The organism is Bradyrhizobium sp. YR681 (genome assembly GCF_000282615.1).
Classification (GTDB): Bacteria; Pseudomonadota; Alphaproteobacteria; order Rhizobiales; family Xanthobacteraceae; genus Bradyrhizobium.
Map to the genome: position 1 here is coordinate 1 of NZ_AKIY01000014.1, position 57,671 is coordinate 57,671.

The following is a 57,671-nucleotide window of genomic DNA, read 5'->3' on the forward strand; positions in this document are numbered from 1 at the left end:
CAGCCAATCCGATACGGCGGATATGGGAATGCCGATCGCCCGGACACGGGCGAACAAGCTTCGCGTGATCGGCATGTTGCGATACTACGCCGGCATGGCGACCTCGCTGCACGGGCAGACCGTGGATAATTCGCTTCCGGGGGACATCGTCTCGTTCACGCGGAAGGAGCCCATCGGGCTGGTTGGCGCCATCATCCCGTGGAATGCGCCGACGGCTGCATCGGTCTGGAAGATCGGGCCTGCGCTGGCGACCGGCTGCACGATCGTGCTCAAGCCGTCGGAGGAGGCGCCGCTGACGCCGCTGCTGATCGCGGATCTGATGAACGAGGCCGGCGTGCCTCCCGGTGTCGTCAACGTGGTGACCGGAACCGGGGCGGAGGCGGGCGCGCCACTGGCCGAACATCCCGACGTCGACAAGATCGTCTTCACCGGGTCTACTGCGACCGGCCAGGCGATCATCCGCGCTTCTGCCGGCAACCTCAAGCGGGTGTCTCTCGAGCTCGGCGGAAAGTCACCGGTCATCGTGTGCGCCGATGCGGATCTCGACAAGGCTGTGCCGATCGCCGCGATGGCCGCATTCGCCAATTCGGGGCAGATCTGCATCGCCGGCTCACGCCTGTTCGTGGAGCGGACGATCCATGATGAATTGGTCGAGCGGCTTGGCAAGTTCGCCTCGGCGCTGAAGATCGGCGATGGCGCGGATCCGTCGACCGAGATCGGGCCTCTCGTGTCCCAGCGGCAGCTCGACAAGGTCGAGGGCTTTCTGCAAAGCGGGCGCGACGAGGGCGCAACCGTGGTGGCGGGCGGCCGGCGCGCGAGAGAGGGGAGCCTTGCGAAGGGCAATTTCGTCGAGCCGACCGTGTTCGCCGGCGTCTCCGACGACATGCAGATCGCCCGTGACGAAATCTTCGGCCCGGTGATTTCGGCACTGCCGTTCGACACCCTCGACGAGGCCGTGGAAAGAGCCAACGCAACGCCGTACGGGCTCGCGGCCGGCGTCTTCACGCGCGACGTGAGCAAGGCCCACGTCATCTCGCGCAGCCTCCGCGCAGGATCGGTGTGGGTGAACACCTATCACGCGCTGGATCCCGCAATGCCGTTCGGCGGCTACAAGATGAGCGGATATGGCCGCGAGGGCGGCACCGAGCATCTCGACGAATATCTGAACACGAAGGGTGTCTGGATCAAGCTGGACTGAGCCTGGACCGACGCGATCGCATGCGCGCCATCGCGTCGGCCCGTCTCGCAATGTTCAATTGCGTTGTGGCATGCCGGCTGGAACGACTGTCTGAACGATGGATGAATCGAGCGATTCGTAGTCGTGCAATCCGATTGTCGCGTAAAGCTCCGCGCGCGTCTGCATCCGCTCGACGACCCCATGCGTGCCGCCGTCGCGCGAAATCGCCGCGTAGAGCTCGGCCTGGGCCCTGTTTGCCATTCGGAGTGAGGATACCGGCCAGATCACCATCGCGTAGCCCATGGCCTCGAACTCTGCGGCCGTGAAGAACGGCGTCTTTCCGAACTCCGTCATGTTGGCGAGCAGGGGGACATCAGGCATGCGCTCGGCAAACGCGCGGAACATCTCGGCGGTGTTGAGCGCTTCCGGGAAGATCGCATCGGCGCCGGCCTCGATGTAGAGCTTTGCGCGGGCGACCGCGCCATCAAGGCCTTCGCTCGCGGCGGCGTCGGTCCTGGCGATGATCACGAGGTCGCGCCGCGCTTTCGCGGCTGCCGCGACCTTTGCTGCCATATCGTGTGCATCGGCGATCTTCTTGTCGTTGAGATGGCCGCACTTCTTGGGCAGGATCTGGTCTTCGAGGTGTAGCGCGCCCGCGCCGGAATCCTCGAAGACGCGGGTCGCGTGCATCACGTTCAATGCTTCGCCGTAGCCGGTGTCGGCGTCGACGAGGAGGGGCAGTCCCGCCGCGCGGACGATCTGCCGAACGAAAAAGGCGACTTCATCCACGGCGATGATGCCGAGATCGGGCAGGCCCATCGACGCCGTCATGGCTGCGCCCGAAAGATAAAGCGCGTCGAAACCGGCTGCCTTGGCCTGTAGCGCCGCCATGCCGTTGTGGGCGCCCGGTAGTTGCAGGATGCCGGGCCGCTTCAGGAGGTCGCGGAAACGGCGCCCGGCGGATTCGCGGGGAAGATCGGCGGCAACGAGATAGGTCATCGTCTGGAACTCCGGAAGTTATTATGCGCTGCGCCGTGCTTGCGCGGTCGCCTTGGCAGTTCGATAGAACACGCTCCCCTCGAACAGCCGCCTGGCGGTGCGGTACACCGCGCCGTGAATGGCCCGCGCCCTTGCAGGATCATCGGCATGTTCGACGGCCGCATCGACCACGGTCGTGCCGGAGGGGTGGGCGATGGTGATCGGGCCGTCGCCGGCGCGGGCCGTCCGATTCGCAAGCGTGCCCTTGATGCGCACCGCGATCGCCAAGCAGGTCGCGCCTGTGATCGGGACTGCCCGATGCGGTTGACCGATCGAAATCATCCGGATGCCAAGCGACATGTCCGATGGCTCCAGCCGTCGGCCCGACAACGTCGTCATCGGGCGCGGCGCCACGATCATCGCGACCTTGGGCACGCTGGGGATTTTTGTGGCTGCCGCGACATCAGGGGCAAGGCCCATCGCCACCGAGGCTGCGCAGCGAATCGCCTCCATCCGTTCGAGAAAGATCGGATCGCTCTCGAGTGCCTCGGGCATCTCGCTGCCGTCCTTGCCGAGCGAGGCGGCCGCGACGAAGACGCAAGGATTGGCGGCATCGACGAGCGATGCCTCGAGGGCGCCGAGGCCGGGGATATCGAAATGATCGCAAGGGCGTCCGGTCGGAAGCAGGCGCCCGGTCCTGGTACCGCCGGGGTCGATGAATTCGAGCCGGACCGGTGCTCCCTGTCCGCCGACACCGTCGATCGTCATCTCACCGTCGATCTCGACGTCTCCGTCAGTCATCGGAAAGCGTGCAACGATGATCTTGCCGGTGTTGGTGTTGTGGATGCGCACGACGGCCTCGCCGTTCGCGGGCGCGCTTACCAGGCCTTCGCTGACGGCGAACGGGCCCATCGCCGAAGACATGTTGCCGCAATTTGCGCTGTAGTCGACGGCCGCGCTCTTCACAGAGATCTGCGCGAACGTATAGTCGATGTCGGCATCCGGCCGCGTCGGCGAGCCGACCACGCAGACCTTCGAAAGAGACGAGAGCCCACCGCCCATTCCATCCAGCTGGCGGCCATTGGGATCGGGCGAGCCCATCACGGACAGGAAGATCGGATCCCATGATGCGGGATCTGCCGGCAGGTCTTGTCTGTTGAATACGACGGCTTTCGACGTGCCGCCGCGTATGAAGGTGGCTCTGAGCTTGTTCTGTGGCATTCGCTGCCCTTTGCATACCGATGTATACTCTGGATACCACTGTATACATTCGTTGGGCGGGCTGCTACTCTTATTCTAATCGGTGGACGCCTGTTGCCTCGTTCCAGACAGGCGGCGCGACGCCGAATATCCTGCGTCGTTCACCTGCCTTGTACGGTCGGAAGAATCCGACGCAGATCATTGATGGACAGTTTGGCGCGTCACGCTCGTACGAGCAGCTCCTGCCGAATGAGATCGGAAAGACGTCATGACCGACGAGATGCTGTTGCCGGACCGCGCGAAATTCGCATCTGCTGCCGACTACGCTTACGCGGCACTGCGGCGTGAAATCGTCGAAGGGCGCTTTGCGCCGGGGCGGCGCATGCGCGAAGTCGAACTGGCGGAGCATCTCGGCATCAGCCGGACGCCGACGCGTCAGGCGCTGACGCGGCTCGAGCTCGAGGGTCTGCTCGATCTTCGCCCGAGAACCGGGCTCGTCGTTTCCGTCCTCGATATGGATGCGGTCGAAGAACTCTACGAAATGCGCGCGGCGCTCGAAGGCACCGCAGCCGCATTGGCCTCGAAGCATGCAAGCCCGAAGGATCTGGCCGCACTCGCCCGGCTCGTCGCCGAAGGCGAAAAGCTCGGCCGCGAGCCCTTCAATCTTTATCGGCACAACAGGGAACTGCACGACGCAATTCAAACGGCCGCGCACAATCGCTATCTCGAAAAGAGCTTGTCCGCGCTTCAAGATGCGATCGCGCTTCTGGGGCCGACGACATTGGCCGAGAAGGGCCGCTTTGCAGTGGCCCAGGCGGAGCATGCCGCCATCGTTCAGGCCATTTCGCAAAGAGAAGGCGAGAAGGCCGAGCGCCTGGCGCGAGCGCACGTTCTGAGCGCGCTCGAGACTCGTCGGGCGATCCTGGCGAAAGAGCGCGAGCAGGAGACGCGCGGCGAACGAGACGGCGTCTGAATGACGATGCGAGCGGCGCAATTTTCGCGGCTCGCAAACATGCTTCCGATCTCCACCGCCATCCCGATCTTCCAGCAACTTATTGTTTGAACGGCACTTTCCGCCCGCGACGGGCCTGCATTTTTTCGCCTTGCATTCGGATGTATACATTAGTATTCATCAGAATACATAACGCAAAAGACGCAGGCCAGACGGGAAGGAACGGAAATGCACGAAGAGTTCGATGTGATCGTCGTTGGCGCGGGAAATGCCGCTCTGGCTGCGGCAGTCTCAGCGAAGGAAAACGGCGCAGATCGTGTCGTCGTTCTCGAGAAAGCTCCCCGCGAAATGCGAGGCGGAAACACGCACTGGAGCGGTGGTGTCCTGCGCTTTGCCTATGACGAGCCGCGCGAGATCGGCGCACTGCTGCCGGGCGTCGAAGACGAATTCGAGAATTTCTACGACGGCATTTCTCCCTATACGCAGGAAGACTTTCACGGCGATCTCATGCGCGTGACCAACGGACGCACGGATCCAATCCTGTCCCGCCTTCTCGTGTCGAACTCGCAGGCGACCGTTCGCTGGATGAAGGACACCGGCGCCATCAAGATGGAGCCGGCGATCAGCCTGTCCGCGGTCAAGAAAGACAACGTCATGGTCTGGGCGCGCGGCCTCGTCGTGCGCGCTGCGCACGAAGGCGTCGGCCTCTCGCGCAGCTGGTTTTCGACCTGCGAGCGCATGGGCATCGAGGTGCGCTACGGCAATGCCGTTTCGGAGCTGCTTCAGGACGAGAGCGGCAGTGTCGTCGGCGTCAAGACCAAGGACGACGATGGGGTTCGCACGCTCGGCGCGAAAGCCGTCGTGCTCGGCTGCGGCGGCTTTGAAGCGAACGTCCAGATGCGCACGCAACACATCGGCCCACTCGTGGGGGCCGCAAAGGTTCGCGGTACGCCTCACAACCAGGGCGACGGCCTGCGCATGGCGCTCGCCATCGGTGCGATGCCGTGGGGGCAGTGGAGCGGCTGCCATGCCACGCCGATCAGCGCGGACTGGGGTGATTTTGCGCCGCGCGAGATGACCGACCGCAGCAATCGCCTGTCCTATGTCTATTCGGTGATGATCAACCGCAAGGGCAAGCGCTTCGTGGACGAAGGCGAAGACGGCGCGCTCTTTACCTACGCCAAGTTCGGCCGAGCCATTCTGGCCGAGCCGGGCGCCAAGGCTTACCAGCTGTTCGACAGCAAGGTGATCCATTTGCTCGAGCCCCGCTACTCGACCAGCGATCCGATCAAGGCCAATTCGCTCGAAGATCTGATTGCGCAGCTCGATATCGACGACAAGGCGCAGGCGCTCAAGACCGTTCAGAACTACAACGATCATGCACGCTCTGCCGACGAAGGTTTCGATCCCACCAAGAAGGATGGCCTCTCCACCAAGGGGCTCGATCTCGAAAAGACCAACTGGGCGCTGCGGCTCGACAAGCCGCCTTATTATGCCTACAGCGCGACGGGCGGCATCACCTTCACGTTCGGCGGTCTGAAGATCAACGAGAATGCCGAGGTGATCGGCACCGATTGGCGTCCGATCAAGGGATTGTACTGCTGCGGCGAACTCGTCGGCGGTCTGTTCTACGACAATTATCCGGCGGGTACCGGCCTGGTCTCCGGCGCGACATTCGGCAGGATCGCAGGCCGCAACGCCGCACACCCGCAGAGCATCGCGCCAGCTGCGGCGATGGCATCGCGATGAGTGTCGGCTCCATCATGTCGGGACCTGATGTCTGGGCCGAAAGCCTGGCGGACAAGATCTGCGCCTACGATCCACGGCAGCGAGATGCCAAAACTGTGGGACAGGCGAGGGCGGCGGTCATTACTGCGTTCGGTCGGGCGCTGTCCGGTGCGCCGGCCACGATCGCGAAAGCGCTGCTGGGAACGTCCGGTGTCGCAATGGCTGGAGGATCGTCGCTCGTCTTCGGGACCGAACGGCGCACGAGTGCGGTCGATGCTGCGCTGATCAACGCCACGGCTGCGGTGGCCGGATCCGAAGCACCGCGCGATGCCGCGAACTCGGCCTCTATCGTGGCGCTGTTCGGGCTCTGCGAGGAACGCGGAAAAACCGGGCAGGACTTCCTTGACGCATTGATATCGGCTGCGGAAATCGTTCCTTGCCTGGCGCCGACGCTGTCGCCGGCGGCGGGCCAGCCCGAATTTGCCCTGTTCGGCGGCGTCGCGGCAGCTGCGCGCGTGCTCGGATTGAGCCGCCCGAAAATTGTCGCCGCGCTGGTGATGGCGGGGATGGCTAATATTGACAGTCCTCCGGCCGGACAGGTCGGCGCAACGTCGTTCATGATCGGCCTGAGCCTTCGCAGCGGATTGCTCGCCGCTTTGCTTGCCGAAGCCCTGGACGAGGCGTCCTGCGCCGAGATGATCAAGAGCGAAGGGCGCGCGATCCAAAATCTGGCCGCGGTCAACGGAGCGCCGGAAGAGGCCGCTTTCGATCTTCTTGCCGTTCCGTCGCCGCCGGGAGCCGATCTCTGGGATCAGTTCGAGCGGCAAGCCGGCGCCGTTCTGCCGCGCGATCAGATCGCTCCGCTGTTCGAGCGGCTCGAGACGATCGACAAGGTGAAGGACCTCGCGACGGTCTCGCGTCTGTTGCAAGCCGGCCGCACTCATGCGGCGCCAAAGAAAGTTGTCTTCGCTGTGCGAGGAACGCACGAGCCGGAGGAGACGAATTGGGTCCCCTGACCCGCGAATGATACGACGCGGCCGAGCCGCGTCGTAACGACAAGCCTTACCTGACAACAAGAACAAGGCCGATAAAAGCAACATCTGGGGAGAGATTGGAATGAAGCGTTTTGAGTTGATCGCCGTACTCGCGGCGTCGGTCGTGTGTTCCGCGGCCCAGGCCGAGGACAGTGTCACGATCGGCGTGCACGCCAGTTTTTCCGGCGCCGGCGCCGCCTTTGCCGAGGGCATGCTCGCCGCCACCGACTTTGCCGCCGAAGACGTCAACAAGGACGGCGGCCTCGAGGTCGCCGGCAAGCGCTACAAGATCCTGTTCAAGCAATATGACGACCGCTACCGCGCCCAGGACGCGGTGACGGCCATGGATCGCTTGATGATCCAGGACGGAATTCGCTTCGTCGTCGGCCCGATGGGTTCGGCCGCGGCGGTGGCGACCAAGGATCAGACCACCTCCGGAAAAGTCATCACCATGACGTTGGCCTTCACGCCGCGGGCGCTTGGCGCCGATGCGCCGTTCGCGTACCGGCCGGTGATCACGACAGGCGAATTCTCCGACCCGCAGGTGGCCTGGTTGATGAAGAACACGTCTGCGAAACAGGTCGTATCGCTGCTTCCCAACGACGAGACCGGCCAGCAGATCGGCGTGGCGAACTTCAACTCATATGCCAAGACCGGCGCGAAGCTGCAGGTCGAGTATTTCGAGCGTGAACGCGTCGACTTCGTGCCCATTCTGACCCGCATTCTGATGAAGGCCGACGGGCTCGAGCTCGGCGGCAATTCTCCGACCACCGCCGGGCTCATCCTCAAGCAGGCCCGCGAACTGGGCTACAAGGGCCCGGTGTTCGTCACCGGCGGCGACGTCGCTGCCGAGATGCTCAAGGTGGCGGGCAAGGATGCGGCTGAAGGCACCTATGTCCATTTGCCGATCGATACCGGCCTGCCGGACACGGCTGCCTATGTTGCCCGCTTCAAGGCCAAATACGGCCCGAACATGAACGGCTTCAGCCCGTTCTTCTATGCCGGCCTGCAGATGCTGTTCACGGCGATGAAGAAGGCCGGCACCGTGGACGACACGACCAAGATCGCAACGACGCTCGACGGATTGTCCGACGTTCCGACCGCGATGGGCAAGGCGGGTTGGACCGGCGAGCAGAAATACGGGATCAAGCACCAGATCGATCTTCCCTTCTATGTGGGGCAGATGAAGGACGGCGTCGTCACCAAGGTGGCAACCTGCGACGTCAACGCGTGCAAATAAGCGGCCGCTTGAATAGGCGAGGCGCTTGGCGCCTCGCTGACGTGATTGGAGTCGTCGTCCCGTGAGCATGGAAATCATCCTGGTCCAGACCATCGTGAACGGCCTCATGGTCGGCATGATCTATGTGCTGATGGCCATCGGCTTCACCATGGTGTTCGGCATCATGCGCATCGTGAATTTTGCGCATGGTGAGTTCTACATGGCCGGCGCGTTCCTGTTCGCGATCCTCTACGGCAGCAACAATCTGCCGTTCTTCATCAGCGTCCTGCTGGCCGTAGGCGCCACGGCCCTGCTGGGACTGCTGATGGAGCGGATCGTCTTCCGCAAGTTTCGCGGCAACGAGCTGAACGGGATGATCGCCTCGGTCGGCGTCGCTCTCATCCTTCAGAACAGCGCGCTTCTGCTGTGGGGATCGTCGGCACGCACCGTGCCGCCCGTCATATCAGGGGTGCTGTCCGTCGGCGGGATCGTATTCCCCTGGTCGCGGCTGGTCGTCATCATCGGCGCGATCGTCGCCGTCGTGTCGCTCAATCTGCTGATCGGCCATACCCGTATTGGCCGAGCCATGCGCGCTGTGGCCCAGGACGCCGAGATCGCGCAGGTCCAGGGCATTCGCGTCGACGTCATCTTTCCGGTCGCGTTCGTGCTCGGCGTGAGCCTTGCGGCCTTCGCCGGCGTCCTCATGGCCCCGGTGCTGTCGGTCTCGCCCTTCATCGGCCTTGCGCCGACGCTGAAAGCCTTCGTGATCGTCGTCATCGGCGGTCTCGGCAGCGTTCCCGGCGCCGTGGCCGGGGGATTGCTCATTGGCCTGATCGAGAGTTTCGCCGGTACGTTCGTGAGCGCTTCGCTGTCCGAGATCCTTCAATTCCTTGTCGTGATCGCCGTCGTGCTGCTGCGCCCGCAGGGTCTGCTGGGCCGAAAGGAGCGTGAAGCGTGATTTCCGTCGCAACCAAGCCGATGCCTTATGTCGGGATCGCAGCGGCCGTCGGTGTCGCAGCGCTGCTGCCCTGGTTCGCGCCGAACCAGTTCTATGTCCATCTGGCGACAATCGGCTGCATCAACCTCATGCTCGTGCTCGGCCTGGCCATCATTGCGCGGGCGGGGCAGCTCTCCATGGGGCACGGTGGTTTTGCGCTGGTCGGCGGATATGTCTCGGCGCTGTTGTCGATGAAGGGCTGGCCGCCGCTGCTGACCCTGTTCATCGCAGGGCTGGTCGCAGCCGTCATCGCTGCCGGCCTTGGCTGGATCATCCTGCGTCTGCGCGGCGTGTATTTCGTGCTGGTGGCCTTTGCGTTCAGCCAGATCGCGGTGCTGCTGGCGCTGGACATGAGCTCCGTCACGGGCGGTGCGAACGGGCTCGTCGGCGTGCCTCCGATCTCGATCTTCGGCTACGTCCTTCGCGCCAAGCCGCAATTCTATCCCTTCGCGCTGGTCTGCGCGCTGACGACGCTGCTCCTGACCTGGCTGCTCTATCGGTCGCCTCTGGGCACGATGATGGCGGCGACCGCCGAGAACCAGCGTCTCACCGAATCGAGCGGCATCGATACGCATCGGGTCCAGGTGATCGCCTTTACGATCGGCTCCGGCATCGCGGGCTTCGCCGGTGCGCTGTCCACGCACTATCTCCGCTTCATTTCGCCGGACTCTTATACGTTCTGGGAGTCGGTCTCCTACCTGACCATGCTGGTCGTCGGCGGCCGGGACGGGGTGCTGGGACCGGTCGTCGGCGTTCTCGTGCTGACGCCGTTGCCGGAGCTGCTGCGCTCCACCGAAGGGCTGCAGCACATCATCTACGGGGCCGTGCTCGTGCTCTGCCTGATGTTCGTTCCGAACGGTCTGGCGAGCCTCGTGCAGACCTGGCGCTCGCGCCAACGGGTTGCGAGGACGAGCGCGGCGCTGGTGGCCGAGGAAGTGCCATGAGCATGCTCGAAGTCGAGAGCCTGAAGCGTTCCTTCGGCGGGCTCGTCGCCGTCCGGAACGTGTCCTTCGCGGTCAACGAGGGCGACTTTCTCGGCCTTATCGGTCCGAACGGTGCAGGCAAGACCACGCTGTTCAATGTGATCTCCGGCGTTCTGAGGCCGTCGGCGGGGACGGTTCGGTTTCTCGACCGCGATATCTCCGGTCAGCCGGCCAACCGAACGGTGCGTCAGGGGCTGTCGCGGACCTTCCAGGCCGCAACGATCTATCCGGAGGCGACGGTCATCGAAAACGTCGCGCGCGGCACCTTGGCGTCGGGGCTGACTGGCCTGTGCGGCGGCTTCTTCTCGAACGGATGGCGCCTTGCGGTCGAAGAGAAAGCACTTCATGTGCTCGACCTGTTCGGATTGACGCGTCGCGCAGGCCTGAAGGCTCGCGAGTTATCCTATGGCGAGCAACGACGCCTTGGCGTTGCCATCGCGCTCGCCAGCGAACCCAGGCTCTTGATGCTCGATGAACCGGTCGCCGGGCTCAATCCCGAGGAGGCCGCTGAGCTCGCCTCGGTCCTGCGGCGAGTGAAGGCGGAGCGCGGCGTCACCATGATCATGGTCGAGCATCACATGCGCACCGTCATGGGCCTCTGCAATCGCGTCGTGGTGCTGGACCACGGCACGCTGATCGCGCAGGGAACGCCCGCCGAGATCGTGTCCAACCCGATCGTGATCGAGGCGTATCTCGGCAAGGAAACGGTCCATGCTTGACGTTCGCGGGATCAACGTCGCCTACGGTCCTCTGACCGCGGTTCGCAATTTGAGCCTGTCCGTGGCTGATGGGGCCATCGTCTCTCTTATTGGTTCAAACGGCGCCGGCAAGACCACCACGATGAAGGCCATCATTGGTCTCAAGCCGGTGAGCGGCGGCGAGATCTACTTTGACGGCGAGCGCATCGACGGCAGATCGGCGCCGCAGCGCGTCGGACGCGGGATCGCGTTGTCGCCCGAGGGACGGCGGGTTTTTCCGGAGATGAGCGTGCTCGACAATCTCTTGGTGGGTGGATATTCGCAGCGCGACAAGGCGCACCAGAAAAAGACGCTGGACCAGATCTACGGCTATTTCCCCCGCCTTGTGGAGCGCAGGAGCCAGATGGCTGGCTCGTTGTCGGGCGGCGAGCAGCAGATGGTGGCGATCGGCCGCGCGCTGATGGCCAGGCCGCGCCTGTTGCTGCTGGACGAACCCTCGCTCGGGCTGGCTCCAATCATCGTCGACGAGATCGCGCGCATCATCGTCGAGATCAACCGCGACATCGGCATGTCGATCATCCTGGTCGAGCAGAATGCGAAGCTTGCGCTGAACCTATGCAACGAAGCCATTGTGTTGGAAACTGGCGCGGTCGCCTTGAGCGGGAAGGGCAAGGACCTTCTGGCCAGTGACTATGTGCGGCGCGCCTATCTCGGCATCTAAATATTCCTCTGTCTGGAAATTCCGGAGTTTTTGACATGACTGGCTCTTCTACCTTCGGCTTCATCGGTTTGGGCGTCATGGGTGAGCCGATGTGCCGGCACCTCGTGCAGAAGACGGGGAGCAAGGTTCTGGTTCACGATCTCAATGCCGAGCCCGTGGCGCGGCTGGTCCAGGCCGGTGCGGTCGATGCCGGCTCTGTCGCGGCGGTGGCCAAGGCCGACATCGTTTTCATTTCGATGCCGAGCGGTGCGCATTTGAAGAAAATCTGCGAAATGCCGGGCGGGCTTCTTGAGCTCGCCCGTGCTGGTCAAACCATCGTCGATCTCTCCACGAGCCCGCTGAAGTTGACTCGCGAGCTCGCCGCCGCCTTCGCCGCGAAGGGCTCCGATTATGCCGATGCGCCGGTCGCACGGACGCGAGCAGCGGCCGAGGCGGGGACGCTTGCGATCTCGGTCGGGGCAACGAAGGACGTGTTTGCCCGTATAGAGCCGCTGCTGCGCTGCTTTGCCTCCGAGGTCACCCATTGTGGCGATGTCGGATCGGGCCAGGTCGTGAAGATCCTGAACAACATGGTCGTGGTCGGGACCGTGACGGCGCTATGCGAAGCTGCCGCCATTGCAGAATCGGCGGGTGTCTCGACGCAGACACTGTTTGACGCCCTATCCAAGGGCTCTGCCGACAGCTTTGCGTTGCGCAATCATGGTTACAAGGCGGTCGCCGCCCGGGAGTTTCCTGAACGGGTGTTCTCGACCGATTACATGCACAAGGACATTTCCTATGCGCTCGACATGGCGAGGGATGCCGGGATCGAGGCAAGGGAGGCCGCACTTGGCGCCAGTCTCCTGACCGAGGCCTCCCAAGCCGGCTTTGGGGCGAATTACTGGCCGGTCATCGTGAAGGTCATCGAGGGCTCTTCCAAGAAGTCCTGATCGATGCGTGAGGGGCGGCCGGGCGCCGCCTCTCGGATTCAGAAAATAGCGAAAATCATGGGAGGGTTTTGTGCGGGTGGTTTTGCTGACGATTGCCCTGCTGCTTTCGCAGTTGAACGGGGCAGGGGCGGAAAATTATCCCTCCCAACGCATTACGGTGATCGCGCCGTTTGCGCCGGGCAGCGGGACCGACGGCGTTGCGCGCATCGTATTTCAGCGGCTGTCGGAATTGCTGAAAACGACGATCATCATCGATAATCGCGTCGGCGCGAACGGTGCGCTGGGTGCCACGGCTGCGGCTCGATCCGCGCCCGACGGATATACGTTGCTGGTCGGCGGAACATCGACGCACGCCGCCAATCCCAGCCTGCTGAAATCGATCCAATACGATCCCGTCGCCGATTTCGCTCCGATTTCTCAGTTCGGCCTCTTTCCGTACTTTTTGATCGTGGACCCCGGACTGCCCGTCAAGAACGTCGCCGATCTCGTGGCGCTGGCGAAGAGCAAGCCCGGCACGTTGACGTTCGGCTATGCCAATGCGCTTGGCCAGCTGTCCGGCGAGGCGTTCAAGCGGCGGGCGGGCATCGATATTGCCGCCGTGCCCTATCGAAACAGCCCGCAGGTCGTGACCGACATCATCGCCCAGCGCGTCTCCATGACGTTCATGGACATGGCGCCCGCGGTCTCCCAGGTCGAGGCCGGCCAGGCCCGCGCACTCGCAACCACAAATCCCGATCGCGCCTCGCGTTTCCCGGACATTCCGACCATGAAGGAGGGAGGTCTCGCTTTCATCAACATTTCCGCATGGTCGGGCCTTTTTGCTCCGAGGGACACGCCGCCCGAGATCGTCGCCAAGCTCGCCGAAGGGGTGCGTGAGGTGCTCGCAGAGCCCGAGATACGCAGCCGGCTCGCCGACATCGGCTTCGAGGCGCAATGGATCGGACCGACGGAGTTCGGCAAGCATGTCAAGGACGACATGGAATTGTGGGCGACGACAACGAGGGAAGCTGGCATCGAGCGCCAGTGAATGATGACATGTCCGAGTATGAAATCTACGCGATCCGATACGCCAAGAAGGACGAGCGTCGGTCATCGGAGAACTTCATCGACAGCAACGATGTGCCGGATATGCCGATGCCGCTGGATTTCTTCGTCTGGGCGCTGGTCGGCCGGGACCGCACCGTGATCGTCGATACCGGCTTTGACGAGAAGGCCGGTCGGGCCCGCAATTATGCCGTCACGCGACCGGTCGCCGCGGGCCTGAAGCAGATCGATATCGACCCGGAGAGCGTCAAGGACGTCATCCTGACCCACATGCACTGGGACCATGCCGGCAACCACGATTTGTTTCCCCGGGCCCGCTATCACGTGCAGGAGCGCGAGATGCATTTCTGCACCGGCCGGTGCATGTGCGATGCTCAGCAGAACAAGGCCTATAATGCCGAGGACGTCAGTCACATCGTCAGGCGAAACTTCGAAGGGAGCGTGACCCTTCACGATCCGAATTCCGATTTCGACGACGGCATATCCTTGCACTGGCTGGGCGGCCATACCGCCGGACTTCAGGTCGTGAGGGTGAGGACGCGGCGAGGTCACGTGGTGCTCGCCTCGGACGCCTCGCACTATTACGCGAACATTCTCCAGCGCCGGCCATTCCCGGTGCTGTTCGACATGAATCAAATGCTGAACGGGTTCTCGGTCATCCGGAAGCTGGCCGATAGCCCGTCGCACATCATTCCGGGACACGACCGGCAGGTGCTGTCGCTGTTCCCCGCCGCGCGCGAAGGGCTCGACGGGATCGTGCGGCTGGACGGCGATCCCATCGGGCCCCCCGTCTGAGTTCCGACCATCGCCCGAAGTGAATTCGGCGCAGGACGCGCCGGATCAGAACACGACAATTCGCCAGTTGCGGAGATAAATGACCATGTCGAAGACGTATGGACTTGCGATCGGCAATGAAACCGTGAGCACATCGAACCAGGAATGGTTCCCCGCCATCAACCCCTATAGCCGCGAGGAATGGGCATTGGTGCCGCAGGCGACGCCCTCGCAAGTCGCCGATGCGATCGCCGCTGCCAGGAGGGCTTATGAATCCGTCTGGAGCAAAACGACCGGGCTCGCACGCGCGACGTTGCTGAACAGGTTGGCCGACCTGCTCGATGCGCGGGCCGAACGCATGGCCATCATGGAAAGCACCGATAACGGAAAGATCATCCGGGAGACGCACGGACAGATGCATTTCGCTGCTCGCGCCTATCGGTTCTTCGCGGGCTGTGCCGACAAGATTTTTGGCGACACGATTCCGCTGGATCAGCGCGATGTCTTCGACTTCACGCGCCGGGAGCCGATCGGCGTCGCAATTCTCATCACGGCCTGGAATTCGCCGATGGGCCTGCTCGCCAACAAGCTTGCCCCGGCACTCGCGGCGGGCAATTGCGTCGTCATCAAGCCGTCCGAGCATGCATCCGTGACGACGCTGGAGTTCGCCGACCTGGTCCGGGAGGCGGGGTTTCCGGCCGGCGTCGTCAATGTCGTAACCGGCGACTACAGGACGGGGCAGGCGCTGCTCTCGAGCGGCCGTATCGACCGCGTGAGCTTCACGGGAAGCCCGAATGTCGGCCGCCAGATCGCGGCGGAGGCGGGCCGTTCGCTCGTTCCGGTCACTCTGGAGCTGGGAGGAAAATCCCCCAACGTCATCTTCGAGGATGCAGACCTCGATAAGGCAACCGTCGGCGCGCTCGCCGGGATTTTCGGCGCAACCGGACAGACCTGCATCGCCGGTTCGCGGCTTCTGGTCCAGCGTTCGGTCCACGATGAAATCGTGAAACGGCTCGTCGCCCGGGCTCGGAAAATAAGGCTGGGAAATCCCCTGGAGAAGACGACGGAGATGGGGACGGTGGCGAATGAGCCGCAGTTCGATCGCATCCTCAAATGCATCGGCGACGCTCAAGGCGAGGGTGCAGTTCTCGCTTGCGGTGGAAAGCCCGCGACGGGCGATGGTCTGGGAAAAGGCCTGTTCATTGAACCAACCATCTTTACCGGTGTGGAGAACGGGATGGCGATTGCCCAGGAAGAAGTGTTCGGACCCGTGTTGTCGATCATTCCCTTCGACACGGAGGATGAAGCGATCAGCATCGCCAACGATACGAAGTACGGTCTGGCGTCTGGAGTCTGGACGACGAATTTGTCGCGCGCCTTGCGTGTGTCTCGAGCCGTTCACGCCGGAACGGTCTGGGTGAATACCTACCGCGCCTCCAGCGCGATGGCGCCGTTCGGCGGCTTCAAGGATTCCGGATTCGGCAAGGAGCGCGGCGTGGCGGCATTGGATGAATTTCTGCAGACCAAGAATGTCATGATCGATTTCTCGAACGAAGAGCGCGATCCGTTTGCTCTCAAGTTGTGAGACATGCAGTCCAGCTACGATCGATGGTAATGCTCTTCGACGAATGAATCGCAACATTCGTCTGGCCGTTCGTCTTCCGCGACCACATAGACCCGCGCGCGTCCGCCTTTTGAGATTTTCTGGATGCTCTTGGGAAGATATCGGCGGTACGAGGGAATCGCCGCGACGGGATTACCAGGGCAGGGGTGGCTACACCTGCGAAATCGTCGCGGTCTGGACGTTGCCGCCGTCGTCGATGACATAGGTGACATCGCTGCCGCCGGCGATCGATAGCGATTTCAGCCGGTTCAGGCCGTCGAATTGATAGACGATCCGGCGCGAATAGGGGCCGTTGGCCGCCGCGCTCCATGGGCCGACGGAGACGCCGAGCGTGGCGTTGACGACACAGGTGTAAACGACGCCGCCTTCGAAGGTGGTGGTGAAGGTCTGGGTGAGCGCCGGCCCGGCGCCGGTCTGGCTCTTGGTTTCCACCACGCTGCCGTTGGCGGAGAGTTGCACCATGTAGGTGTAGTTGCTCGGGCCGGGCAGCGCGTCCCAGCTCGCGACGAGAGCGGTACCGTTGTAAAAGAGCTGTAGTCCGCTCGGGATGGCGAACTGCACCGACGCGGCCGCGCTGAACGGACCCTTTGAGATGCCATTGGTGCCCTGGACGATCACCGAATAAGTGGTCGGTGAGTGCAGGGCGCTATTCTGGATGCCACCGGGCGGTGTTGCGCCGGTCCAGGTCCCGATGGTGGTGCCGGTATCGTCCACCATCTTCATGACGTAGCCACTGGCGATGTCACTGTCGAGCAGCGGCCATGTCGCGCTCACATCGTAGATGCCGGTGCTCGGCTGCGTTGTCGTGAGATTGCTGATGGTCGGCGTCAGGTCGACCACGGTCGCCGGAGCGCTCCATCCGCTGTCGACGCCGGATACCGTCGCCGACACCACCACGCGGTTGATGCCGCTCAGTCCGGCCGCGCTGATGCTGCCGGTCGGCTGCGTCGATGTGATGGTGGTTGGCTGGCCGGACGGATATTGCAGCTGCATCTGGTAGCCGCTCAGGCCGCTTTGCGTGACCGTCGTCCATTGAGCGGCCACCGTCGCGCCATCATAGCTCAATTCGGTAATGACCGGAATTTCCACAATCACGAGTTCCACCGCATTGCGCGGTGTGAAGCTCGATGGCGCGATCAGCGAGCCCGCCGCGATCTCCCAATCATAGCAGTTGCCCGTCGGCGGCCAGGTGGCCCAGGGCAGCCACGGATAGGTTGTCGTGGTCAGCACCACGGTGCCGGAACCGGTGGTCGCGGAAAACGGCACGGTGTTGGTCAGCGAAAGCGCCGCGTTCTTCGGGCCAAGCGCGAGCACATAGGTCGCGGCCGGCAGCGTGCCGGTGATGGCGTACTGAACCGTCAATCCGGTGTCGAGCTGCGCGTGCGAATAGGCCGGTTGCGCGAGGGTGAGCGTGATCGAGACGATCTGCAAGCCGACCCGCGACAATTCGGCGAGCGCGCCGCCCGCCTGGCTGCACAGCACGATGTCCCAGTCATAATTGTTGCCGGCCGGAGGCCAGGTCGACCATGGCAAGGTCTGCTGATTTGGATCGAGCGTGACCGTGCCGCTGCCGGTCAGTGCCGGGAACGGGATGGTATCGGCCAGCGTCGGCGCGGTGCCGTGCGGCACGAACGACAGCACATAGGTTCCGGCCGGAAGCGCGTTCTGGATCTGATAGGCGAGGGGGATTCCGGCCGCGAGCTGATCGGGCCAGTAACTGGCGCTGCCGAGGCTGAGCGTGACGCCCGCGATCAGCAATTGCGTGCGGGTCAGTTCACCGAGCGTCTGGCCGCTCTGGCTGCACAGCACGATGTCCCAGTCATAATTGCTGCCGGTCGGCGGCCAGGCCGACCACGGCAGCGTCTGCGTGTCCGGGTTCAAGAGGATCGCGCCGGAGCCGGACGACGCGGTGAACGGCACGACGTCCGTCAGCGCCGGCGCGGTGCCGTGTGGCACGAACGAGAGCACGTAGGTGCCGGCCGGAAGATCACCGGCGATCTGGTAATTGAGGAAGATGCCGGCGTCGAGTTGCGGCTGGGTGTAGCTCGCCTGCGCCAGACTGAGCGTGACACCGCTGATCTTGATTTCGGTGCGGTTCAACTCCCACAACGGGCCAGTCGACTGGCACAGCACGATGTCCCAGTCGTAGACGTTTCCGGTCGGCGGCCAGCCGGACCAGGGCAGCGCGTCGCGGGCCGGATCGAGCGTGACCGCCCCCGTCCCGCTGCGCGGTGCAAACGGGACGGTGTCGGTGCTGGCTGCGGGATCGCCATGAGGCACGAACGACAGCACATACGTGCCCGATGGCAGCTGGTTGGTGATCTGGTAGTTCAGGTCGATCGGGACAGCGAGCTGCGCCTCGGTGTAGCTCGCCTGCGGCAGACTGATTGCCGCGGTCGCGATCGCCAGCGTGACGGTGGCCATCGGGTTCATCGCGCTCGAATTCGGCATGTTGCCGAGCACGATGTTCCAATTGTAGCAGTCGCCGGTCGGAGGCCATGTCGACCACGGCAGGGTTTGCGTATCCGGGTTGAGCAGCACGGCGCCGCTGCCGCTGGTGTTCGGGAACGGGATGGTATTGGCCAGCGAGAGCGCGCCGCCGACCGGCGCGAAGGCGATCGTGTAGGTCGCCGGCGCGAAACTGGTGAGGATCTGGTAATTGACGAAGATGCCGCTATCGAGCTGATGCTGCAAATAGTCGGTCTGCGCCAGGCTGAGATCGACCACATCTATCAGCAGCGGCGTGCGGGCGAGCTCGATGAACTGACCGCTGGTGGTGTCGACCAGAGCGATCTCCCAGGCATAGACGTTCGCCGTCGGCGGCCAGCTCGACCATGGCAGCGTATTCTGGCTCGGCGCGAGCTGAATGGCGCCGCTGCCCGAGCGCGCGGTGAACGGCACGGTCGGCGACCGGCCGGCCGGGTGACCGGCAGCGGCGAACGCGATCACATAGCTCGTATCGGGGAGGCTGCCGCCGGTGATTGCATAGCTGACGAAAACGCCGGCCTGAAGCTGCGCCCACGTGCGGCTCGCGGGATTGAGGCCCAGGGTGACCGACACCGCCATCAGCGCCGTCCTCCGTCGGTGGCGGCCCGCATCAGCCGGCGTACATCAGCCAGTAGATCGACACCGAACAATTGGCGTTGTCGTTGTCGGTCCAGTCGTCGGCGACATAGACGTAGTTGTAGCAATAGACCGTCGCGCCCAGATAGAGATTGATGTAGCCCAGCACGACGCGACTCCACACCAGGGTGTTGCCCTGATAGGCTCCGATCGACAGCGAGTAGGTGTCGAGCGGATTGTTGGCGACGAAATAGTTGGACCCCAGCGGCGTCATGTTGCTGCCCGAGCTGCTCGCCCCTTGCAGCTGGAATTTGGTCGCGCCACTTGCGTCGACCATCTTGACGAACTGCGTGGCTGTCGACTGAACGTTCGCCATGTAGAAGCATTGCTTGCCGTTGGGGATCACCAGCGGCGGGATCTGGTTGCCCTGATACCATTCGGGATCGCCGGCATCGAAGATGGTGACGGCTCTGCCGGGGCCTCCGACCCAGACCGGCTGTAACGGGTCTCGCTTGACGTGCCCCTTTGTCGTATGCGGCGCGCTCGACGTCGTCATGGCAGGTTCTCCGCGTGGCGTGCCGGCAGGTCCGCCGGCGTTGATGGGGGGAGGTCACTGGCCCGGATGCGCAAGGGCCTTGCGCCGCAATTCGGGCGCGCCCGGCGGCGGCTTGAGCCATTGCAGGATGAGGATGGTGTCGTTGTAGTCGGTGCCGCCACCGTCCTCGGCCGCATAGACGTACTGGTCGCACATCAGGACCCCGCCCATCATCAGGCGGGCTTCGCCCCACAGCACCTGCGAAAAGCTGCCGCCGTTGTTGATGCCGATCTGAAGCGTGTAGTTGGTGTCGGCGGTGTGGAAATAGCCGGCGCCGATCGATTTCGGATCGGTGCCGCTGCCGGACATCGTGAAGATGATGTTGCCTTGGGAATCCTTGAGCTGCGCCCATTGATTCCACTGTGCCTGCACGCCCGCTGAATAGAACACGTCGGTGCCGATCGGCAGCACGAGTGCGGGAATTTGATTGCCTGCGACCGGGCCGGGCATGCCGCTCTCCCATGAAATGTTGTGAGCCGTTGTGAAAATCGATCGGCGACGTCAATGCGATCTGCGTCCGTCACCAATGCGTGTGATCTCGAAAATATGCCGCCATCCGTTGCGGATGATCTTGACGCGTTTATTTTGAAATGCAACGTTTGATTGTTATTTTTTCTCAAATCGATCATTTGGCGAAACTGGGGCCAGAAACAACAGTTCACGACCTGATGCGGGGGAGGCCGGGGGCATGGGCACGTTTGGTTTGCCGCCACCCGATATTCAATTCAATTACAAGAGTGTCACGGGCTCGGCAGTCCAGGTTCTGAGCTTCGATGCTGCGCTGGCGGTCAGCAGTGACTTCGACGGCAGCGTCGGCAACAGTTTCCCGGTCGCGGGCTTCACGATTTCGCTGTGGGTGAATTCGACCCAGAGCGACGCCAACGCCGTTGTCTTCAGCTACGGCACCCAGAGCGCCGGCGCCGCGCAGCGGCTGTGGATCAAGAATCCATCCGACATCAACATCGGCTTCGGTGCGGCCAGCACCGGTGCGACCGGCCTGTCGGTGGCCGATGGTGCCTGGCACAACATCACCGTGGTCGTTCGCCCCGTGGGGCGAGCGCATTACGAAGTGCAGGTCGCCGTCGACGGCATCGTCGTTCTGATCAACCAGCGCGCGCTGTCGTTCGTCGCCGGGACCGGCCTTCCCGCGGCCGGCACGCTTGTCCTCGGCAGCGGCATCAGCGGGTCGGGCGAGACCAATTTCCGCGGCATGATGAGCGAATTCCAGCTCTGGAATTCAGCGCTCGACCCGCCGGCACTCGCCACCATCCTGCAACGTCAGGTCACGTCCGCAACTTCAGGCGTCACACTTGTGTGGGCGCTCGACAGCGCCGCCGATGCCGGCACCATCACTGGCGTGCCGAGCTTCGGGGCCTCGACATTGACGTTCCGTGAGAGCGCGCCCGGCATGCCCGCCTATGCCTGGATCACATGGACCGCAGTGTCCGGCGCGACCGATTATGATGTGAGAATTGTCGCCGACAGCGGTGAATGGACCTTCTCGCAAAGCAGGATTCTCATCTCGGACCTGCCGGTCGGCCTGCCCGGGCTGCTGCTCGGTCGCAGTTACAGCGCCCAGGTGCGTGCCAACGATTCCACGGGCAAGGGAGCGTGGAGTTCGTCGGTGTCGATGACGCCGATCGATTTCGCCGGCATCACGCTGTCGTTCCAGTCGCCCAATCTGCAAACGCTGCTCGCGGTGTGGCCGGCGGTGGATCAGAGCACGCTTTATCAGGTCGGACTGTATCAGAATCCGGCTCAAGCCCCGGTGCCGCCACCAACGGTCGCCGCATCCATCACGACCACGCAATACGATCTGTCGTCGAAACTGACCGACAGCAATGCCTGGGGTGTCCTGGTCAACGCCTCCGCGGTCGGCTCGATCGGGGCGTCGAACATGCTGGGATCGGTGGCGACGCCCGCCGCCGGCTTCTACTACGTCAACCCGGTCAGCACCGGGAACGGTTCCTTCACGTTCACGCTGCCGAATGCGCGCCCTACGCCGGATTACTTTTATCTGCGCGTCCAGCAGGGCGAGAATCACATCATCGACCAGATCATCGCCGGCACGACGACCTCGCCGGTCGAGATCCCGAGCCCGGTCCCGGTTCAGGCCGGCGCACAGTTTACCGGACTGCTGCGCACCATCGGCGCAGGCGTGCTCAGTCCCTGGAATTCGACCGCGATCACGGTGCATAAGCTCGGCGCGCCGTCGCCGCTGTTCGAGGCGGTCGCCTCGCCCGCGCCCGAGGCCTTGCAGTCAACCTGGGTCGCGGTGGCGCAGGGCGCGACCTACGACATCAAGCTGTTCCAGGACAGCAATCCGACGCCGATCGTGTCGCTGAGCCGGCAGAACACGCTCAGCTTTGCGCTCAATACCTATCTGCCGGCCGCCGCTGCGCTCACCGGGAGCGCGTACACGCTGCAAGTGAACGCCAACGATCTCGACGAGACCGGGCCGCCGAATGCGATCGTCGCGCCGCCGGCGCTGCAAGCGGGCTTCGCTTATACCTGGACCGGCAATGCAGACACCTCCACCCTGGTCGCGGGCTGGTCCGCGAGCGGCAGCTATCAGGTCTATGTCCGCGTCTTTGTCGGTGCGGCGCAGACGCCGTCGCAATATGGATTGTACACCGCGGCCCAGGGCAGCGCCGCGGTGCCGGCCCCGCCGGGCGGCTTTGTGGAAGGAACGTCTTACGCCTTCCAGATGATCGGTCTCGGTACTGCCGCGATGGCGGTGCCGGATTTCGGCACGGTGATCGTGCACAACATCGCCGCGCCGGTGGTGGTCTTCGCGCCGGTCGCGGGCGCGGTGCCTCCTGCGGTGCAGGCGCAATGGGCCGCGCTCGATCCGCAGCTCGAAACATTGCAATACCAGGTGGTCGTCGGCGGCACGCCAATGATCCCCATGCAGGCCGGCCGTGTTTACGCGTTGACCGCGGCGCAGCTGAACAGCGCCGCGGCGCTGAGTGTCCAGGTCCAGGGCGTCGCGGACAATTCCTATGGCCTGTTGAGCCCGTCGCTTCCGGTGGCGCCGCTGGCGCCCGACTTCAGCTACACCCAGCTCACCCCCGCCGGTGGCGCGATGACGGTGACATGGCACGCCGCCGCGCTGGTCTATCTCGAGGTCGGCCCGAGCGGCCAGACGGCGACGCCGGTGCTGGTCAGCGACGGCACCACCACGAGCTACAGCGTGGTGCCGCCGAACGGCGGGTTCGTCGAAGGCTCGGTCTACAACAATTCGATCAAGTCGATCGCCAACGGAACGGTCGGCGCGTTCAGCACGCTCTCTGTGACGGTGCACATCCTGGCGCAGCCGCTGCCGGTGTTCAGCGCCGGCGCGACCGCAGGCGCGCTGACGGTGACGTGGCCCGACATCCGCACGCCCGCCCAGCAGAACGCCGGGCTGGTCGTCAACTACATCGTCAAGCTCGGCGGAACGGTGCAGGGCCAGCCGGGTCCCGCCTTGACTGTTCAAGTGCCGGGCGTGCTCGATCAGGACGCCGCCGCCGCCGTCACGGTGCAGGGAAGCGCCGATGGCTCCTTTGGCATCGTGAGTGCGCTGCCGGTGGTCGCGACGCCGGGCGGCCTTCAGGTGAGCTACGATCTCGTCAGCCTGCAATTCAAGGTGACTTGCCCGGCCGCATCGGGGGCGCTCGCCTACTGGCTGGCCATCACCGACTCCGGCGGCCGCAGTCTCGGCACGCTGTGGACCAATGCGTCCAGCCTGCAAAATTCATCGATCTATGTCGGGCAGATCGCCACGGCGGTGGCGCCGAGCGGGGCCTGCACCGTCAGACTGCGCGCGCTCGCCGCCGGCACGGTGACGGCCAATGCCAATGCCGTCATCACGGTGGTGAATATCGCGGGACCGTCGATCGTCTCACCGGTCGTCCAGGATCCGCCGAACTCGACCATCACGGCGACGTGGACGTTCGATCCCTCCGCCTATGGGCTGCAAAGTGCCTCCTATGTGGCGGAGCTCCTGAACGCGGGCGGCACCGTGCTCGACACCAAGGCGGTGTCGACCAAGTCGGCGACGCTCAGCTATGCCGGCAAGAACGTCTCGCCCGGCGACACGGTGAGCGTGCGAGTGAGGGCGGTGTCGGGCGGCGTTTCCGGCCAATGGGGGACTCTGCAAGTCGCGGTCGCAAGCTCCGTGCCGCAGGTGACGATCACGAGCTTCTGCTTCACTTCGACCGACGCTTTCAATCTTGCATGGTCGGACCTTGGACCAGGCTTCACCTACACGGTGAACATGACGGGCACGGGCCTGAAGGCCGGTGTGTTTCCGAAAACCGGCCTGACCAGCACGACGCTGAGCATGACCAGCGCCGAGACCGGCGTGCAGAACGGCCAGACATACACCGCGACCGTTACCGGCTATTCGGGTGCGACCGCTGGCCCCGCCAGCGTTGGCGTGTCGGCCACTGCAGGCGAGGTCACGCCGCCCGACCATGGCGGCAGCGGCGGGTCGGGCACCGGCGGCGATCCCGTGAATCTCGCGACCGGCTGGTTCAGCTATGCCAATGCCGACATCGAGGTCAACGGTGTGGTGCCGTTGCGCTTCGTCACCTACTACAACAGCTACACGGCGCTGCCGACAGACGATCCGCCGCAGCCCAGCGTTCCCATGGGCGCGCGCTGGAACCATGTCTACAACACGCTGATCGAGACCGCACCTGATGGCAAGACGCTCGCTGTGATGTGGGGGGCGGGTCCCATCAACGTCTATGACGTGCCGCAATCGATCACCGGGTCGTACCGGAAGCAGGGGCTCCCGAACGGCGATCGCTTGGTCTGCAATTCCGATCTCAGCTACACGCTGACGCGGCGCGACCGTACGGTCTACAATTTCAATCGCGACGGCCGCCTGAGCGCGATCCTCGATCCGGCCGGCAACGCCGTCGCTCTCGCCTACAGCAACAACCAGCTCACCACCATCACCGACCAGGCCAGCGGGCGCAGCCTGACGCTGACCTACTGGAACAACGGCACCGACAACGGCCGGATCTGGAAGGTCACGGACAACACCGGCCGCACCATCGTCTACAACTACAGCTCGGGCGATCTCGTCAGCATGACCGACGTGCAGTCGCAACCGCGCAGCTACACCTACTGGTCGCGTTCGCTGATGAAGACGGCGACAGACCAGAACGGCCACACCTTCATCAGCAATCGCTACGACTCGCAGGGACGCGTTGAATTCCAGCAGGATGCGCGGGCGATCGCGGCCAATGCCGGCTATGGGTTCACCTTCCAGTATGCCGATGTCGCGGGCTCCGGCGGTGTCACCTATGTGCAGACCACGTTCACGGACCGGATGGGCAACGTCACGGTCTATCTCAGCGACAAGGCCACGCAGAACACCGTGTCCGCGGTGACGACGCTGCCGGACAACATCGTCTATCAGGTCACCCGCACCTTCGACGCATTCGGCTACATGCGCAGCGAAACCGTTTACCAGGGGTCGCCGAATCCAGCGCCGGGCACCGGCAACACGATGACTTGCGACTACGACGGCAATGGCAACGTCGCCCATGTGAATTGGCTGACCACCGGCGAGTCGTTGACGCTCGGCTATGACCCCAACAACAATCTGACCAGCCTCACCGATGCGCTCGGCGGCGTCACCAATTTCGACTATTATCCCGGCACCAACAACGTCCACACCATCACCTATCCGCTGGGCCGCAAGACGGTGGTCACCTACTGGCCGGGCAACATCGCGGGCCAGGCCAAGACCATCACCGACTATCCCGCCGCGGCCGGTGGCGGCACCAGTAGCCTCGGCAACGTCACTCAAATCAGCTACTACACCAATGGCGACCTCAAGCAGATCGTCGGGCCGCTCGGCAACAGCCGCACGATTGCTTATGACGGCGACGATCATGGCTGGCCGGTCTCGGTGACGATCGCCGACAGCAACGGCACCGCACTGCTGCAAACCGCGATCACGCCCTATCCGAAGACCGGGCTCCCCAACATCGTGGCCAAGCAATACGGCACGCAGCCGGTGGCGAACGCCTATGCGACCACCATGGTGTTCGACTTCGTCGGCAATCTCACGTCGCGGACCAACACGCTGCTGCATGCCACTACGATCCAGCGCAATCCGGGCAACGATCCCTGGATCATCACCTATCCCGCGGCGGCCGGTCACGATCCGCGCCAGACCGTGCTGCTGTACGACAACAGCCAGAACCTGCGGAGCGTGCAGCTTGCCACCGATCCACTGGTGATGCGTCAATACACCTGGGATGCAATGGCGCGGCTCGCGACCATGGTCGATGGACAGTTGCAGACCACCAATTTCGATTACGCCATGGACCTCACGCACCCGAACGGTCCATGTCCGGTCGCGCGCACAACCACGACGCCGAAGGTCACCGGCGAGCCTCAGCCGTTCCAGTCGCAATGGGTCACCGACATGCTGGGACGTGTCGTGAAGACCGTCGACCTCGCATTGCAGGGAACGTCCGGTACCGTAACCACGGTCGCCTACAGCCATGTCACCGGGCCAACGCACGGTGTGCTGGCGCGCCAGACCCTCGTCACCCTGCCGCTCGAGAATTCGTCGCAGCAGACGGCCTATCAGACCATCGTCGTCACAGACGCGCTGGGGCGCGTGATCTCGCGCACCGCCGAGAATCAGAAGAGCTGGACCACGACCTACGATGTGGTCGCGTTGCCGATTGCGGGCAGCCAGAGCCAGATGGCCTGCGAGGTCGCGACCACCACCGATCCGCTCGGCAACCAGGTGATCGTCACCACGGATCCGCTCGGCCGTGTCGTCAAGCGCGTGGCCGGCAACCCCGGTGGTGACGGCGTCGCGGCGCAGTGGCGGACGAGCAGCTACCTCTACGATGCCCTCAACCGCCTGCTGTCGAGTCAGGAACAGGTGCCCGTGGCCGGCGACACGTTGCTGCCGACGACTTACGGCTACAATTACGACGCGGCGACCGGATACATGACGGTGACGGTGTCGCCCTACGGGCGAGCATCCTCGGTCTATTCCTATGACGGCATCGGGCAGTGGCGCAGCTACACCGACGCCAACGGGCTCACCTACGGTTTCGACTATCATCCGGATGGACGGCTGAAGAGCTATACCAACGGGCGCGGCAAGACGGTGCTTTACGGCTTCGACTCCGCCGGCCGCTTCACCACCACGACGCTGCCCGACGCAGGCGGCGTCATCACCCAGGTGCTCGACGGCAACGGCAACCGCACGGCGACCAAGCTCGACCAGGTGCAGGTGATCGGCCGCAGCTTCGACCAGCTCAACCGCATGACGGGACGCACCGTCACCGCCACCAACAGCACGGTGGGTTACGCCTATTGGCCGACCGGCGCGCTGAAGACCTTGACTCATCCCGATGGCAAGGCGGTGGGGTACGTGTTCGACGGCCTCCAGCGAATGTGGACGGTGACCGACTGGGCCGCCCGCGTGACAACTTACGGCTATTGGCCGATGGGACAATTGCAGTCGGCGGCGCTGCCGAACGGCGTGTCCGTCGCCTATCAGGTCGACGATGCCGGTCGTTCCACCGGCTTCGTCGCGAGCGCCGCCGGGCGAACCATCGCGGCGTCCAGCCGCATCCTCGATCCGTTCGGAAACCCCTCGAGCGAAACCGAGATCCTGCCGCTGGCCCCGCAGGACGAGGCGACCGTGCAGTCCTTTACCTATGACGCCGACCGCATGCTCACCGCGAACGGCGAAAGCCTGACCTACGACGACGACGGCAACATGACCGGGGTGCCCGGCGTCAACGGCATCCTCAGCTATGATGCGCTCAACCAGCTGACCGCGATCGGCAGCGCGGCCAGCTATGATTACGACGTCGACGGCCTGCTGACCCGCACGACAGTCAACGGCACGGTCTCCAACCTGATCCAGGACATCGCCGGCTTCCGCGCGCCGTGGCTGGAGCAGGCCGATCCGTCACGCGCGATCAATGCGGCGCTGAGCGTGTCGATGCCGAGTGGCCCGGAGGCGCCGCTGCCGCTGACCAGCGGATCGCCGGGCCTGGTCGGCATGGCTCGCGGCCCGCTTAACAATGTGATCGCCGCGACTGACGCGGCCGGCGCCGTGCAGCAGCGCTATGTCCACGGCATGGGCCTGATCAGCCGCGAGGATGCGGACGGCAATCTCGTCTATGTGTTCGACCAGATGGGCAGCACGCTGGCGCTGGTCGACAATACGGGCGCCGTCACCGACAGCTATGCCTATTCGCCGTTCGGGCAGGTGCTGGGGCAGACCGGCTCGACCGTCAATCCGTTCCGTTATCACGGCCGCCATGGTGCGCTGGACGATGGCCTCGGGCTCGTCAACATGCGCGCGCGCCGGCACGTCCCGTCGCTGCTGCGGTTCTCCGGGCGCGACTTCCTGTTCGGCGACGACCGCTACGGCCAGACGCTCAACCGTTACGGCTTCGTCCAGGACAATCCGGTGGCGCTGATCGATCCGCTCGGCCTGTGCAGCGACAGCGGCGGGGGCGGCCTTTCGACCGGTGCACGGATTGCACTCGGCGTGATTGGCGGCCTGGCCCTGTTGATCGGAGGCGCCGTGCTCATTGGCCTGCTGCTGTCGGGGACGCTCGGCGCCCTCGGCGGCGGGCTGGGCGGTGCGGTGATCGGCGGCATCGGCGGTGCGCTGATCGGAGCGGCTGTCGGAGGTGTGATCGGTGCGGTGGTCGGCGGCGTGATCGGCGGTGTCGCAGGCGGGGTTGGCGGCGGCGCTGGCGGCAGCTCGCTTGCCAACAACCCTTCTGAACCGCAGTACGAGGAGCTCAACAACGAGGATGAGTACGGCGGCGAGAGCGGCGATATTCCGTTGCAGACCTTCAGCAGCAGCGAATCCAGCGATGTCTCCAGGCTGCAGTACCCGCTGGAGAGAGGCAAGAGCGTCAATATCGGCTCTGGTCAGGTCCTCACGCACCGCAATCCAGGGGGCAGCGAATTGATATGAGCTCGATCGCACAGTCTTTCGTCGATCTGGCCAGCGGGCAGGTGGCCTTTGCGTTGCCGATCGCCACACTGACCGATCCGGTCGGTCCGTTGGCTGGTGTCACGCTGGCTTACCGCAGCGATGTTCAGGCTGACGTCTCCACCTGGAATCTCGCGCGGCCGACCGGCGTAGCCGGCCTCGGCTGGCGTCTGGTGTCGCAATCCATCGCCGTCAATGCGGACGGCGGCATCGATTTCGTCTCGGACGATCAACGCAATCCGCTGCGTCAAACCGGCGTCGATGGCGATGGCACGCTGATCTACCGGAGCGAGGACTATCTGTTCTGGAAGATCCGTTACGACCCGCGGAATGAACGCTGGGACGTCACCAGCACGGACGGCGTGCGCTCGGTCTATGGCGATGCCGACAGCGGCCGCGCCACCGTGCAATGGGGCGTCGCCTGGGGCGGCTGGGCCGGAGCCAGCAACGACATAGCCGGTCAGCGGCCGGTCGCGATCGTCTGGAATCTGTCGGAGGTCGTCGATCTCTGGGGCAACGCCGTGCGCTATGCCTACCGTCAGGATGCCGTTGCGGTCGGCACCGGCGGACGGTCGTACACTAGGGCCAGCTATCTCACGCAAATCACCGGCGCTGCCGGCAGCATGATCCAGCTCGGCTATCGGCCGAAGGACCCGCAGGAATACCAGAATCCGCATGCCGGGCTCACGCCCAATGCCTGGCAATCGCGCTATGAGACCGAATACCTCAACACGGTGTCGGTGACGTCGCCCTCTGGTGCGACGCTGACGACGATCACGCTGACTTACCCGCCGAGCCTGCTCGGCACCGATCAATTCGCCAAGCGCCTGCTCACCGGCTGGGTCGCGGTCTCCGCCGGCGGCGAGAGCCGTCCGAACTATGTGTTTGCCTACGACACCGTCCTGAGCCGTGCGACGTCAGGGATGATGACCGGCCTGACCACGCCCGACGGGCGTCAGGTCACGTTCGCCTATAGCCCGCTCGTCGTCGGCAACTCGGCGCGCAGCATTCCGCTGCCGATGCCGGTGGCCTCCGGCCTGACCTTCAGCCTGCCGCGATTGTGGTTCGAGCGCGACTATGTGGTGGTGATCTGGCTGCGCAGCGACAGCAAGGCGCAGATCATGGCCTACACCTGGTCCGGCCGCTGGCTCGCCGCCACGCTCGATCTGCTGCCGGTCGGCAACACCTATGCGCAGCTTCAGGTCGCCGTGGCGCCGAACAGTTTCGTCGTGACGGCGGGCACGAGTGCGGTTGCGTATCACGTCAATCCGGCTATGTCCGGCACCTGGACGTCATCAGGCGTGCTGGCCTTGACCCTGACGGCCGGCGAGCAGGTCGCGGTTGCGGCCGGCGAGGGCATCGCCGCCGTGCTCGGCGCAACCAGCGGCAAGCTCAATCCGCTGCTCTGGACCGGACAGACCTGGCAGGCGCAGGCCGTGACCGATCTGTCGGGCGGCGCCACCGGCCTCGCCGTCGCACTGTCGGCGACCAGCGACTACATCCTTGCCGGTGCCACCAGCACGTCGCTGCCGCTGCTTCCGGCCACGCTCTGCCTGATGCGACGCGACGCGCAGAACACCTGGCAGCAGACGCTCACCACCGTCGGCCGGGCGATGTCGGTGATCGGCTCGCTGTCGATTGCGTGCAGCGACGGCTTTGCGGCGCTGTGGTCCAACGGGCCGGTCGGCGCCAATGTGCGGCTCAGGCTCGGCGTCGTGAGCTGGGCCGCCGATTTCTCCGCATTGGCGTTCACCGAACTCGCCGATCAGACCTGGGCGACAGCTGCGGTGCCGCCGGTCTCGGTCCATGGCAGCAGCGTGGCGATGGGCCAGACCCTGTTCCGTTACGACGGTACGCTCTGGTCCAGCCAGGACCTGTCAGCGATCACCTATACCGGACAACAGTCGGTGACGGCGGTGTCGTGCGGTCCGGACCGCGTGGTGCGCACCATCGCGATGAGCGCGGGCGGCGCGACATTCGACGTGATCGACTTTGCGCCGAACCTTTCGACCTCGGCCACGCCCTGGTCGACCGCGCTGACCACCACGGCGGCGAGCGCGACTTTTGCCGCGGCGGCAGCGCGGAGCGGCGGGAAGAGCGTCGGCAGCAACTATGTGCTGTTCAACACCACCGCGAACGGTGTCACGTCGAACGCGATCTATTACCGGCTTCCGAACGGGACCTGGAACACGCCGGTGTCGTTACCCGATGCGCTGACCGCCACCGAGCTGCCATCGCTGCAAATTCTCGACCAGCGCTACTGCATTTACCAGAGCGGCGGCAACACCGTGGTCTACGCGCTCGCCAATGGCGGCGTGGCGAGCACCGGCCGCATTGCGCTCAGCGGTCAGCAGATCATGGTCCCCAACGCCGCGCCGACGCTGCTGGTCGGGCCGAGCGCGTTTGCGGCCTATTCCGGGACCTGGAGCACCACGCCGAGCCTCACGCTCTATCGCGTGTTGGGCGACGCCGTCCTCGGCACCCAGTCGGTCGAGGTGATCGATACCGTCGCGTGCAACGATGGCTACGAGACGGCGACGACCGCCTATGGCTTCACCGCCAGCACCGCCACGATCGATGTCGCTGGCGAACGCGCCGGCTTCAACCAGGCCGCCAGCGCCGTCGGCGCCGCCAGCATGGCTGTCACGCCCTATGGCAGCACGGTGGTCAATTTGTTCAACGACCTCACTCCGGCCGACGCCAACAATCCGACCTATCCCAACAGCAACAACTGGTCGAACGCGGCAACCTTCACGCGGCTGTTGCAGGGGCGCTGCTACCAGACCCGGATCCTGCCCGCGAGCGGCAGCCCGCCGAATTCAGTCGAGACGTTCTACTGGCAGGTGTCCACGAAGTTGCTGGGCAGCGCCGGTGGCCGCCAGGGTTTTTATGCGCGCATTGCCGCGCGCTCGCGCGTGCTCGACGGCGTCACCACGACAACGCAGTTCGCCTTTGCCGCCGAGAGCGGTCTCACCACCTCGGCGACGACGTCGCGCTTCAATTCGCTCGGCGTGCAGGAGACGCTGGTCACCGCCTATACTTATTGGTGGCAGCAATACGATCCAAACCGGACGCTCAACCTGCTGACGCCGGTGATCCAGGCGCAGAGCAGCACCGGCGGCGTGGTCACCGCCACGACGATCACGACCTGGCGCAACGACTGGGGCAGCAAGCCCGGCTGCTGGGCGCCGTCGGCCGCCTTCATCGCGACACAGGCGGCCCCTCAAACCTTCAACCACTGGACACCGACCAATACGCCGCTTGCCACCGGCTGGCAGCAGCAATCGGCGGTGCTGGCGCGCAGCGCGCGGGGCGTCCCCATGCGTGCAGCCAACGCCATCGGTGTGCCGCGTTCGAGCGTGCTCGATGCGACCGGCAGTTTTACGGTGGCGAGCTTCGCCAATGCCGATATCGGCCAGCTCGCTGCGAGCTATTACGGCTTCGAACCCTACGAGGCGAATACCAGCTGGTCTTATCTCGGCGGCAATCTCGCCGCCAATCTCACCAATGCGCAATCCCATACCGGTTCTCGCAGCCTGCAGCTGTTCGCCAATGCGGCCGCGATCGCGGGGCCGACCGCGACGTTCCTCGCGACCACCGACGACAGGACCTACGTCTTCTCCTGCTGGATGCTGATCCCGTCGGGCTTCACCAGCAATCCGGCCAACGCCCAGTGGTCGCTACAGGTCTACACCGCCGCCGATCCTCCGGTCGCGGTCGGCAGCCCGATTACGCTGGCATTCCCGGCCGGCGCGTCGCAATGGCAATATCTCAATGCTGTGGTCGATCTCGCAGCGATCCGTTCGTCCGGCGGCATCGGGGCGAACGTGCCGCTGAGCATCTCGATCACCGGCTTCAACAAGGTCGCCGGCAGCGGCACCATCTACATCGACGAGTTGCGCTTTTCGCCGGTCGACGCGGGCTACCAGGCGAGCGTCTATGACTCCGCGAGCTTCGCGGCCTCGGCGAACCTCGCGGAGAACGGCGCGACGCTGCGCAATGTGCGCGACGGCGCCGACGAGATCGTCGCGATGGTTGGCCCTGCGGAGAACGTCGCCGGCATCTCGGTGCCGGCCTATGCGCGGGCGATGGCGGCGAACGGCGTGTTCGATCCCAATCTGCCGAACTCGCTGCTCAATTTGCGCTCGTCGGCGCCGGGGGTCTATTTCGATTTCGATCCCAGCGACGCGAGCGCCTGGACCTTGCCGAGTGGCTGGTCGGTGGCGCAGCGGCAACTGACCTATGACGGGGTGGCCGCCAGCGTTTTGCCGGGCAGCCAGGCCGTGCTGACTGCCTTCTCCAATGCCAATTATGCCGCGCGGGTGGCGGTGCGTCACAGCGGCACCGCGCCGCCGGCGAGCATCGGCTGCGGCAACGTCTATGCCGGCTGGGACCCCAGCCAGAATGCATGGGTGCTGTCGGCGCAGCAGTCCGGCGTTTGGGGCACGCTGGCGAGCCGCAGCGGCAGCTTCGGATCTGAGTGGCTGTTCCTGATGGTCGACGGCCTCGTCAGCCTGTTCGTCAGCGGCAACGAGGTGTTCAGCGTCCAGCTTCCCAACGGCGTCGTGCCGGATGGCAAGCTAAAGCTTGGCCTCGGCGGCGCCGGCGCGTTTGCGGAGCTCGCGGTTGCCGTCGATCCGATGCTCGACATCGCGTTCTATGACGGCGCCGGCCGCTTCATGCAGCGGCTGCAACTCGCCGACAATTCGGCGCTGGTGGCATCGGGCGTGCTCTACGACGCGATCGGCCGGGCGCAGTACGACAAGAACCCCCTGGACTCGACGCTGGCGATCGGCCCGCCGGCCTCGCTGAAGCAGGGCGTCGGTGCCGGGCCGGACGAAAAGCGCATCGACGGCGCGCTCACGGCCTATCTGCCCTATCTCGACGGGAAGCAGATGACGCTGACGCAATATCTCGATCCCGCCAATGGCTCGCCGTTCCATCAGGCCGCCTACGAGGCGACGCCGCTATCGCGGCCGACCGCATTGGCATGGCCGGGTCCGACGCTGGCGATGAACAGCCTGCATGCCGCGACGATGAGCTACGGCTGCAATCAGGCCGGCGACTTCCTGCAGTCGCTGTTGCCGCCGAATGCGCCGGGCGCGGCGACCGGCAGCTATTATCTGCGGCAGTTGACCGATCCGGACGGCAACCTGATCCAGCGGGTCAGCAACCAGACCGGCCAGATCATCGCCGAGCATCTGGTGCCGGCGGGCCAGGGCGCGACGACGTCGACCGTCTTCTACATCTACGATTCGGCAGGGCGCCTCACCACCACGCGGCAGCCGAACTACTACGCGCCGCCCAATGGTTCGCAGAACACCATTTGGCAGATCCAGCGCGGCTATACGTTTGCCGGCAGCCTTGCGAGCGTGACCAGCGCCGACGCCGGCACCACGCAATTCCTCTACGATGCGCTCGGGCGCCAGCGCTTTCGGCTCGATGCCGATGGCGCGGCACAAAGCAATCCGCGGATCGTGTATTTTCTCTATGACGGGCTCGATCGCACCGTCGAAACGGGATGGGTGCAGGCGGCCGGCATCACCTGGGCGACGGCGGCGGCCAATGTCGACAACCAGAGCTGGCCGTCGGCGGTCTCCGGCGCGGTGTGGTATCGCCGCATGACCTACGATCTCTTGCCCTCGCGTGCGAGCGCACCCAATCTGATCGGCCGGCTGTCGCAGGTTGCCGTCAACAGCACGCTTGCGGCATCGCCTGTCACGTTCGACACCCATGCCTATGCCTACGATCTTGCCGGCAACGTCACGCTGATCACCAGCATGGTGCCGTCGTTCGCGACCACCTCCTACCAGGCGAGCTTCAGCTACAACAATCTGGGACAGACCACGGGAGTCACCTATCCGCGCCCGCTCGACGGGCACGGACAGCCGACGGGGGCGCCGACGCTGGTCACCTCGTTCTACAATCGGCTGGGCCAGCTCGCGGCGGTCGGCAATGCGCCCCGCGGCGACGAAGTGGTCGATCCGGACAACCCTGCCAACGGTCCGATGCAGCGCTATGCGCTCTATCGCTACACCGCGAACGGTCAGGTGCTGACAGAATCTTTCAACAACCTTGCGACATCAATCGCCCGTTCCTACCAGTATACGCCGGCGCACTGGCTGTCCGGCATCGCTGGCGACTTCTATTCCGAGACCGTGACCTACGGTGCGGGCGGCATCGGCGGCGGCAGCTATTACGACGGCAAGATCACCGCCTGGAGCGCGACCTATCGCGACCAACCGGGTGCCGATCCGATGACCGCGCCGGTCACCTACCAGGCGAACTGGACTTACGCATATGACGGGCAGGGCCGTCTCACAGCGGCCGCCTGCACCTCCGCGCTTGATGGCGCCACGCGCACGATCGGAAGCGCGGCGTCGCCGGTCAGCTACGATGCCAACGGAAACTTCAGCACGGTGCCTCTGGGGGCGTCGTCGCAGCAATATGGCTACCAGACCGCTCCCGCTCCGGCGCCGCGCGATGTGGCGGAAGACGATCCGTCGCCGCAGATCAATGACCGGATCAATCTCGTCACCACCACGCTCAATGCCGCCATCGGCTTCACCGAGGGTGAAAATCGTGCGGGCTGGAGCTGGGGCGCCAGCAACGGCGGTCCGTCCACATCGCAGATCGCCAGCTGGTCCGGCCCGAACGGGCCGCCGAACAACAGCTATCTGTCGCTGGCAGGCGGCAGCAGCGGCCATTTCGAATTCCTGCGCTTCAGCGGCACAGTCGATCCGGCCGGTACGTTCAAGCTACAATATTGGCTGAACACGCCGCAGCCGTTTTCGACGCAGGGCGGCGCCGCGGGCTGGTATCTGTCGGTGCTCACCGCCGGCGGCGCCAACCTGCTGGTTCAGATCAAGGATGTCACCGCCGGTTCGAACGGCTGGAGCCAGTTCACGGTGACCGTCGATGTGCCGGGCCTGCTCGCATCGATGGCGCTGGATGCACCGGTGGTCGGCATCGCGCTGGTGCTGCGGAATGCCAAGCGCTCCGGCACCAGCGCGGCCGGCGCTGCGCTTCAGGTCTCGGCGATCGCGCTGACGTCGATCGCGGTACAGAATCCGCAGCCTTACGTGTTCGATGCCGACGGCGCCGCGACGTCTGCGCCGCCGTTGCAGGTCACGTCCATCGAATACTGCCCGGTGAACGGGCTTGCGGCGGAGATCGCGCTCGACCGCGTCGAGGTCGATCGGGTCGGCTATTGCTATGGCGCTTCAGACGCTGTCAGCGCGGGCATCGTCACCAATGCCGACGGCAGCACGAGCAAGGCGCTGTACTTCCAGGACCCGGACGGACGCCGCATCGCCTGCTTCAACCAGGCGGCAGGAGCTCCGGCGCCGACCCCGATCTACTACATCTACGGCGCGCGCGGGCCGATCGCGACCGACGGTGCCGACGGCGTCCGCTACATGCTCAGCGATCGACTCAATTCCGTGCGCGTGGCGGTGGATGCCACCGGCAATGTCTGCGAGCGCAACGACTACGATCCGTACGGTGAAATGCTGTTTGCCCGCACCCGGACCACGCCGGTGGGTGTCGGCTTCGCCGGCCAGTTTCTCGACGATCCGGCCGGCCTCGTCAGCTTCATGGGACGGCTGTACGATCCCTCGTTGCGGGTGTGTCTCGATGCGCGGGCCGGCGGGCCTAACACGCCATACGGTATGGCCGCGGGAAATCCGGTCGGTGTGCAGCCGGACAGCGCGGCGGGAATTCTCAAGCCGCCGCAGGCGGTCGTGGTCGCGCCGGTGCAGCCGCCGCCGCGCGCCCCGGATTGGTATGTGCGCATCGGGGACCAATTGGTCGAGGTGCCCTGGCTGTATCTTTACGAGAGCGGGGGGCCGACACGGTTCGTGCCGCCGGCCGGAAAGACTCCGTCGGAACTGGCCGACTATCTCGAGAAGAGCTATCCCGAGATTGCACTTTCGGATTACTTCAAGAAGCCCGAGCGGCGCGAGCCGAGGACTGGCAGGATCGGAAAAGATGCGGCGATCGCGGAGGCGCTGGGAATAAGCCTTCACGATTTCTACAATTCGGATCGTCACGAGCACTTCATCTACTTGTCTTCGGTCGATGCCAGCTGTCCCCTGATCGAGGGCGAATTCGTCTATGTCGTCAATCGCGGGCCCGGCGGGCTGCCGCAGATGGTGCTGTACCAGCAACCGCTGGCCGGGCGTAAGCCTGACGACACCACGTATGTCCGGCACTCCCAGCTTGCAAACGGTGGTTCCGTCATCGCCGCCGGCGGGGTGTATTTCTCCAACGGCGTCGTGATCGTGAACGAAGAGTCAGGGCATTATCAGCCGAAGACGCAATATGTGTTGTATTCGGCAGCATTTCTGAGGTTGCTTGGCTTCGAGGATGTCACCAACATCCAGTTCAATTCCTTCACGAATGAGATGCGGACGATGTTCCTGCAGAACATGCAGACCAACATCACCCTCGGCCCCTGGTTTACGCCTCCGTAGCGCCGACCAAGCACGCCTGATCACGCTGATCCAGTTTGTCGAACCGATCCCGGTCGGGAGATTCTTGCGTCCTAGAAGTCCGAGACCTTTCCGACGGCAAGTCCGGCAAAGCGGTCTGGCCCGTAGGGACCTGGATCGACGATCGGTACGGCGCCGGTTGCGATATCCGCGATGAGGTGCCCGGCGCCAGGGCCGATACCGAAGCCGTGGCCGCTGAAGCCCGCGGCCAATATCAATCCGGACAGGCCGGACGCCTCTCCGATGACCGGCACACCATCCGGTGTCGAGTCGATGTAGCCGCCCCATGCGGCCGTGATCCTGGTGTCCTTCAATGCCGGCAACAGTTCGAGCGCGCGCCGATGCGTGAGCTCGATCGCGTTTCGATCAGGGGTGGGATCCAGAACGCGAACGCGCTCCATCGGCGTCGGAACGCCGAGGGGCCAGCGGCGGAGCGTTTCATGTCCAGACCTCACGCCTTCAAGGCCGCCGGGGAGCAGACTGCGCCATCGGCGCAGGAACATCGGCAGGAATTGCGGAGCAAAGCGCAGCTGCTGCGGCGTCGGATCGACGCGGCCCCGGCCGCTGATGGCGAGCGTGTAGCCGCCATCACCGCGTTTCGTCACCGAAACGGCGGAGGTGTGGAGCGCGTCCGGCAGCCCTTTTGCGCCTCCCGAGACGGACAGGATGGATGACCGGATCGAGGCGAGCGGAAGGCGGATGCCGATCTGATGGCAGAAGGACGAGGACCACGCGCCGCCTGCCAATATGGCGATACGCGTGCGAATTGTGCCGCGCTCCGTCACGACCGCGCTGACCCGGCCGCCCTCGGTCTCCAGCCCGCGCGCCGCGCACATCTGGTGGACCGTGCTCCCGCGCCCGAGCAGCGCCCGCGCCACCGCCGGCGCCGCCCTGCTGGGATCGGCGGTGCCGTCGCTCGGCGAGAAGACTCCGCCTTTCCAGGCGCGTCCCGTCGCCGCGCCACGCTGTGTCGCCGCGGCGCCATCGAGCATATGCGTGGTGACGCCGACCGTTCGAGCGAAGTCGCGCCAGCGCGCCCAGCCTGCGAGCTCGGCCTCGTCGTTGCTGAGATACAGAAGGCCACAGCGGGAGAAGCCCGTGCTCTCGCCGCTTTCCGCGCCAAAGCGCTCCCAGAGGTCCAGGCTCCTGGTCGCCATCGGCAACTCGCGGGCATCGCGATTCTGCTGGCGGCACCAGCCCCAGTTTCGGCTGGACTGCTCGGCTCCGATCCGCCCCTTCTCCACGAGCGCGACGCTGAGGCCCCGCAGGGTGAGATAGTAGGCCGCGAACGCTCCGACGATGCCACCCCCGATGACCACGACGTCGGCGCTGCGGGGAAGCTCGTGCGAGGTCTCGATATGGCTGAGTGGCGCGGGCATCCGGCTTCCTGGATCTTGCTCGTCGCAGCGTAAGTCGCCCGCCGCCGTGGACGGCACTGGATTCGATGGCATCTCAGCATTTTATGCTGTATCCTCACGGTGCCGTAATACTGCGTTTTCTTCGAGTGATATGACATCAGTGACAAACGATCTGTGTGCGACGGGCGAGTTTTTGGCTTCCTTGGCCCAATTTTCTGTTGTGCCTTCTTCTGTTGTGCCTTCTGACGCGTGCTCGATGGGGAGTCACCGATGAAGCTGGATCGGATCGACATCAAGATCCTCCACGAGCTCCAGAAGAACGGCCGTATCACCAATGTCGAGCTCGCCGAGCTGGTGAATCTGTCGCCCAGCCCCTGTCTCATGCGCGTGAAGCGGCTGCAGAGCGAGGGCTACATCGAGGGCTACGCGGCCCAGATCAATGTGCGCAAGCTCGGACAGACGCTGACCGTGTTCACCGAGGTCACGTTGAAGAACCACAGGCAGATCGACTTCGCCCGTTTCCTGTCGGCGGTCGACAAGGTCGACCAGCTGATCGAGTGCCATCTGGTCTCGGGAGGTTACGACTACATGCTGAAATTCGTCACCGCCAGCATCGGCGAGTACCAGACGATCATGGAGCGGTTGACGGATATGGACATCGGCATCGACAAATATTTCAGCTTCGTCGTCCTCAAGTCGCCCATCGTGCGCTCGCAGATGCCGCTGACCAGCCTCTTTCCTGCTTGAACGGCCGCTGCGCCTGTCGTTTCTACTGATGGCTATAGGCGCGCACCTCTTCCGCATTCTGTTTCAAATTGTCGAGCCAGTCGGGATCGAGCTTGGGGACAGACGAGAACAGCAGCCGCGTATAGGGGTGCTGGGGTGCGGCCAGCCGGGTCGACGCGATCTGCTCGACCTTCTTTCCACGATACATCACGATGATCTCGTCGCAGATGGCCTCGACGACCGACAAATCGTGGCTGATGAAGACATAGGAGATGCCGAGCCCGCGCTGCAACTCCTTCAGGAGCTCGACCACGGCGGCCGCCACGACCGTATCGAGAGCCGACGTGATTTCGTCGCACAGGATGAGCATCGGCTCTGCTGCGAGGGCCCGGGCAAAATTCACCCGCTGTTTTTGACCGCCTGACAGTTCTCCCGGCAATCGATGACGTACGGATTTGGGGAGGCGGACCAGATCGAGCAGCTCGTTGACGCGCGCATCGCGCGTCTTGCCCCTCATGCCGTGGTAGAAGGTGAGGGGGCGCCTCAGGATGTCTTCCACCGACTTCGCCGGATTGAGCGCGGTGTCCGCATGCTGGAACACGATCTGGATCTGGCGCAGCTCGTTGCGGGTACGGTTGCGGCCGACCTTGCCCAATTCGCGCCCGTTGAAGATGACGTTGCCCGCATGGGCCGGCAGGATTCCGGCAATCGCCCGGGCAAGCGTTGACTTGCCGCAGCCGGACTCGCCGATGATGCCCAGATTTCGCCCGCGATCGAGCGTGAGGCTGACGGCCTGGACGGCATTGGCCAGCGGCTGTCCGTCGCGCGAGCGGGGACCGTAGCCGACCGTCAGATTGTCGACCTCGAGCAAGGGACGCTTCGTCGGGCCCTCGTCGTCGGGCGCCCGCTGCTGCGTCTTCGGCTTGAATGCGGCCAGCAACTGCCTCGTATAGGGGTGCCGAGCGTTCTCGAGGATATCACCGGTCGTGCCCGCTTCCTGGACGGTGCCGTCCTTGAGCACGACGATCCTGTCGGCGATCTGGGCGACCACGGCCAGATCGTGCGAGACGTAGACGCCGGCGATGTTGTGCTGCGCCATGACGGACTTGAATGCGCGCAGCACCTCGACCTGCGTCGTGACATCGAGCGCGGTGGTCGGCTCGTCGAAGATGACGACCTTCGGCTGCCCGATCAGGGCCATCGCGGCGGCGAGGCGCTGCAACTGACCGCCCGAGACCTGGTGCGGATAGCGGTCGCCGATCGTTTCCGGCTCCGGCAACGACAGCGCCCTGAACAGCGAGAGCGCCTTGGCTTTCGCCTCGGCGACCGGCATGAGCTTGTGGATCCGTGCCACCTCGATGACCTGATCCATGATGGTCAGTGCGGGATTGAAGGCGGCCGCAGCGCTCTGCGGCACGTAGGCGACGCGCGTCCCGCGGATTCGGGCGCGTTCCGTTTCCGAAAGCCTGACCATGTCGACGCCGGCGAGCCGGACCTCGCCGCCGGTGATTGCGCAGCCTTGTCGTGCGTAGCCCATCAGCGTCATGGCAATGGTGGTCTTGCCCGAGCCGCTCTCGCCGATGAGCGCGACGATTTCTCCCTCGGCGATGTCGAGGCTGATACCCTTGATGATCTCGACCCGCCTGCCGGCGTCGGTCGTTGCCTCAACCCTGAGATCGCGGATCTCGACGAGGTTTCCGGTCATTCGGGGCTCCGGTCGCGGATCCTGCGCGGCAGGTTGTCGATCAGGAGGTTGACGCTGACGGTCAGGCTTGCGATGGCGAACGAGGGGAAGATCACCGCCGGTGCGCCGAAGGGCAGGCCGCCGATGTTCTCGCGAACCAGTGCTCCCCAGTCGGCGTAGGGCGGCTGCACGCCTAACCCGAGAAAGGACAGGCCGGAGAGCAGCAGCACGATGAAGACGAATCGCAGGCCGAGATCGGCAAGCACGGGACCGAGAATGTTGGGGAGAATCTCCGAGGCGATGAGATAGGGCAGGCGTTCGCCGCGAATGCGGGCGACCACCATGAAGTCCATCGTGTTGACGTTGACGGCAAGGGCGCGGGCGAAGCGGTAGGCGCCGGGCGTGTAGATCACCGACAGCGTCGCGATCAGCGCCGGGATCGACGAGCCGACGGCGGCGACCACGACGAGGCCGAACAGCTTGCTTGGAATCGAGTTGAGCGCATCGAGAAAGCGGCTCAGCATGCTGTCGAACCACCCGCCGGCGACGGCCGCAGTCATGCCGAGCGCGACGCCGCTGAAGCAGGCGATGGAGACGGCGGCAAGGGAGATGCCGAGCGTGTAGCGCGCGCCGATCAGGATGCGCGAAAAGATGTCCCGGCCGAGATAGTCGGAGCCGAGCCACAGGTCCCGGCTGATGGGGCCGAAATAATCGGTATCGACGATCTCGCCGACGGAATGCGGGATGATGTGCGGGGCAAAAAGGGCGGCTCCGGCCCAGAGCAGGATAATGCCAAGGGCCGACACGCCGACGGGATTGAAACGATAGCCCAACCGCATGCCAAGCCGGCTTGACGACATCGGGTTCGTCATCGGAGCCTCGGATTGGACAGGACGGCAATGATGTCGGCCGCCGTGATCAGTGCCAGATAACCCAGGCAGAAGATCATCGCGCAGGTCTGGATCAGCGGCAGGTCGCGGGTCGAGACGGCGTCGACCATCAGCTTTGCGACGCCCGGGTAGTTGAAGATGGTCTCCACGATGATCACGCCGCCGAGCAGATAGGACAGCGAGAGCGCGACCGCATTGACGATGGGACCGAGCGCATTGGGCAGTGCGTGTCGCAGCACGAGCCGGGGACGCGAGGCACCCTTGAGCAGCGCCATCTCGACATAGGGCGTGTTCAACGTCTCGACCACGGCGGCACGGGTCATGCGGATCATCTGCGCCGAAACCCCGAATGTGAGCGTCATGACGGGCATCGCGTAGATCCTCAACAGGTCGTGGAACGACTTGACCTCGTTGGTGAGGGACAGCGCCGGGAGCCATTTGAGGTAGACCGCGAAGAGCAGCACCGCGAGCGTTGCGATCATGAACTCCGGCACCGAGATGATGCCGATGGTCCCGACGGTCACGATGCGGTCGTACAGCGTGCCGCGCCACATCGCGGAGGTGACGCCGAGCGTCAGGGCGAGGGGCACGGCGATCGAGGCGGTTAGTCCTGCGAGCTTCATCGTGTTGACGAACCGTCCGCGTATCAGATTGGCGACCGGGACATTGTTTGCATAGGACGTGCCGAAATCGCCCTGGAACAGGCCCGCGATCCATTTCATGAAGCGAATGATCGCGGGATCGTCGAGGTGCATTGCCTTGCGCAGGCCCTCGACCGCCTCGGGCGTCGCGGATTGGCCGAGCAGGATCGTGGCGGTATCGCCGGGCAGGAGCGCGGTCGCGAAGAAGACGGCGAAGGAAACGATCACGAGCGTGATCAAGGCAATGAGAAGCCGCCTCACCACGAGCGACGAAACTTGTCTTCTCACATTCGTGCTCCCGCACCACGTCGGACATTTTCGTCGGCGCCGGCTCCGATGTCAGGACCGGAGCCGCGACCTGCCTAGGCGCCGGTCAGGGCGTCAGCCAGACATACTCGGCGAAAGCGTAGCCCATCATGCCGCCGAGCGGGTTGGGCTCCAATCCCTTCAGCTTGGCAGTGATGGCGTCCACGTTGGAGATGTAGGCCGGAATGATGGTGCCGGCTTGTTCCGACACCAGCACCTGCATCTCGTTGTACATGGTTCGACGCTTGGCCTGATCGAGCGAGCCGCGGGCCTCGAGCAGCATCTTGTCGAACTGTTCCGAGCTGAAGCGGCTCTCGTTCCACGGCGCATCCGACTTGTAGAGCAGGGAGAACAGGATGTCGGGCGTCGGACGCGGGTTGATGTTGCCGAAATGGATCGGCGCCTTCAGCCAGTAATTGCTCCAGTAGCCGTCGGAGGGCACGCGCTTCACGTCGAGCTTCATGCCGATCTGGGCGGCGCTTGCCTGGACGATCATCGCCATGTCGATCGCCGAACCCGCCGCCTCGGAGGTGATGACCTCGATGGTCTGACCGAGTACGCCAGCCTTCTGGAAATGAAACTTGGCCTTGTCCAGGTCGAACGATTTCGGCTTGAGAGCGGCATTGTGGTAGACGTTGGCGGGCGACACGGGCTGGTCGTTGCCGACGACGCCGAACCCGCGCAGGGCTGATTTGACGATCTGCTCGCGGTTGACCACGTATTTCATGCCTTCCACGAAATCGCGGTTGTTGCCGGGCGCCATGTCCATGCGCATGTTCAGGTCGGTGTAGGTGCCCGACGTGCTCGTGGACAGTGCGAAACCGGCCTGGCCTTCGAGGAGGCGAACCGATCGCGGGTTGATCGAGGCTGCGAGATGAATATCCCCGGACAGCAGGGCGTTGATGCGGGCGTTTTCATCCGGAATGGCGAAAAACTCGAATGAATCGACGTTCGGGCCACCTTTGAAGTAATTCTGATTTCGGACGCCGATCGAACGCTCGCCGGGAGTGAACTGCTTGCACTTGAAGGCGCCGGTTCCGTTGCCCGAGGAGAAATCGGTGGTGCCGTCGGCCACGATCATGAAGTGATGCATGGACAGGATCGTCGGCAGGTCTGCGTTGGGGCTCGCCAGCGTGACCTCGACGGTGCTCTTGTCCACCGCCTTGAAGTCGGTCATCTGGGACGCGATTGCAGCGACCTTCGACCCGGTGGCCTTGTCCAGATGGCGCTTCAGCGAAAAGATGACGTCGTCGGCGCTGAGGTCCTTGCCATTGTGGAAGGTGACGCCCTTCTTCAGCTTGATCGTCCAGGTCTTGGCATCGCTGCTCTCGATCGACTCGGCGAGCTCCATCTGGGCGACACCGGTCTGGTCGAGAAAGGTCAGGCGATTGTAGAAGGAGCAGCAACGAACATAGTCGGTCGAGAGCGAGGCTTTGGCCGGGTCCAGCGTGTCGGCGGTCGACGAGGACCAGGCCGCGGCTTTCAGGGCGCCGCCTTTCACGGGTGTGGCCGCGACCGCTTCCGACGCGCGGCCGAAGATCGTGCTGGCCGCAGCGATGGCCACGCCGTTGGCGAGCATCAGCTTCAGCAAGTCGCGGCGCGAAGCCCCGCGCCGAATAGCGTGCTCGATCGCGGCATCGTCTGAACAAGACCAATTCGTCGTGTCGCTCATGTCAATCCCTCGCTGGCTACCGGCTACGGCTCGTGTTGCGGTGAGCGGCAGATTGTTCTGCCGCGCCATTGCGTGGATCTCGGCGCGGTCCGCCGTAACGACGATTGCCGCGTCTCCACTCAGGACTGCATTCTTTCCCGCGATCGAAGTCTGGCAGGATAGTCCCGCGGCTTTGGCCGAAAAAACCGCGGGCCGCGGCACAAAATTGCGAAGATGTCTCTGTTTCCGGTGTTTCGAACCTGCGGCCAGCCGGTTCATTGTGCATGCCTATTAATATTGCAGCGCGGCGCGAACTTCGGCATCAGCCAGCGTATCTTCGCGTGTCCTGGCGGAGCGCGCTTTCTCCGCTTATCCGAAAGCCTGGCTGGCGAGGGCAAATGTAGTCAGTGGCGCGCGGCTGGATTGCGCAATGATGGGGCGCTGCATGACAATCCCTTCGTCAACCCGGACCAATCCTTGGTCTGCGAGCCAGGTGCTCAATTGAGAGCCTTCGGCAGTGTCGACGCGGACGAAGCGTCCTTCGCTCCGCGCCATGAAGAAATTGAGCAGGGCTTTCGCGTCGTCGACGTTTGCGGCCACCACAGGGCCGATCACTTCACCTCTGCCGAAGGCGCGTGATGCGGCAAATCCAGTGATCCCCTGGCCGCGATCGAGCACGGCCAGTTGGCCGATCTTCGCAAGCGCACGAAGCAGATCTCTCCGGTCCGCACCATAGGCGCTTCTGTCGAGCTCGAGGATCCCGAGGATATCGAGCGCCTCGGCCAGCCGGACTTGGGCGGGCGATACAACACGAAGCGCCTGTCCCTGATGCTGGACAATCGCGCCGGTCTCCCAAAAGCCAAGCTTCCGATAGAGCGGGGCACCCTCACGCGTTGCAACCAGCCTCAGCGCGCGCGATCCCGCCAGCGCGATGACCGCTTCCATGAGTTGACGGCCCAATCCGCGCCCGCGGGCGGCCTCATCGACGATGACCATGTTGATGGTTGCGACGTCCCTCTTGTAGGGTGTCATCAGGACCGTCCCAACAACGGTTGCGGCATTGGCGTCCAGCGCCACAAATCCCGTGCTCAGATGCAGGGCCAACTGCCAATCGTCGAGGCGATGCGGCCATTTGGCTTGACGCGAAAGGCGCAAGGCACCTTCGAGATGTTCCGGGTGGAACGTGGTGAGCGAGATGCTGCTCTGGGTCATAGACTGGCTTTCCTGTCCGCTCCCAGTCTCGTATGTCGGTGACGTGCAGTTCGTCTGAAGGGCCCCACGGGAACGATATCTTCCACCGCAGCCGGCGGAAAAGCCGCATCTTATGCCGCGTTGGCGCTCTATTGTTGCGGCTGACATTGCGCGAGCGCACCAGGACGGGAACGATGAGCCAGTTTCGCCCGAAATACGTGACCTTCGACTGCTACGGCACGCTGACGAATTTCCAGATGGCCGAAGCGGCGCAGGATCTCTATCGCGCGCATCTTACCGAACCGCAGATGGCGGCCCTTGTCCGGGATTTCGCGGCCTACCGCCTCGACGAGATTCTCGGCGACTGGAAGCCCTATGCCGACGTGATCCACAACGCGCTGGAGCGCGCCTGCAAGCGCAACGGCGTCGCCTTCAAGTCCGAGTACGGGCAGATCGTCTACGATCGCGTGCCGGGCTGGGGGCCGCATCCCGACGTTCCCGCCGGCCTTGCCAAGGTCGCCAAGGAGATTCCGCTCGTCATCCTCTCCAACGCCATGAATGCGCAGCTGCCGTCCAACGTGGCCAAGCTCGGGGCGCCGTTTCACGCGGCGCTGACGGCCGAACAGGCCCGGTCCTACAAGCCTCGCATGAAGGGCTTCGAATTCATGTTCGATACGCTGGGCTGCGGGCCCGAGGACGTCGTGCACTGCTCCTCGTCGTTCCGCTATGACCTGATGACGGCGCACGACCTCGGCATCAAGAACAAGGTCTGGGTCAATCGGGGGCACGAGCCCGCTAACCCCTATTACGGCTATGTCGAGATCAAGGACATCGGCGGACTGCCAGGCGTGTTCGGGCTCTGAGCCAGCAGGGGATCTGCGGTGAAATACGTTTCCTACTGGCACGATACCGCACCACGCTTCTCCGGCGGCGCCGAAGGTCCCGTCGACGGGCACTATGACGTCGCGGTCATCGGTGGCGGCTTCACGGGCCTGGGGGCTGCGCGCCAGCTCGCGAAGGCCGGTACGAAAGTCGTCGTTCTCGAAGCGGACCGGGTGATCGGCGGCGCATCGGGCCGGAACGGCGGGCATCTCAACAATGGTCTTGCCCACAGCTATCTCGCCGCCAAGGCGGAGTTGGGCAAGGAGCGAGCCATTGCGCTTTACCACGCGCTCGATTCCTCGATCGACACGCTCGAAGCGCTGATCGCGGAGGAGGGCATCGCATGCGATTTCCGCCGCGCCGGCAAGCTGAAGCTCGCCTCCAAGCCCAAACATCTCGATGCCATCGCGCGCAATTTCGAGGCGGTCCATCGCGAGGTGGATCCGGACACCGCATTGCTGTCGGCCCAGGATCTCCGCGCGGAGATCGGCTCGCCCTTCTTTGGCGCGATGCTCTCGAAGAAGAGCGCAATGATGCATATGGGGCGCTATGGCGTCGGACTGGCCGAGGCCGCCAAGCGCCGCGGCGCGATCATCTTCGAGCAGGCACCGGTGACAGCGCAGGCGCGCGAAGGATCGCGCCATCGGCTGACGACACCTCGCGGCAGCGTCACCGCCGATCAGGTGCTGCTTGCGACGGGCGCCTACACCACGCCCAATTTCGGTTACTTCCGGCGACGGCTCGTCGCCGTCGGCAGCTTCATCGTGGCGACCCGGCCGCTGGACGCGGCCGAGATCGCCGCCGCCATGCCGGGCAACCGCACCTGCGTCACGTCGATGAACGTCGGAAACTATTTCCGCCTGGCACCCGACAATCGCCTGATCTTCGGCGGCCGTGCGCGCTTTTCGGCGACGTCGGATCAGCGTTCCGACGCCAAGAGTGGCGCCATTCTCGTCGACGGTCTCACCCGACTCTTCCCGCAACTCGCCGGCACGGAGATCGACTATTGCTGGGGTGGACTCGTCGACATGACCAGCGACCGCTTTCCGCGCGCCGGCCATCAGGATGGGCTGTGGTATGCGATGGGTTATGCCGGTCACGGCGCGCAGCTGTCGACCCATCTCGGCATGATCATCGCAGATGCGATGCTCGGACGCGAAGACCGGAATCCGATGAAGGGCCTCGACTGGCCTGCGGTGCCCGGCCATTTCGGCAAGCCCTGGTTCCTGCCGCTGGTGGGAATGTACTACAAGATGCTCGATCGCATTCAGTAGCCTGACCGGGGCACATGCGCGCCCACGCTTGCAGAGCATCGAGGGCTGATCTGTCTTGAGCGTTTGCCGGGATGGCGGAGAGGGCGCGGTCGTACGCCTTTCTCCGCTCCGTGGCCGCTAAGCCCAATCCATCGACGTGGAAGGTCTTGATCTCGAGATATTCCTCGATCCCGACCTGCGCTCCCTCGCGCGCCAGGCCGGATTGCTTGATGCCGCCGAACGGGGACACCTTCGTCGACACCATGCCGGTGTTGAGGGCGATGCCTGGGCTCACGACACCGTGACGTAGATCTTGCGCACGGTCTCGATCGTCTTCCACACGCCGGTAAAGCCGGGCTTCATGACGAAGCTGTCACCGGCTCGGAACGTGATCGGATCGCCGCCGTCCGGCGTGATCTCGACCGTGCCGGAGAGGATGTGGCAGAACTCGAAGGTCTCTCCCTTGATCGAGCGTGTCTCGCCCGGTGTTGCTTCCCACACGCCGGTGTGCACCAGTTCGCCCTTGGCCTCGTCCTGCGCCCAGGTCTTGTAGTGGGGCGCGCCGGCAATGAGCCGCTCCGGCATCGGGCCGGATTCCTTCGGGGCGAAAGTCGGGTTGGGGTCGATCCGTTTCAGCAGCAAGTTGGGCTCCTCTCAGTAACCGCGTGTCCGATCCACGAGCCCGACGAGATCGAGGCCCGCTTCATATCGCTTGATGTTGTCGATGACCGCGCGAGCGGCGGTGTCTGGCTGGGTCGCGCTTGCCACATGCGGGGTCAGTAGCACTTTCGGGTGGGCCCACAAGGCATGTTCGCTCGGCGGCGGCTCCGGTTCGGTCACGTCGATCACGGCTCCGGCGAGCTGACCCGCATCCAGAGCGGCGAGGAGCGCAAGGGAATCGAGCTGCGCGCCGCGCCCGGCGTGGACGAGGGCCGCGCCCTTCGGCAGCTGCGCAAGACGTTCGCGGTTCAGGATGCCGCGCGTGGCCGCGGTGAGAGGCAGCAGGCAGACGAGGATGTCGGTCTCGCCGAGCATCCGGCCAAGACCGGCATCGCCGCTAAAGGTCGCAACGCCTTCAATCGTCTTGCCCGACCGGCTCCAGCCGCTCAAGCGGAAGCCGAAAGGTTTCAGGCTTTCCAGCACGGCGCGGCCGAGCACGCCCAGTCCGAGCAGCCCGATCCGCCGGTCGGCAGCCTGCCTCTGCGGCAGGGCCCGCCATTCGCGGCGTCGCTGCAAATCGAGATAGGCCGGCAAGTTGCGGTGAAGCGCCAGCACCGCAAGGGTGACATATTCCTGCATCATCCGGATGATGCCGTCTTCCACCATCCGGACCAGCTTCACCCCTGGCGGGATGGCCGTCAGCGGAAACTGGTCGATGCCCGCCCCGACCGAAAACAGGATGTCGAGATTGCGGTATCGTTCCAGCGCCTCCGGGACGGACCAGGTGATGATATAACGTATGTCGGCTGGAGCGACCGTGCCCGGACCGATCGTGAAGGGCAGATGCGGGAGCTCGTGCGCGAAGGCTTCACCGAAGACGGCCCCGCGCTGCGCATCGGAATTGAAGAGAAAGGTCATTATCGAATTCGGACGCGCGGAGAATGGCGAAGCTTTGCCGGATTAAGCCATGCTATCGGAGCCGGGATTTCGTCCGGTGCCGAATGCGGGCGCGATTTGGTGGATTGTTTCGCCGGATGGCTTTTCCGGAACGCAATCTGCGGCGTGGCCGGTGTATGCTGAGCCTGACCGAGCCCGGAACTGCCGGCTCCGACCGATGTCGAGCCGATCAGGGGGAGACATGAAGTCCCGCACGACCAGTTCGCTGACGATCGACGCATTCGATGCGCGGGCGGTGGACATCGACACGGTCGAGCTCGATCAGCTCTACACGCTCTCGATCGGCGTCGGCTGGCCGCATCGCCCTGAGGATTGGCAATTTCTGCGCGACACCGGCCATGGCATCGTCGTTCACGATGAGATCGGACGGGTGCTGGGGTCGGCCATGTGGTTTCCTCACGGGGTGGATTTTGCCACGGTCGGCATGGTCATTACCTCGCCCCGCCTGCAGGCGCTTGGCACGGCTCAGTGGCTGATGAAGCGCATTCTGTCTGCATCGGGCGGGCGCAATCTCCGCCTCAATGCCACGCATGCGGCCCGCAAGCTCTATCTCTCGCTCGGCTTCCGCCGCGAACGAACGGTGTTCCAGCGGCAAGCCGAAGCGCAGCGATTCGGCGACATGCCGCGCCCTTCAGAAGGTGGCGAGCTTCGAGAGTTGGGCCAAAAGGACCTGCCGGCCATCGCGCAACTCGATGCGCGGGCGTTCGGCGCCTCGCGCCTTGATTTGATCGCAGCCCTCCTGCGGCAATCCGCCGGGGTCGGGCTCTATCGGCGTGGTCGACTCGAGGCGTTCGCGTTGTGCCGTCCGTTTGGGCGAGGGCACGTCGTGGGTCCCGTCGTCGCGTCAGCCGACGAGGACGCGATCGTGGTGGCTGCGCCGCACGTCGCGGCTCACGAGGGACAGTTTCTGAGGATCGACACGCACCTCGCCGATGGTGAGTTCTGCTCCTTCCTGGCTCGGTGCGGCCTTGCTTTTTTCGACACCGTGACGACGATGTCGCTGGGCGGAGAGTTTCGTGATCCTAACGGTCGTTCCGGAAAGATACCTGTAACTTACGCGCTTGCCAGCCAGGCGCTCGGCTGAGAGCCGAGGCGCCTGGCGGAAGTTCCGCGCCAGGGCATCTCAACCGGGACTTCGCCTCAGGCCTGGGGCGGTCGGGCTGCGATGGCGGTCATCTCGAGTTTGACGCCCGGACCGAGATCGGCCACGCCGATGGCGGCGCGCGCCGGCAGATGAGCCGCCGCGAAATGCGCCTTCCAGGCTGCATTGAACTCCGACTTCTCCTTGAGGTTCGTCATGTAGATGGTCACCTGCAGGACGTTGGCGAGATCGGATCCGAGACGCTTCAGCAGCTGCGCGAGCTGGCCGAGGACGTCGTTGGCCTGGCCCGACATGTCGAGGCTCGTGTCCTCGGGGACAATTCCACCGATGTAGAGCACGCCATCGTGCTCGACCACTTCGTGGAGCAGTCCTTCGTAGGGCAAGACGCGCTGGATCATGATGAGACCGATGTTGCTGTGGGAATGGGCGGCATATCGCACATTTCCGTCGCGATGTCGTTTGCAGAGATTCCACACCAGGCCGGATCGAAGGATCAACCGCAGGCTTCCGAATGCGGTCCAATAAGGCATTGGAAATAAATGCAGAAATGACCTCAGCGTCGCCCGCTTATGTTCGCCCGGCCGTCCTTGCGCGCAGGAGCCCGGCATTTCCGCAGGCCTGATCACGACGACATCGGGGCCTGGATCGGTATACTGCCACCCAAAGCGCGATGGGAACGGACTGACCGGACCGGAACAAGGATCAGATGATGGACGATACGATTGGTTTCCCCGACCCCGGCCTCGACCTGTCCGACGGCTTCAAGCCGCACACCTCGCATTGGGGCGTGTTTTCCGCGCGTCAGAGCGGAGCCGGACTGGAGGTCAGGGCCTATGCGGGCGATCCCGATCCGAACGGCATCATCGACAATTTTCCCGGCGCGCTGCGCCACCAGGCGCGCATCGCCCAGCCGGCGGTCCGCCGCGGCTGGCTGGAGCGCGGGCCGGGCCCGGACGATCGCCGCGGCCGCGACGAGTTCGTCTCGGTGAGCTGGGAGAAGGCGCTCGATCTGCTCGGCGACGAGCTCGGCCGCATCCGCGACACGCGCGGCCCCGGTGCCGTGTTCGGCGGCTCCTACGGTTGGTCGAGCGCGGGCCGCTTCCACCACGCCCAGAGCCAGGTGCATCGCTTCCTGAACATCGCCATGGGCGGCTATGTGCGCTCCGTCAATTCCTATTCCTCGGGCGCGTCCTCGGTGCTGCTGCCGCAGATCCTGGCGGGCTACGAGGACATCACCAAGCGCAATGTCACCTGGGAGCAGATCGCCGACAAGACCGACATCGTGCTGGCGTTCGGCGGCATGGCGCTGAAGAACTCCATGGTGGCCGGCGGCTCGATCAGCAAGCATGTCGAGCGCGACGCCATGGCAGCGGCGCGCCGGCGCGGCTGCGAGTTCATTCTCGTCAGCCCGCTCCGTGAAGACCTGCCCGTCGAGGCCGGTGCGGAGTGGATGACGTGTGTGCCGAGCACCGACACCGCGCTGATGCTCGGCATTGTTCATACGCTGGTCGCGGAAAATCTGCACGACCAGGCCTTCCTCGATCGCTACACCGAAGGCTGGCCCGTCTTCCTGCGCTATCTCACCGGCGAGAGCGACGGGCAGGCGAAGCATGCCGAATGGGCCGCCGCGATCTCCGGCGTCGATGCGAACACGATCCGCACGCTCGCCCGTCGCCTTGCCGGCAAGCGCGCACTCATCACCGTCTCGCATTCACTGCAGCGCGCCGAGCACGGTGAGCAGCCGGTGTGGATGGGCATGGTGCTGGCGGCCGCGCTCGGCCAGATCGGGCTTCCCGGCGGCGGCTATGGCTATTCGCTGGGGGCAATCGGTTATTACGGCCGCCGCGTCAACGACGTGCCGGGGCCGACACTGGGGCAGGGCCGCAACGGTGTGCGCGATTTCATTCCGGTCGCGCGCATCGCCGACATGCTGCTCAACCCCGGCACCACCTATCGCTACAACGGCGAGACGCGCACCTATCCGGACATCCGCCTGGTCTACTGGGCCGGCGGCAATCCCTTCCACCACCACCAGGACATCAACCGCCTGCGCAAGGCTTTTGCGAAGACAGACACGTTCGTCGTGCACGAGCTCGCCTGGACCGCTACCGCGCGGCACGCCGACATCGTGCTGCCCGCGACCATGACGCTCGAGCGCGAGGACATCGGCTATTCCAGCAACGATCCGCTCATGGTCGCCATGCACCGGATCGCCGAGCCGTTTGGCCTCGCGCGCGACGACTACGATATTTTCGCCGATCTCGCCGAACGTCTCGGCGCCCGCGAACCCTTCACCGAAGGCCGCACGTCGCGGGAGTGGCTGGAATATCTTTACAAACCGACCCGCGCCTCGCTCGAAGCGCGCGGCCTGGAGGCCCCGAGCTTCGACGAGTTCTGGCGGCGCGGCAGCCTGGTGGTGCCGCAACAGCCCGACGACGGCGGCCGGCTGCGCGGCTTTCGCGAGGATCCGGTCAATCACCCGCTGCCGACGCCGAGCGGACGGATCGAGATATTCTCAGCCAAGATCGCGGGCCATGGCGATGCGGACTGCCCGGGACATCCGGTCTGGCTCGACAAGACCGACATGCCCAAGCCCGGCGCGCCGTGCTTCCTCGTCGCCAACCAGCCGGTGACGCGCCTGCACAGCCAGCTCGATTTCGGCGGACATTCGCTCGGCGCAAAGCATCGCGGCCGCGAGGTCGCGCGCATGAATCCGGTTGATGCCGGCGCGCGCGGCATCAAGGACGGCGACATCATCCGTCTGTTCAACGAGCGCGGCGCCTGCCTTGCCGCCGTCCACGTCACCGACGGCATCGCGGCCGGCGTGGTGCAGCTGCCGACCGGCGCCTGGTACGACCCGATGGACCCGGAAGACGATGCGCCGCTCTGCGTCCACGGCAATCCGAACGTGCTGACCCGCGACATCGGCACCTCGTCCTTCGCGCAGGGATGCACGGGGCAGCTGACGACGGTGGAGGTGGAGAAGTTCACCGGCAATCTGCCGCCGATCCGGGCGTTCGATCCGGTGTAGCGGGCTGTCTCGCAATGACGGTGTGGAGAGGATGTCTCCTTCTACATCACCGTCACCCTGAGGCGCCGGAGCGAAGCGGAGGCCTCGAAGGGCGACGGCCCGGCCGCATCTGGCCGCTCATCCTTCGAGGCTCCCGATCGGGCGCTGCGCGCGCCCCATCACTCGCGCCTCACGATGACGGAATTGACAGTGCCGTTGTCTCAAGCACGGCCAGCGCCAGAAAAAAGGGGCCGCCCTGTGTGGGAGCAGGGACGGCCCCGAGTGGCTCGTAGGCCCGGGAGGAGAAGGGCGCGAGCCGGCGCAAGTGGCAGGGCACCTGCACCAAACACGATCAACACCGAACCAGACGCGGATTCCGCACTTCCCCGCCGCCTGTCATCGAAGGACGGGCTACGCGGCAGCGCTTGCGCCCCAGTCCCTGCCCGCAGCAGGCCGGCGCTGTGCCGGCGATTCGATCTCGCGGCGCTCGCCGGTGCTGGCAAGGCGCCAGCGTGCCGGTGTTTGGCCGCTGATGCGCTTGAAGACGGTCGAAAAATGCGCCTGTGTGCTGAAGCCGACGGCAAGTGCGATCTCGGCCAGTGGCCGCTCGGTGGTTGCGAGCAGCGTCTTCGCATGCTCGATCCGGTGATTGAGCAGATATTCGCGCGGACGGTAGCCGGTCGCGGCACGGAACTGTGCCGCAAAGTGCATCCTGGACAGGCCGGCGACATTGGCGAGCTCGGACAGGCTGATGCAGCGGTCGAAATGATCGGCGATATATTGCTCGACACGCCGCAGCCGCCATTTCGGCAGGGCATTGACCCGTGCGCGCGGCATCTCCAGCCGCGCAAGATGCATCGCAAGAGTCTGGGCGATGCAGCGCGCGAATTGATGGTCGGTCGCATCGCCATGCTCGATCAGCGCCTTGGCGAGCTCGGCGGCGAGCGGGTCGCGCAGCAGGACGAGGTCATTGAGCCCGTCGCCCGCCAGCGATTGCGCCGGCAAATGGTCGAGGCAGATGTGGAAGTGCAGAAAGGCGCAAGGGCCCTGGAACTGCACGCTCAGCGGCTTCGACGGCGCGCTGACATAGAGCGTGCCGGCGGGCATCGTCCCGTCGAAAATGATCTGACGCTCCCGCGACAGCTTCGCGCGAATGGTCTTCAGGGCAATGCCGATGAAATAGCGATCGCCTGGCGTCGTCGCCGTATGCGACGACGTGTCCCGCAGGTCGTCCCATCGCGAGATCGTGATGTCCGCGGCAGCCGCATCCGGACCGCCGGAGATCTGGCGCCATTCGCTCTCCCGGGCGATTGCGTGCGCCTTGTGTGAAACCTCATGATCCCGGTAGCCGGCTGGAATCTCAATCCAGGCACGCGCCGCCTGCAAATCGGTCAACATCGCTCGTCCTCTTCTGGCCCCGCCGCCGCCTGCAACCACCGGCGAACTCTCGGGCCCGATGATTTCCATGATCAGAGGATAGGCGCGAGCCGGACAAGAAGCCCGTTAGTGATGATTAGGAGATGTTAGATTTTGTGCGCGCACATAAGGTGTGGCAGCCCGTCGCAGGGTGTTTGATTTTGTCCAATTTTTCAATTGTTTGCCTGGATCGGTGTGGTGTGAGAACAGTACAGAATCCAGCCTTGCGACGGACGTGCCGGTGTGTGGCGCCGCCGTGCCATCGCTGGACCGTGCATCGATGGCCGGTATAGTCGCCGCGCATTTGAATGAAGTGGTCGTCAACATGAGCGCGACGTGACCGAGCTCCCCGCAGCACATGGCTCCCGCAGCAATGCCACGGGGGGCAATCCCGATCTGGAAGCCGTGTCGTTCGGGCCGTTTTTCCTGAGATCGCGGCTGCTCGAGAAGGATGGCGCTCCGGTCAAGCTCGGCAGCCGCGCGATCGACATTCTGCGCCTGCTGGTCAGCCGCGCCGGTGAGGTGGTGCCGAAGGGCGAGATTCTCAGCTACGCGTGGTCCGGTCTCGCAGTCGAGGAGATCAGCCTGCGCGTCCATGTCGCCGAGCTGCGCAAGGTGCTCGGCGACGGCAAGGACGGCGCCCGCTACATCACCAACATCCCGAGCCGGGGCTATTGCTTCGTCGCGCCCGTGCAACGTGGCGAGCGCAATGCCGCTCCGGCAGCCCTGCCGCGTGCATCCGAAACAACGACACCGCCGCCGTCCCTGCCGCATCGGCTGGACCGGATGATCGGGCGGGACGAGGTCCTCCCGGAGCTGTCGGCCCGTCTGCTCAGCGATCGCTTCGTCACGCTGCGGGGCCCGGGCGGCATCGGCAAGACCACGGTTGCGACTGCGCTCGCCCACGACATGTGGCAGACGTTCGAAGGCAACGTTCACTTCCTCGAATTCGGTCCGCTCAAGGATGCCGCGCTGGTCGCGAGCACGGTCGCGGCCGCTCTGGGCCTCGTCGTGCATCACGAGGATCCCTCAAGCAGCATCGTCAACTTCCTGCGCGGACGGCGGCTGCTTCTGATCCTCGACAGCTGCGAGCACGTCATCGACGAGGTCGCGCGTTTGGCGGAAAACATCTATCGCGAGGCCCCCGGCATCGCCATTCTCGCCACCAGCCGCGAGTCGCTGCTGGTGGAAGGCGAGCAGATCTTTGAGCTCGTTCCGCTGCCGGGCCCGCCGCAAGGCACCCGCCTCAGCGCTGATGAGGTGCTGGATTATCCGGCTGCACGGCTGTTCGTCGATCGTGCCGCCGCCGCAGGGCACCGGGGCGATATCACGGACGAAGACGCCGAGGTCCTCGCGGAGATCTGCGGCAAGCTCGACGGCATTGCGCTCGCGATCGAGCTCGCGGCCGTGCGCGTCGGCGTCTACGGCTTGCGCGAGATGGCCGCACTGCTCGACTCCCGGCTCAAGCTCGAATGGCGGGGACGACGAACGGCGCCGCCGCGGCAGCAGACGCTGGGCGCCACGCTCGACTGGAGCTTTGGCCTGATCGGCGAAAGCGAGCGCATCGTGTTGCAGCGGCTTGCCGTCTTCGCAGGTCCCTTCACGCTCAAGGGCGCGATGGCGGTCGCGGCGGAGGATGAAGCCGCGGCCGACCGTGTCGTCGATGCGCTGGAGCAGCTCGTGGCCAAATCGTTGGTGTCGGCGCAGCCGGATGGTGCCTCGCGGCGCTATCGCCTGCTGGATGCCACGCGCGCCTATGCGATGCAGAAGCTCGCCGATGGCGGCGAGGCGGGCACGGTCGCGCATCGTCACGCCTCCTACGTCCAGCGCACGCTCGAGACCGGCATGGCGGAGCAGGGCGGCGATCAGGCGTCCCGGCTGCAGGGGCGCGCGGGTCTGCTTGCCGATGCCCGCGCCGCGCTGGAATGGAGCTATGCGAATGACGCCGGCGTGGCTCTGCGCGTGCCGCTCGCCGGCAGTGCTGCAAGGCTGTTCGTCGAGCTCAATCTGCTGAACGAGGCGCGCATCTGGTCCGGCCGTGCCCTTGCGGCGCTCGACGATGCCAATCAGGGCGGCAGATGGGAGCTGGAGCTCCAGTCGACGCTCGGTCACGCCTTCATGTTCACCGAGCGCAACAGCGAGCAGGCCGAGGCCGCACTCCGCCGCGGGCTCGACATCGCCGACACGCTTTCCGACCATGCCAATGCGTTCAGGCTGCTGTCGCGGCTGAACATGTTTTACCGCCGCACCGGCGACTACAGGCATCTGGTGCCGACCGCGCTCAAGGCCGAGCGGATCGCGCGGCTGATCGGCGATACCGCGGGAATCGCGGGCAGCAAGGCGCTCCTCGGCGTGTCCTATCATCTCGCCGGCGATCAGGCCGAGGCGCAGGCGCATCTCGACGAGGGCGTCCGCGACGATGCCGCGCTGCGCGGGACGCAGCCCGGACATTTCGCCTATTCGCGCACGCCGCAGATTCCGCTCGCGCGGGTGTTGTGGCTGCGCGGCTTTCCCGATCGTGCGCTCGACTGCGTCAGCCCGCTGGTCGGCGCCGCCGCGCCGCGCGATGTGGTGATGCATTGCATCGCGCTGTGCTGGTCATCCTCCGTGTTCGGCTGGGTCGGCGACTGGGCCGCCGTCGAGACGATGACGGGACGCCTCGCGACGCATGCAAACGTGCACGGGCTTGCGCCCTATGAGGCCGTCGCGACCGGCTTTCATGCGCAGACCATGATCGCGCGCGGCGA

The 57,671-nt window shown here is 64.6% G+C and carries 36 protein-coding genes and 1 pseudogene (1 of these 37 running past the window's edge); 21 read left to right on the forward strand and 16 right to left on the reverse strand.

The genetic code is table 11. The features are described 5' to 3' along the window. Nucleotides 1-1,198, forward strand: a 1,198-nt coding sequence (locus PMI42_RS01660) for an aldehyde dehydrogenase family protein (protein ID WP_008129991.1), incomplete at its 5' end; no start/stop codon positions are given. Nucleotides 1,199-1,252: 54 nt separating this feature from the next. Here the strand turns inward: PMI42_RS01660 and prpB are convergent. Together prpB and PMI42_RS01670 are read right to left on the reverse strand one after the other, a co-directional pair. Next, nucleotides 1,253-2,176, reverse strand: a complete 924-nt coding sequence (gene prpB / locus PMI42_RS01665) for a methylisocitrate lyase (RefSeq protein WP_008129993.1) — start codon at nucleotides 2,174-2,176, stop codon at nucleotides 1,253-1,255. 21 nt (nucleotides 2,177-2,197) lie between these two features. Then, complete coding sequence (locus tag PMI42_RS01670; protein ID WP_008129995.1) at nucleotides 2,198-3,376, reverse strand: 2-methylaconitate cis-trans isomerase PrpF family protein; 1,179 nt, start codon at nucleotides 3,374-3,376, stop codon at nucleotides 2,198-2,200. A 247-nt stretch (nucleotides 3,377-3,623) separates the two neighbouring features. On the opposite strand from PMI42_RS01670, the gene PMI42_RS01675 reads away from it, so the two are divergent. The 12 genes from PMI42_RS01675 to PMI42_RS01730 all read left to right on the forward strand — a co-directional run bounded on the left by PMI42_RS01675 (nucleotide 3,624) and on the right by PMI42_RS01730 (nucleotide 16,019). Further along, a complete protein-coding gene (locus tag PMI42_RS01675; protein ID WP_008129997.1) occupies nucleotides 3,624-4,328 on the forward strand; it encodes a GntR family transcriptional regulator in 705 nt (234 codons plus the stop codon). A 207-nt stretch (nucleotides 4,329-4,535) separates the two neighbouring features. Then, nucleotides 4,536-6,056, forward strand: a complete 1,521-nt coding sequence (tcuA, locus tag PMI42_RS01680) for an FAD-dependent tricarballylate dehydrogenase TcuA (protein ID WP_008130000.1) — start codon at nucleotides 4,536-4,538, stop codon at nucleotides 6,054-6,056. A 14-nt stretch (nucleotides 6,057-6,070) separates the two neighbouring features. Then, nucleotides 6,071-7,051: an MmgE/PrpD family protein gene (locus PMI42_RS39890; protein WP_240535190.1), complete on the forward strand. Its 981-nt coding sequence runs from the start codon at nucleotides 6,071-6,073 to the stop codon at nucleotides 7,049-7,051. Between the two features lie 100 nt (nucleotides 7,052-7,151). Then, nucleotides 7,152-8,309: an ABC transporter substrate-binding protein gene (locus PMI42_RS01690; protein ID WP_008130002.1), complete on the forward strand. Its 1,158-nt coding sequence runs from the start codon at nucleotides 7,152-7,154 to the stop codon at nucleotides 8,307-8,309. Nucleotides 8,310-8,376: 67 nt separating this feature from the next. Next, nucleotides 8,377-9,246, forward strand: coding sequence for a branched-chain amino acid ABC transporter permease (locus tag PMI42_RS01695; RefSeq protein WP_035964228.1), 870 nt, complete (start codon nucleotides 8,377-8,379; stop codon nucleotides 9,244-9,246). Next, a complete protein-coding gene (locus PMI42_RS01700; RefSeq protein WP_008130005.1) occupies nucleotides 9,243-10,229 on the forward strand; it encodes a branched-chain amino acid ABC transporter permease in 987 nt (328 codons plus the stop codon). The genes PMI42_RS01695 and PMI42_RS01700 overlap by 4 nt, the downstream gene beginning before the upstream one ends. Beyond that, nucleotides 10,226-10,987, forward strand: coding sequence for an ABC transporter ATP-binding protein (locus PMI42_RS01705; protein ID WP_008130007.1), 762 nt, complete (start codon nucleotides 10,226-10,228; stop codon nucleotides 10,985-10,987). Before PMI42_RS01700 ends, PMI42_RS01705 begins: the two co-directional genes overlap by 4 nt. Then, a complete protein-coding gene (locus PMI42_RS01710; protein ID WP_008130009.1) occupies nucleotides 10,980-11,687 on the forward strand; it encodes an ABC transporter ATP-binding protein in 708 nt (235 codons plus the stop codon). Before PMI42_RS01705 ends, PMI42_RS01710 begins: the two co-directional genes overlap by 8 nt. A 35-nt stretch (nucleotides 11,688-11,722) precedes the next feature. Next, complete coding sequence (locus tag PMI42_RS01715) at nucleotides 11,723-12,616, forward strand: NAD(P)-dependent oxidoreductase (protein ID WP_008130010.1); 894 nt, start codon at nucleotides 11,723-11,725, stop codon at nucleotides 12,614-12,616. 70 nt (nucleotides 12,617-12,686) lie between these two features. Then, nucleotides 12,687-13,643 carry a Bug family tripartite tricarboxylate transporter substrate binding protein gene (locus PMI42_RS01720; protein ID WP_008130012.1) on the forward strand — a complete coding sequence of 319 codons (957 nt, stop codon included), beginning with the start codon at nucleotides 12,687-12,689 and terminating at the stop codon, nucleotides 13,641-13,643. A gap of 8 nt (nucleotides 13,644-13,651) precedes the next feature. Beyond that, complete coding sequence (locus tag PMI42_RS01725) at nucleotides 13,652-14,455, forward strand: N-acyl homoserine lactonase family protein (RefSeq protein WP_008130014.1); 804 nt, start codon at nucleotides 13,652-13,654, stop codon at nucleotides 14,453-14,455. A gap of 79 nt (nucleotides 14,456-14,534) precedes the next feature. Continuing rightward, on the forward strand, nucleotides 14,535-16,019 hold the full coding sequence (locus PMI42_RS01730) for an aldehyde dehydrogenase (protein WP_202802799.1): 1,485 nt from the start codon (nucleotides 14,535-14,537) through the stop codon (nucleotides 16,017-16,019). Nucleotides 16,020-16,208: 189 nt separating this feature from the next. On the opposite strand, the gene PMI42_RS01735 is transcribed toward PMI42_RS01730, so the two are convergent. The 3 genes from PMI42_RS01735 to PMI42_RS01745 are packed head-to-tail and all read right to left on the reverse strand — an operon-like array spanning nucleotide 16,209 to nucleotide 20,166. Continuing rightward, entirely contained in the window at nucleotides 16,209-19,124 is a 2,916-nt protein-coding gene (locus tag PMI42_RS01735) for an RHS repeat domain-containing protein (RefSeq protein WP_008130017.1), read from the reverse strand. Between the two features lie 31 nt (nucleotides 19,125-19,155). Then, nucleotides 19,156-19,677 (reverse strand): fucose-binding lectin II, encoded by a 522-nt coding sequence (locus tag PMI42_RS01740; RefSeq protein ID WP_008130018.1) that lies wholly within the window; start codon nucleotides 19,675-19,677, stop codon nucleotides 19,156-19,158. A 54-nt stretch (nucleotides 19,678-19,731) separates the two neighbouring features. Next, nucleotides 19,732-20,166 (reverse strand): fucose-binding lectin II, encoded by a 435-nt coding sequence (locus tag PMI42_RS01745; RefSeq protein WP_008130019.1) that lies wholly within the window; start codon nucleotides 20,164-20,166, stop codon nucleotides 19,732-19,734. A 238-nt stretch (nucleotides 20,167-20,404) separates the two neighbouring features. Here PMI42_RS01745 and PMI42_RS01750 point away from each other — a divergent pair, with 238 nt between their 5' ends. Together PMI42_RS01750 and PMI42_RS01755 are read left to right on the forward strand one after the other, a co-directional pair. Beyond that, nucleotides 20,405-28,687, forward strand: coding sequence for an RHS repeat-associated core domain-containing protein (locus PMI42_RS01750; RefSeq protein WP_008130020.1), 8,283 nt, complete (start codon nucleotides 20,405-20,407; stop codon nucleotides 28,685-28,687). Beyond that, nucleotides 28,684-37,179: a hypothetical protein gene (locus tag PMI42_RS01755; RefSeq protein ID WP_008130021.1), complete on the forward strand. Its 8,496-nt coding sequence runs from the start codon at nucleotides 28,684-28,686 to the stop codon at nucleotides 37,177-37,179. Before PMI42_RS01750 ends, PMI42_RS01755 begins: the two co-directional genes overlap by 4 nt. Before the next feature lie 71 nt (nucleotides 37,180-37,250). Here PMI42_RS01755 and PMI42_RS01760 read toward each other — a convergent pair whose 3' ends face one another. Then, on the reverse strand, nucleotides 37,251-38,576 hold the full coding sequence (locus PMI42_RS01760) for an NAD(P)/FAD-dependent oxidoreductase (protein ID WP_008130022.1): 1,326 nt from the start codon (nucleotides 38,574-38,576) through the stop codon (nucleotides 37,251-37,253). A 249-nt stretch (nucleotides 38,577-38,825) separates the two neighbouring features. On the opposite strand from PMI42_RS01760, the gene PMI42_RS01765 reads away from it, so the two are divergent. Beyond that, nucleotides 38,826-39,302, forward strand: a complete 477-nt coding sequence (locus PMI42_RS01765; RefSeq protein ID WP_008130023.1) for an Lrp/AsnC family transcriptional regulator — start codon at nucleotides 38,826-38,828, stop codon at nucleotides 39,300-39,302. A gap of 22 nt (nucleotides 39,303-39,324) precedes the next feature. Here PMI42_RS01765 and PMI42_RS01770 read toward each other — a convergent pair whose 3' ends face one another. The 5 genes from PMI42_RS01770 to PMI42_RS01790 form a co-directional block, all read right to left on the reverse strand. Next, nucleotides 39,325-40,986, reverse strand: a complete 1,662-nt coding sequence (locus PMI42_RS01770; protein WP_008130024.1) for an ABC transporter ATP-binding protein — start codon at nucleotides 40,984-40,986, stop codon at nucleotides 39,325-39,327. Next, nucleotides 40,983-41,837, reverse strand: a complete 855-nt coding sequence (locus PMI42_RS01775; protein WP_008130026.1) for an ABC transporter permease — start codon at nucleotides 41,835-41,837, stop codon at nucleotides 40,983-40,985. The genes PMI42_RS01770 and PMI42_RS01775 overlap by 4 nt, the downstream gene beginning before the upstream one ends. After that, nucleotides 41,834-42,784 (reverse strand): ABC transporter permease, encoded by a 951-nt coding sequence (locus PMI42_RS01780; protein WP_008130028.1) that lies wholly within the window; start codon nucleotides 42,782-42,784, stop codon nucleotides 41,834-41,836. The genes PMI42_RS01775 and PMI42_RS01780 overlap by 4 nt, the downstream gene beginning before the upstream one ends. Nucleotides 42,785-42,869: 85 nt before the next feature. Then, the gene (locus PMI42_RS01785) at nucleotides 42,870-44,474 is read right to left on the reverse strand and encodes an ABC transporter substrate-binding protein (RefSeq protein ID WP_008130029.1); all 1,605 of its coding nucleotides are present in this window, start codon (nucleotides 44,472-44,474) and stop codon (nucleotides 42,870-42,872) included. 348 nt (nucleotides 44,475-44,822) lie between these two features. Continuing rightward, nucleotides 44,823-45,665 (reverse strand): GNAT family N-acetyltransferase, encoded by an 843-nt coding sequence (locus PMI42_RS01790; RefSeq protein WP_008130031.1) that lies wholly within the window; start codon nucleotides 45,663-45,665, stop codon nucleotides 44,823-44,825. A 173-nt stretch (nucleotides 45,666-45,838) separates the two neighbouring features. On the opposite strand from PMI42_RS01790, the gene PMI42_RS01795 reads away from it, so the two are divergent. Both PMI42_RS01795 and PMI42_RS01800 read left to right on the forward strand, forming a co-directional pair. Then, nucleotides 45,839-46,507, forward strand: a complete 669-nt coding sequence (locus PMI42_RS01795) for a haloacid dehalogenase type II (RefSeq protein ID WP_008130033.1) — start codon at nucleotides 45,839-45,841, stop codon at nucleotides 46,505-46,507. An 18-nt stretch (nucleotides 46,508-46,525) separates the two neighbouring features. Next, nucleotides 46,526-47,800 (forward strand): NAD(P)/FAD-dependent oxidoreductase, encoded by a 1,275-nt coding sequence (locus PMI42_RS01800; RefSeq protein WP_008130035.1) that lies wholly within the window; start codon nucleotides 46,526-46,528, stop codon nucleotides 47,798-47,800. 124 nt (nucleotides 47,801-47,924) lie between these two features. On the opposite strand, the pseudogene PMI42_RS38905 reads toward PMI42_RS01800, so the two are convergent. The 3 genes and pseudogenes from PMI42_RS38905 to PMI42_RS01815 all read right to left on the reverse strand — a co-directional run. Continuing rightward, a pseudogene (locus tag PMI42_RS38905) lies at nucleotides 47,925-48,062 on the reverse strand (aldehyde dehydrogenase family protein); the annotation flags it as partial. A gap of 8 nt (nucleotides 48,063-48,070) precedes the next feature. After that, nucleotides 48,071-48,364 carry a cupin domain-containing protein gene (locus PMI42_RS01810; RefSeq protein WP_193376313.1) on the reverse strand — a complete coding sequence of 98 codons (294 nt, stop codon included), beginning with the start codon at nucleotides 48,362-48,364 and terminating at the stop codon, nucleotides 48,071-48,073. Nucleotides 48,365-48,433: 69 nt separating this feature from the next. Further along, nucleotides 48,434-49,357 carry a 2-hydroxyacid dehydrogenase gene (locus PMI42_RS01815; protein ID WP_008130038.1) on the reverse strand — a complete coding sequence of 308 codons (924 nt, stop codon included), beginning with the start codon at nucleotides 49,355-49,357 and terminating at the stop codon, nucleotides 48,434-48,436. 220 nt (nucleotides 49,358-49,577) lie between these two features. Here PMI42_RS01815 and PMI42_RS01820 point away from each other — a divergent pair, with 220 nt between their 5' ends. After that, nucleotides 49,578-50,480 (forward strand): GNAT family N-acetyltransferase, encoded by a 903-nt coding sequence (locus tag PMI42_RS01820; protein WP_008130039.1) that lies wholly within the window; start codon nucleotides 49,578-49,580, stop codon nucleotides 50,478-50,480. 56 nt (nucleotides 50,481-50,536) lie between these two features. On the opposite strand, the gene PMI42_RS01825 is transcribed toward PMI42_RS01820, so the two are convergent. Next, nucleotides 50,537-50,995, reverse strand: a complete 459-nt coding sequence (locus PMI42_RS01825) for a Rid family hydrolase (protein WP_240535189.1) — start codon at nucleotides 50,993-50,995, stop codon at nucleotides 50,537-50,539. Nucleotides 50,996-51,207: 212 nt separating this feature from the next. Between PMI42_RS01825 and PMI42_RS01830 the strand changes: the two genes are divergently transcribed. Continuing rightward, on the forward strand, nucleotides 51,208-53,529 hold the full coding sequence (locus PMI42_RS01830) for a molybdopterin guanine dinucleotide-containing S/N-oxide reductase (RefSeq protein ID WP_008130041.1): 2,322 nt from the start codon (nucleotides 51,208-51,210) through the stop codon (nucleotides 53,527-53,529). A gap of 390 nt (nucleotides 53,530-53,919) precedes the next feature. On the opposite strand, the gene PMI42_RS01835 is transcribed toward PMI42_RS01830, so the two are convergent. After that, the gene (locus PMI42_RS01835) at nucleotides 53,920-54,906 is read right to left on the reverse strand and encodes a helix-turn-helix domain-containing protein (protein WP_008130042.1); all 987 of its coding nucleotides are present in this window, start codon (nucleotides 54,904-54,906) and stop codon (nucleotides 53,920-53,922) included. Nucleotides 54,907-55,260: 354 nt separating this feature from the next. On the opposite strand from PMI42_RS01835, the gene PMI42_RS01840 reads away from it, so the two are divergent. Next, a protein-coding gene (locus tag PMI42_RS01840; protein WP_008130043.1) for an ATP-binding protein crosses the window boundary here: on the forward strand, nucleotides 55,261-57,671 show its 5' portion. 469 nt of this gene lie beyond the right edge of the window; 2,411 of the gene's 2,880 nt are visible here — the first part of the coding sequence; its start codon is at nucleotides 55,261-55,263; its stop codon lies beyond the right edge, outside the window.

Excerpts from the sequence above, each read along its gene's own strand:
- prpB (WP_008129993.1), bottom strand. The coding sequence starts at position 2,176 with ATGACCTATCTCGTTGCCGCCGATCTTCCCCGCGAATCCGCCGGGCGC.
- PMI42_RS01670 (WP_008129995.1), bottom strand. The coding sequence starts at position 3,376 with ATGCCACAGAACAAGCTCAGAGCCACCTTCATACGCGGCGGCACGTCG.
- PMI42_RS01675 (WP_008129997.1), top strand. The coding sequence starts at position 3,624 with ATGACCGACGAGATGCTGTTGCCGGACCGCGCGAAATTCGCATCTGCT.
- tcuA (WP_008130000.1), top strand. The coding sequence starts at position 4,536 with ATGCACGAAGAGTTCGATGTGATCGTCGTTGGCGCGGGAAATGCCGCT.
- PMI42_RS39890 (WP_240535190.1), top strand. The coding sequence starts at position 6,071 with ATGTCGGGACCTGATGTCTGGGCCGAAAGCCTGGCGGACAAGATCTGC.
- PMI42_RS01690 (WP_008130002.1), top strand. The coding sequence starts at position 7,152 with ATGAAGCGTTTTGAGTTGATCGCCGTACTCGCGGCGTCGGTCGTGTGT.
- PMI42_RS01695 (WP_035964228.1), top strand. The coding sequence starts at position 8,377 with ATGGAAATCATCCTGGTCCAGACCATCGTGAACGGCCTCATGGTCGGC.
- PMI42_RS01705 (WP_008130007.1), top strand. The coding sequence starts at position 10,226 with ATGAGCATGCTCGAAGTCGAGAGCCTGAAGCGTTCCTTCGGCGGGCTC.
- PMI42_RS01710 (WP_008130009.1), top strand. The coding sequence starts at position 10,980 with ATGCTTGACGTTCGCGGGATCAACGTCGCCTACGGTCCTCTGACCGCG.
- PMI42_RS01715 (WP_008130010.1), top strand. The coding sequence starts at position 11,723 with ATGACTGGCTCTTCTACCTTCGGCTTCATCGGTTTGGGCGTCATGGGT.
- PMI42_RS01725 (WP_008130014.1), top strand. The coding sequence starts at position 13,652 with ATGTCCGAGTATGAAATCTACGCGATCCGATACGCCAAGAAGGACGAG.
- PMI42_RS01730 (WP_202802799.1), top strand. The coding sequence starts at position 14,535 with ATGACCATGTCGAAGACGTATGGACTTGCGATCGGCAATGAAACCGTG.
- PMI42_RS01735 (WP_008130017.1), bottom strand. The coding sequence starts at position 19,124 with ATGGCGGTGTCGGTCACCCTGGGCCTCAATCCCGCGAGCCGCACGTGG.
- PMI42_RS01740 (WP_008130018.1), bottom strand. The coding sequence starts at position 19,677 with ATGACGACGTCGAGCGCGCCGCATACGACAAAGGGGCACGTCAAGCGA.
- PMI42_RS01745 (WP_008130019.1), bottom strand. The coding sequence starts at position 20,166 with ATGCCCGGCCCGGTCGCAGGCAATCAAATTCCCGCACTCGTGCTGCCG.
- PMI42_RS01750 (WP_008130020.1), top strand. The coding sequence starts at position 20,405 with ATGGGCACGTTTGGTTTGCCGCCACCCGATATTCAATTCAATTACAAG.
- PMI42_RS01755 (WP_008130021.1), top strand. The coding sequence starts at position 28,684 with ATGAGCTCGATCGCACAGTCTTTCGTCGATCTGGCCAGCGGGCAGGTG.
- PMI42_RS01760 (WP_008130022.1), bottom strand. The coding sequence starts at position 38,576 with ATGCCCGCGCCACTCAGCCATATCGAGACCTCGCACGAGCTTCCCCGC.
- PMI42_RS01765 (WP_008130023.1), top strand. The coding sequence starts at position 38,826 with ATGAAGCTGGATCGGATCGACATCAAGATCCTCCACGAGCTCCAGAAG.
- PMI42_RS01770 (WP_008130024.1), bottom strand. The coding sequence starts at position 40,986 with ATGACCGGAAACCTCGTCGAGATCCGCGATCTCAGGGTTGAGGCAACG.
- PMI42_RS01775 (WP_008130026.1), bottom strand. The coding sequence starts at position 41,837 with ATGACGAACCCGATGTCGTCAAGCCGGCTTGGCATGCGGTTGGGCTAT.
- PMI42_RS01785 (WP_008130029.1), bottom strand. The coding sequence starts at position 44,474 with ATGAGCGACACGACGAATTGGTCTTGTTCAGACGATGCCGCGATCGAG.
- PMI42_RS01790 (WP_008130031.1), bottom strand. The coding sequence starts at position 45,665 with ATGACCCAGAGCAGCATCTCGCTCACCACGTTCCACCCGGAACATCTC.
- PMI42_RS01795 (WP_008130033.1), top strand. The coding sequence starts at position 45,839 with ATGAGCCAGTTTCGCCCGAAATACGTGACCTTCGACTGCTACGGCACG.
- PMI42_RS01810 (WP_193376313.1), bottom strand. The coding sequence starts at position 48,364 with ATGCCGGAGCGGCTCATTGCCGGCGCGCCCCACTACAAGACCTGGGCG.
- PMI42_RS01815 (WP_008130038.1), bottom strand. The coding sequence starts at position 49,357 with ATGACCTTTCTCTTCAATTCCGATGCGCAGCGCGGGGCCGTCTTCGGT.
- PMI42_RS01820 (WP_008130039.1), top strand. The coding sequence starts at position 49,578 with ATGAAGTCCCGCACGACCAGTTCGCTGACGATCGACGCATTCGATGCG.
- PMI42_RS01830 (WP_008130041.1), top strand. The coding sequence starts at position 51,208 with ATGGACGATACGATTGGTTTCCCCGACCCCGGCCTCGACCTGTCCGAC.
- PMI42_RS01835 (WP_008130042.1), bottom strand. The coding sequence starts at position 54,906 with ATGTTGACCGATTTGCAGGCGGCGCGTGCCTGGATTGAGATTCCAGCC.